This window comes from Prosthecobacter algae (genome assembly GCF_039542385.1).
Lineage (GTDB): Bacteria > Verrucomicrobiota > Verrucomicrobiia > Verrucomicrobiales > Verrucomicrobiaceae > Prosthecobacter > Prosthecobacter algae.
On sequence record NZ_BAABIA010000016.1, the window covers coordinates 1 to 45,907 of the forward strand.

Below are 45,907 nucleotides of genomic sequence, written 5' to 3' on the forward strand. Positions count from 1 at the left end.
TGGGCGGGGGCGGGCCGGGTGAGCATGCTGCCTGCATGGGGCGTGCCCTGGGGGGCGGCAGCGGGGTGGGGGCTGACGCTGGGCGGGGTGCTGAGGGGGCTGGTGAGGGGCCGCAAGGGGGCGGGCATGGCGGCGGCAGCGGGCGGGTGGCCGACGATGCGGGGCATGCGAATGAGCTCGGCCAGGGCGCGGAGGAGCTCGCGCCGTTTGGCGGGTTTGCTGAGCTTGATGAAGCGGGTGTAGCCGGGGGGGGCGAATTGGTCGCGCAGCTTCCAGAGGGTGAGGGGGAGCAGAAGGAGGATGCCGGTGCCCTGGGTGGCGGCGGCCTGCATGTAGGGGGCGGCGGTGGCGGGGGTGTGGTCGCTGGCGTCGAAGATGAAGACGGGGGTGTCGCCAAGTTCGCGGGCGAGGGCGGTGGCGGCGGGAAGGGTGGGCAGCGGGAGGGTGGCGGTGCCCCACTGCTGGAGGGTCTGCTGGAGGATCTGCTGGGTGGTGGTGTGGGGACTGTGGTAGGTGATGCGGCGGTCTTTGATGCTGTCGAGCCAGGTGTATTCTTCTTCGCGGCCGGCTTCGTCCTGGGCGACGCGGAGGGGGAGCTCGAAGAAGAAGTCGGAGCCGTGGTTTTCTTCGCTGATGACGCTGATTTCGCCACCCATGAGGCGGCAGAGCTTGCGGCAGATGGCGAGGCCGAGGCCGGTACCGCCGTATTTGCGGGTGGTGGAGGTATCGGCCTGGGTGAAGGCCTGGAAGAGGGAGCCGAGCTTGTCTGCGGGGATGCCGATGCCGGTATCGCGGACGGAGAAGTGGAGGTGGGGGAGATCGCCATGGGGGGTCTGGCGGCTGACCTGGCGGGCGAGGATGAGGATTTCGCCTTTTTCGGTGAATTTGATGGCGTTGCCGACGAGGTTGACGAGGACTTGTTTGATGCGCTGGAAGTCGCCCCGGAACATGCGGGGGAGGGCGGGATCCATGTGGAAGTTGATTTCGACCTGCTTTTCGGCGGCGCGGTAGGAGAAGACGTCGGCGACTTCGGCGAGGAGTTTTTCGAGGTCCACGGGGATGTCCTCGATCTCCATTTTGGCGGATTCGATTTTGGAGAAGTCAAGGATGTCGTTGATGAGGTGGAGGAGGGATTCGCCGCTGCTGCGGATCATGCGGACGAGTTCTTCCTGCTCGTGGTCGAGGCCCATCTCGATGAGGAGGGAGGTGGTGCCGATGATGCCGTTCATGGGGGTGCGGATCTCGTGGCTCATGTTGGCGAGGAAGTCGCCTTTGGCGGCGGTGGCGACTTCGGCCTGTTTGCGGGCGGCCTGGAATTCGCCGATGAGCTGCTGGCGGCGGGATTCTTCCTGCTGGAAGGCGGAGATGGCGGTGTTGAACTGGGCCTGGAGGGCATCGAGGTCATCCCGCCCGGTGGCGGGGAGGCGGTGGCTGAGGTTGCCCTCACTGAGGGCGTGGAAGCCGCCGTGGAGGGCGCGAGTTTTACGGGTGATGCTGCGACCGACGAGGTAGAAGCCGAGGATGGCGGGGATGAGGCCGAGGCAGGCGCCGACGAGGGGCACCATGAGGCGTGGGAGGGTGAGGAGGTGGCGGAAGTGGACGCGGGGCTGGCGGGCGATGATGACGCCGGAGATGCGGCCGTCTGCGGTGGTGAGGGGGGCACCGGCGAGGAGCCAGCCGGGGGCCTCGAAAATCTGGCGCGGGTGCGCGGGGGTGGAGTGGCCGATGACGATGGTGGAGCCGGCCATGACGCGGTAAATGACGTCCTGGAGCTGGGGGGTGGCGGGCTCGGTGGGCTGGAGGCGGAGGGGGGTCTCGTGAATGACGATGGCGGGGGCCGTATCCACAGGGGTGGTGGCGGCGGGGGTGGGCAGGGCCAGCTCCACCCGGAGGCCGAGATCCTGGATGAAGGGGGGGACATCCACGACCTGGAGCCGCATTTTAAGGTGGGTGATGGCCTCCTGCGGGAGGGTGGTGAGGCCGGTGAGGTTTTCTGCGCCGTGGCCCTGGGCGCGCAGCTCTGCCTGGGCGGCCTGGGCGATGGAGCCGAGGTAGGAGCGCTGCACCATGCGGAGGACCTGGAAATCCTGCCAGAGGAAGGCAAAGGCGGTGACGCAGACGGCGATGACGACGGCGAGGAGGCCGAGCGCCATGAAGCGCGCGGAGATGGAGAAGCGGAGCTTCATGCGCTTTCGTGATTGGCGCGGTCGCGCAGGAGGCCGCGGCGGACGGTGGCCACGAGGTGCTCGAGGGTGTAGGGCTTTTGCAGGACGTCGGTAAAGCCGATGGCCTGGCAGAGATCGCGCGCGTCTTCCTGGAAGTAGCCGCTACAGGCGATGACGGGGAGGTCGGGGTCGAGCTTTTGGAGCTCATCCATGACCTCAAAGCCGGAGAGACCGCCAGGCATGGTGAGATCCAGCACGACGCAGGAGAAGCGGTCGGGGGTGTCGAGGGATTCGGCGAAGAGCTGGAGGGCCTGGCTGCCGCATTCGCAGACTTCGACGTCCATGCTGTGGGCATTGAGGATGGCCTTGGCGACGGCGAGCATCTGGGGCTCGTCATCCACGACGAGGATGCGCCCATGGGAGCGATTGAGGGAGGCGGTGGAAGGAGTGTACATGGCGGGAGCGGGACTGGATGAGTGGATGAGGGGGAAAGGGGAAAAAAAAATCAGGCGGCGGTGTAGGCGAGGCACTTGATCTCATCGAGGCTGGTGTGGCCCGCGATGACCTGCATGAGGCCTTCCTGGTAGAGGGAGAAGAAGCCGTTTTTGAAGGCGCAGGCGCGGAGGGCGGACATGGGGGCAGCTTCCTCAATGAGGTCGCGCAGCTCGGAGCTGACTTCGCAGAGCTCCATGAGGGCGACGCGGCCGGAGTAGCCGGTGCCGTGGCATTCCTGGCAGCCGACGGGGCTGTAGATGGGCTGGGTGAGGGGCTGGGTGATGACGGCCTGTTTGGCCATGAGTTCCTGCACATCCGGCGGGACGGCCATGGGGCGCTTGCAGTAGCTGCAGAGGCGGCGGACGAGGCGCTGGGCCTGGGAGAGGGCGAGGGAGTCTGCGAGGAGGTATTTTTCCACGCCCATGCTCATGAGACGGGAGACGGCGCGGAGGCTGTCATTGGCGTGGAGGGTGGTGAGGACAAGGTGGCCGGTGAGGGCGGCATTGACGGCGGCATTGGCGGTCTCGGCATCGCGGGATTCCCCGATGAGGATGATGTCTGGGTCAGCACGGAGGAGGGAGCGGAGGCCATTGGCGAAGTCGAGCCCGACGGTGTGGTTCGTCTGGGTCTGGTTGATGCCCTCCACCTCGTATTCGATGGGGTCTTCGATGGTCTGGATGTTGACGCCGTCGTCATTGACGCTGTTGAGGAGGGCGTAGAGGGTGGTGGTCTTGCCGGAGCCGGTGGGGCCGGTGACGAGGACGAGGCCCTGGTCCCGCGTCATGGTGCGGTTGAGGATGTCGATCTGGCGCTGACCGAGATTGAAGTCGGAGAGGCGTTTGACGCCGTCCTGCTTGTCCAAAAAGCGCATGATGACTTTCTGGAATTCGCGGCGGGTGGGCACGGCGGCGACACGGACATCCAGCCGACGGCGGCCGATGCTGAGGCCAAAGCGGCCGTCCTGGCACTCCTGCCGGTTTTGGTTCATCCCGGCGTAGTTTTTCAGCAGGGCGACGAAGCGATTGAGGTGGATCTCCGGCGCGGTGAGGATGGTCTTCATGTTCCCGTCGATGCGGGCACGGAAGCGAGCGAGGTTGTAGAATTTTTCGAGGTGAAGATCTGAGGCGCGGCAGCGGATGGCGGTGAAGAGAGCCCACTGGACGAGCTCCTCCGCCGTGTGATTGGGGCTGGAGGGATTGATGCGGGCCATGTCCTCGGCCATGATGTCCACCACGCCTTCATTGCCGCTGACGGAGGCGGTGAGGGTGGACTTATCCATGCGGGCGATGCCGCTGGGATCGAAGGTGGCGCCAGCGCGGTTGATGGCATCGCGGATGGCGGCGGGATCTGCCAGGACGGGGATGATCTTGACGGCAGAGTTGCCCATGGAGAGCCACTCGTCCTCAAAGGCGTAACAGTCGGCATGCTCCGTGAGGAGGAAGACGGCGTTTTTACCGATGTAAAGGGGATAGACGGTGTGGCGCTCTAGCAGCGGGAGGGGGAAGAAGGTCTGGCGCTGGGCCTCGCTGGCGGCGAAGCAGAGGGTGCGGCCGCCGCTGACGAGGTGCTGGAGGGCGGGCCCGAGATTGCGCTGGACGGAGTTGAAGTGGGTGGGCTCCAGCGTGGAGTGCTTTTCCTTCTGGCTTTCGAAGAAGCCGCGCATCTTGGTGACCTCGGCGGGGTCATAAGGGTAGTGCTCCATGAGCCAGTCGAAGGTGCCTTCGAGGCCCAGTTCTGGGAAGCGCGGGGGCTGGACGTTTTCGAGGGCGTTTTGCTGGGCGATGGGGAGCTGGCCGAAACGCTGGACGAGGTCTTTGCGGGTCTTTTGATACTGATCTGCGCTGATGAGGACGCGGATGGTGAGGAAGCTGGGCACCCCCCAGTTATCCCCTGCCCTGGGATTGTGATGGGCCATGACGAGCAGGGGGCCGACCATGGTGACGGGCAGCCAGGGATCGGCCACGTAGGGGACGCGGCCCAGCCTGCGGACGATGCGCTCGGCCTCGGGGGAGCAGGACTCGCGCAGGAGGGTGATGGGGAGGAGATTGTACTGGAGGGCCATGCCCTCGATGGAGAGGATGGCGGCGGCTTTCGCGTCGATTGTCGCGGTAGGTAGATTACTCGCTTCCCCAAAGGATTGTGGAGTAAGGGTGGCCGGGGGAAGGAGATTCGCAGACATGAGCGAGAAAGGGGGGAATGGGCAGATCAGCGGCTGCCGTATTGGTAGTTGTCCGGGAAATCGAACGGCTGGGTGAAGTCCGCCGCCTCGAAGTCCATGCGCAGGCCGGTGCCGGGCTGGCCGGCGGGGATGAGCTCGAAAAGGCGACCATTCCAGCGGAAGCGGAAGTCGCCCTCATCGGAGGATTTGCCCGGATTGTACTCGGGCGGGAGGTAGGGGGCGCCGATGCGGGCGCGGGCAGGATCGGAATCGCGGAACTGGAGGTCGCGGAGGACGACGAGCTCGTCAGTGGTGCTGGCGTTGCTGGGGGGGAAGTACATTTCCCGGTTGGCGGTGGCCCAGATGTGGAGGGCGGAGTTCAGCATTTCCAGGCGGCTTTTGGCCAGGGCCTCTTTGCTGGCACCATAGCTGCCCTGGATCATGACGATGACCATGCCGGAGAGGATGCCGATGATGGAGATGACGACGACCAGCTCTGTCACAGAGAAACCTGCCCGGCGGCGCAGGGGGCGCAGCGTGGCAGGTGGGCAGAGATGGGGGCTGTTCCGGGGCCGGGTCATGGGAACACGGGGCTCAGTACTCGATCTTGACGTTGCCGGGGCCGAGGAGCTCGGCCTTTTTCATGCTGGTGAGGGCGTTGTCGAACTTGATGGTGTAATCCGCCGGCATGTAGAGGGTGAGGTTGTCCTCCGCGAAGCTGATGAAGTCTTTGAGCAGGAGGTAGCGGGCGGCGGGCGTGGTGCTGTTGCTCCAGAGGAGGGAGGCCTCGGTGCGGCCTTTGACCTGGATGAAGGTGGCCTGGGCGAGGTTCAGTGCCTCGGCACGGGTGATGGCCAGATTGCGCTCGCTCTCCCCGCGCATGCGGGTGATGGAGGGGATGGCCATGAAGGCGATGATGCCGATGATGGAGACGCAGGCCATCATTTCGACCAGGGAAAAACCGCGCTGGAGGCGATGCCAGGCGCGGTGGGCAGGATGAAAGAGGGACATAGGTTTTTTTGAGAAAAAAGGGTGGCCTCATTCATCCATGAGGATGACGCGGGGCTCCTCCCCGGCGGCCCAATCTGGCAGGGTGAGGTATTGGCGGGCACCTTCGAGGGCGGCGGAGGTGAGGCGGTCTGAGCCGAAGCTGTAGCCGTCGAAATGGGTGATGGTGGCCTCATCCAGGAAACCGGTACGGGCGAGGGTATCGCTGCCGGTGGCAGTGGGTTTGAGCTTTTCAAACCGGGCCTTGGTGGTGGCGAGGTTGTTGTAAATGCGGCGGATGGCCTCCATGGACTGGACCTGGGAGGTCTTGACACCGCCGGGGCTGGTGACGCGGGCCTGGGAGAGCACCCAGGCATTGAGGGCCTCTTGCACGGCGGCCTGCTGCTGGCGGGCCATGATGCGGTTGGCATCGCGGGCACCGTTGGAAATGGCCGTGACAGCCAGGGATGCCATGATTCCGATAATGGCGATGGTGAATACAGCCTCCACAAACGTGAAGCCTTTTCTGAGGTGACTTGAAGGGGTCATTTCTCTTAAAAAGTAGTAGGGACTGTCGAAACTAAAATCCGCCGGGGAGGTGAAATCCCCGGCGGATCTAAGGTGTGCCCGGTTTCGTCAACCCATGATCGGGAGATCAGGAGATGGCGTCCAGAACCTGGAGCCGGGCGGGTGCCATGAGGCGGGGATTAGCCGTCGTCTTTGGCGATGTATTTGACCTGCTTGTTGGTGTTGTCCCACTCGATGTAGGTCAGCACTGCATTTTCTTCTTCGTCGTCGATGTTACCAACGGTGAAGACCTTGTCCTTGAAAGGACCGGAAGGTGGGAAGACGTCATCGGTCTGGGCGTCGGCGAGGACTTCAGCCTTGGTGGACCAGTCTGGCACATAACCGGCGGCGATGGCGGCGTTCATCACGGAAGCGACGGACTGGGCGTTGCGCTGGGCGGTGGCGTCCTTGGCACTGGCGTTGATGCTGCCGATGTTAGGGATGGCGATGGCGGCGATGATGCCGATGATGGCGATCACGACGAGCATTTCCACGAGGGAAAAGCCAGCCTTCAGGGAGGAGTTCAGTTTAACTTTTTTCATAGTCGTTGTTGTTTCTGTTTGGGCTGTTGGATTTCGTTGTCTTCCCAACGGAAGCCGTGTGACGGGCTTCGTGCTCGGAATATGGTATTTATAACCTTATCCGTAATTTCGCGCAATATGAATTTTCATAATTTTCACAAAAAGCTGACAACTTTTTTATGCAGTTGGTCGCAAGCGTGCGTCGCGAGGCCTGCATTCATTCAATGTCGGTCTGGGGGAGGAGTCCAGCCCAGGACGAAATCCACGGGCCCTTCAGGCCCCTGGGCACTGAGGGGACTGCGAGCCTGCTTTCCGCTCAAGGTAGCCCGCTCAGTCCCTGAGCGGACAGCAACGCCGATAGCTAACCAACGTTGATTCAAAAAAAGCTCAGTACCAGCCCCGACCGATCTCACCTGGAAACGAGCCTCCGAGGGGACTGCGAGCCTGCTATCCGCCAAAGGTAGCCCGCTCAGTCCCTGAGCGGACAGCAACGCCGATAGCTAACCAACGTTGATTCAAAAAAGCGCTCAGTACCAGCCCCGACCGATCTCACCTGGAAACGAGCCTCCGGGGTGACTGCGAGCCTGCTATCCGCCAAAGGTAGCCCGCTCAGTCCCTGAGCGGGCTACTTTCGTGAGGGCTACCTGGTGCGGGCGACTTTTCTGTGGTGGGGGTCCCCTGCCCTTTGGCGGGTCATCCGAGGGCGGATGTTGGTCATTTCGATACTGAGGTCCTGCCTTGCATCGGGCGCGGGCCTGCCTTGACTCTGGGCCTTCTATGCAACCAACCATTCAGATTGCTCTTGTCGGTGCCGGGATGTTCGGCGGGGATGTCCACCTGCGGGCCTATGCGGACCTGCAACGCTTTGGCATTGCGGGGCAACTGGCGCGCGTGGGGCTGGACAAACATGCGCGGGATCTGGCCCCGGTGAAGTTTGACCTGGTGGCGGTGGCGACGCGGTCTGAGAAGTCGGCCCTGAAATCGGCAGCGGCTTTTAATGAATGGACGGGGCATGAGCCGAAGGCCTACTTTGGCGATGCGCCGTGGGATGATATTTTGCGGGATTTCCCAGACCTGGATGTGCTGGCGGTCGCGACGCCGGATCACCTGCACACGCAGCCCATTTTGGCCGCGCTGGCCAAGGGGGTGCATGTGCTGACGGAGAAGCCGATGTGCCTGAGCACGCATGAGTCCGATGACATCATCGCGGCGGCGAAGGCGAAGAACTGCATCGTGGCGGTGGACATGCACAAGCGGTATGACCCGGACCATCTGCGCATCCGCGATGACATCCAGAACCGCATCGGTGCGCCGCTGTATGGCACGGCGTATCTGGAGGAGCCGCTGGAGGTGAGCACGAGCACGTTCAAGTGGGTGGAGTCTTCCGATCCTTTTAGTTATGTCGGTCCCCATTGGACGGACCTGATCTGGAGCTACTACAAATCGAAGCCGGTGAGTCTGACGGCGGTGGGGCAGAAGAAGCGGCTGATCCGCGATGGCATCAATGCCTACGATGCGGTGCAGGTGCGGGTGGACTTTGAAAACGGGATGAGCATCAACTTCCACAACAACTGGGTGACGCCGGCGGACTTTGAAGGGCCGGTGAACCAGGGGCACGAGATCGTGGGCGCGGATGGCAAGGTGGAAAGCGACCAGCAGTACCGTGGCTTTCGCTGGTGGAACCAAGGCGGTGGCTCCCGCACGAGCAACAACCATTTCACCCGCGATGTGGCGCGCCCGGACGGGACGAAGGGCTACATCGGCTACGGGGTGGACAGCCTGACGGTGGGCCTGGTGGCGGTGTGCCGCGTGAAATTTGCCGGGGAGAGCCGGGATGCGGTGGCGGACCTATACCCGACGGCGGAGGAGGCGCGCATCACCTGTGCGCTGGTGGATGCGGCGGCACGGGTGCGCGACCTGAACTTTAAGTACCTGAACGAGGGCAAGGGCGCGACGGTGACGGCCCGCTTTGGCGCGGACGGCATCACAATCGTGGATGCGAACCGCATCGCGGAAGGACCTGAGGCGGTGTTTGAGAAGATCTATGACAAGGCGCTTTGAGGGGAGCTGAGGGTTGCTGGGTTGATGGTGATAGATGAGATGGGGCTTGTGGGTCTTGGGTGACTTGCAGGCCCTGTTTTTTGGGTTTGGGGGTGTGGGGCGGACGGGGATTCCTGGGATTTTTTAGACAGGATTGCAGGATTGGCAGGATTAACAGGAAGTGTGGTGAGGTGGTGGATGAATTTTCAACCACGGAAGATTCGGAAGGCACGGAAGGTGAGGATGACGGGGAGGGTCCCAAGGAGGGGGAAGGTAGAGGGCGTAGCTGCGCCCGCCAGGGCGTGGGGATGGGGAAGCTCGAGGGGGTAAGAGCTTTCGAGGCGGGCCACCCGCTGGCGCGGGCAGCTACGGGGGGTAGCTGCGCCCGCCAGGGCGTGGGGATGGGGAAGCTCGAGGGGGTGAGAGCTTTCGAGGCAGGCCACCCGCTGGCGCGGGCAGCTACGGGGGGTAGCTGCGCCCGCCAGGGCGTGGGGTTTGGGGGATCCCGAAGGAGTGAGAGCTTTCGAGGCGGGCCACCCGCTGGCGCGGGCAGCTACGGGGGGTAGCTGCGCCCGCCAGGGCGTGGGGTTTAGGGAGGGGCGTGGGGGTGAGAGCTTTCGAGGCTGGCCACCCGCTGGCGCGGGCAGCTACGGGGGGTAGCTGCGCCCGCCAGGGCGTGGGGATTGGGGAAGCCTCGAGGGGGTAAGAGCTTTCGAGGCGGGCCACCCGCTGGCGCGGGCAGCTACGGGGGGGTAGCTGCGCCCGCCAGGGCGTGGGGTTTGGGAGGGAAGCTCGGGGATGGGGGGCGCGGACGGAGGCTTCCAGCGTCCTTTCAGGACGCGACCTTAATTGACATCGTTTGTTAAATTGTGGTCCGGTGGTTCTCGGTGGCTGCGCCACCTTCACCACCGGCTACGTTCCTGGCTCCCTCCGGGAGCCAAGGCCGGGGGCGAGGCAATGAGATGGGCGACGGTTCAGGGGCCAGGACTGGGCAAGTCCCGCTCCTTGGGGAGGGGCGTGGAGAAGCTCGGGGATGTGCGCGCTAAGGGGAAATGGGGTGGGTTTTTGAAAGCGCCATGGGAGTGATGCGATTTCCTAAAGCATCCCATGAGCATCCGTAGTCGCGAATGTGGGGAATGCTGGAGCCTTCGGGCGGAAATTGGGAGCTTTCGGCTTCTCCTGGAACGGTTTTGGGCTTTTCTGGGGATGAGGCTTTTTTGGATACCTCCTGTTTTGGGAGTCCTTTGGGGATGGGTTAAAAATGGTCCAAAAGAGCATTTTGGATCATGGTTATGGTTCATTTTGCATCCATCGGGCATTTTGCCCACAGCAAGTGAGCATCTAAGAATGACAAATGATCAACCTTGGGATTTTTGGGGGCTTCCACCCATGTTGAAACCAACACTGACAACAACACTCCTGATTTTGGCAGGCCTGGCCCCGATCCAGGCGGCTGATCCCACCCCACCTGCGGCTGCGGCTTCTACTGAAACGGCGGAGGCTGAAAAAAAGGCCTCCGAAACGCTGCCTGAGGTGGTGGTGACGGCCACACGAACGGAGCAGGCGGCCATTGCTGCCCCGGCCCAGGTGCGGCAACTGAGTTCGGAACAACTGCAGGAACGCCAGGTGCGCTCCCTGCCGGAGGCCCTGGAGGAACTGCCGGGCGTGATGGTGCAGAAGACGGCGAATGCGCAGGGCTCCCCCTACATCCGTGGTTTCACGGGGTTCCGCAACCTGGCGCTGATCGACGGCATCCGCTTCAATAACTCGACCTTCCGCGACGGGCCTAACCAATATTGGAACACGATTGATTCCTATGCGATCGACCGCATTGAGCTGGTGCCGGGCCAGGGTTCGGTGCTGTATGGCAGCGATGCCATCGGTGGGACGCTGAACCTTTTCACGAAGGGTGCGGACTTCCGCAATGAGCAGGCGGGCTACTTTTTCCACGGTCTGACGGCGTATCGCGGATCCACAGCCGAGGAGAGCAACGTTGGCCGACAGGAGTTCCAGTTCGGTGAAGGGGGCCGCTGGGGCCTGCATCTGGGTGCGAGCTTGAAGTCCTTTGGCGATGTCCACGCAGCGGGCATCGGCGACCAGCCGGAGACGGACTATGATGAGTGGGCCTATGACATGCGCCTGGATGTGGCGCTGGATGCCAACTGGACACTGACGGCGGTGCACCAGCAACTGCGCCAGAACGATGCCTGGCGTACGCACCAGACGCGGAAAGGGATTTCCTGGCAGGGGACAACTGTCGGTAATGACACCAAAAGAGCCTATGATCAGGAGCGCACGCTTTCCTACGTGCGTCTGGAAGGTGAGAAGTTGGAGAATCTGGCAGGATTCATTGATGCCGCGAGCCTGACGGTGTCACTGCAAAGTGCGGATGAGTATGAGCATCGGGTGAGATACGATCAGCCTGCAAATCCCCCAAATCCCGCTCCGGCAGACCGGGTGGATTATTCACAGGTGGAGCTGCGCACGCTGGGCCTGGACCTGCAGTTGCAGAGCGATACGTCCATCGGGCGCTTCATCTACGGGGTGGACTACTACCGTGACTGGGTGAGCACCGGCAGCCAACGCTACCGTCGAAACGGCACGCTGCATTCCAAGGGTGTGCAGGGGCCTGTGGGCGATGATGCCACCTATGACCTTCTGGGTGCCTACCTGAACTATGAAGTGGACCTGGGCTCCCGCGTTCATCTTTTCCTGGGTGGGCGTGAGACCTATGCCCGTGCGGATATCGGCAGCTATCAGGACCCTTCCACCCCGCAGGCGGTGGACTCCTACAGCGATAGCTGGACGAACTTTTCGGCCAGTGGCCGCATCGTGGTGGATCTGGATACGCAGGACCGTTTCAAGGTCTTTGGCGGGATTTCCCAGGGCTTTCGTGCGCCGAACCTATCTGACCTTTCCCGTCTGGACACGGCCCGCAGCAATGAGCGCGAAGTGGGGGCCCCAGGACTGGACCCGGAAAAATACATCAACATGGAGATCGGCCTCAAGGCGGAGACCAAACACTTCAGCGGTAGCCTGAGCTACTTTTACACGGTCATTGATGACATGATCGTCCGCCGCCCTACAGGCGAGGGGACGGGCACGGGCGCCGATCCTTTCATCGTCACAAAAGCCAATGGGGGTGAGGGGCACATGCAGGGCGTGGAACTGGCCGGTGAAGTGCGCTTTGATGACAATTGGTCGGTCTTTGGCCACGTGACCTGGACGGAAGGTGAGGCGGATCAATTTCGCACCAGCGCCCCGACGCAGACCCGAGACTATCTCAGCCGTGTGGTGCCGTGGATGGGCCGCGCTGGGGTGCGCTGGCAGAGCACGGACCGCCGCTTCTGGGGCGAGTTCGTGAGCCTGTCCCACTCGCAGTATGACAACCTGAACGCGGGCGACAAGGCGGACACGCAGCGCACGCCGGAGGATGGCAACCCGAGCTTCAACATCCTGACGGTGCGCGGCGGCTGGCAGATCACCGAGAACATCGGGGTGACGCTGGCGCTGGAGAACCTGCTGGATGAGGAGTACCGCTACACGGGCTCTGGCAGCAATGAGCCGGGCTTTGGCCTGGTGGCTGGGGCGACGATCAAGTTCTAAGAGGCCTGATGGTCAGGCCGACCTAACGGAAGGTGTTGACCGTTTTTTGAGTCCCGTTGTCTGGGGGAGAGATCTCCTGGGCAACGGGATTTTTTGTGGCCGGATTTTCGACCACGGAAGATTCGGAAAACACGGAAGGTGGGGAGGACGGGGAGGAGCCAAGGAGCGGGACTTGGCAAGTCCCGTGGTTTGGGAGTTGGGGGCGAACGGGGATCGGTGAGAGGGGGCGAGCTTTTTTTTACAGGATTAACAAGATTTCAGGATTAACAGGATGTGTGGAGAAGGAGCGAGGTTGTTCGGTCTGTTGGTGTGTAGCCTTTAGGCGATCTGGAGAAGGTCCGGCAGGTCAGGGGGTCGCCTAAAGGCTAGACACCAGCAGAGCTGGCGTGAGCGGAGGGGGGAGGCCGGTTTGAGCCCACGAGCGGGACATGGCAAGTCCCGTGGGTTTGGATGTGTTTGGGGGTAGCTCGGAGGATGTGGGGGCGGACGGAGGCTTCCAGCGTCCTTTCAGGACGCGACCTTGATTGACATTGTTTGTTAGGTTGGGGAATCCGGTGGTTCTCGGTGGCTGCGCCACCTTCACCACCGGCTACGTTCCGGGCTCCCTCCGGGAGCCAAGGCCGGGGGCGAGGCACGGGAGCGAAGGCCGGGAGATGGGGGCAGGTTCAGGGGCCGGGACTGGGCAAGTCCCGCTCCTTGGGGGGGCTTGGGGCGGACGGGGATCGGAGGTGGGATGGGGGCCTTTTTACAGGATTAACAAGATGGCAGGATTAACAGGAAGTGTGGCCAGGAGGCGGACGGGGGTTTTTAGATGGAGCGCACGCGTCTCGCGTGCTGTGTTCGGCGTCCCGCCGAAGACCGTGAACCGAGGTGGCTGCTGCGGGGTACCAGGCATGGGGGCTGCGGGGCGGGAGAACGGTTTCCCGCGAGACGCAGGAAACGGCAGGCGGGACGCCCGCGCTCCATGGCGAACGGAGGCGTGAGACCTTTTCGAAAGCGCCAGAGGACTGGCGCAGTCCAGGACGCTTCGCGGCTTCTTGACTGCCTTGACCGTTGACCGTTGACCGTTGACCGTTGACCGTTGACCTCAGCACTGAGCACTGTCTCCCCTGCCCCGCCCTTTCTGCTTTCCCATTTCCTCATTTCTACTTTACCCCCTCCTCCCCTTCCCTCCTCACGCGAACATGAGGCGACCGATGAGGACGGACATGGAGAGGCCAACGAGATCGGCGGTGAGGCCGGCGGCGAGGGCGTGGCGGGTTTTGCGGATGCTGACGGAGCCGAAGTATACAGCGAGCACGTAAAAGGTGGTCTCGGTGGAGCCGAACATGATGGCGGCGGTGTATTTGAGGTATTCGAGGATGTCGTTGCGAGCGAGGAGCTCGTTGAGGATGCCGAGGGAGCCGCTGCCGCTGAGGGGGCGCATGAGGGCCATGGGGAGGAGCTCGACCGGGAAGGAGACGAGGTTTAGCACGGGGGTGAGGACGTGCTCCAGCAGCAGCAGGGCGCCGGAGCTGCGGAAGATGGCGAGGGCGGCGAGCATGGCGACGAGGAAGGGCATGATGCGGGTGGCGACGCCGAAGCCTTCCTTGGCCCCTTCGACAAATTCTTCATACACCTTCACCCGGCGGACGAGGGCGATGCCGAGGGTGACGATGACGAGCAGGGGGATGGCGACGCCGGAGGCACCATCCATGAGGCGGCGGATGAGGCCGGCGGTGGGGGGATCTTCGGCTGGGGTGGCGGGCGTGGCGGCGGTGGCCTGGCCAGGGGTGGCCGGGGCGGCGGCTTTGGCGGACTCGGCAGCTTTGGCTTTTTCGGCGGCGCGGGCGGCGGCATCGGCCTTGGCGGTGGCGGCGCGTTGTTCGGCACTGCGGATGACCTGGGTGAGGCCGGTGGCATCCAGCACGGACTGGCGGAGGCTGGGGGCGGCGAGCTCCAGCACGATGCCGCCGGTGAAGAGGATGAGGATGGCGGCGAGGAAGAGGCGGCCCCGGGAGGTGATGCGGGGGGTTTCCTCTGGCGGGGCCTGGGCGGCAGGGGCTGCGGGATCGGTGCCAGGGGTGGTGGCGGCCAGGGGGCTATCCCCTGCCCCGGGGCGGATGCGGAACATGGGGAGCTTTTGCAGGGCCTTGGCGACGAAGATGGCGGTGAGGGTGGTGCAGGCGGTGGCGAGGATGGTGGGGACGATGATCTGATAGGCCCCTTTGACGCCGGCGGCGCTGAGGTAGTTGATCACGGTCATGGGGATGAGGGTGAAGGCGGCGGTGTTCATGGCCAGGAAGGTGACCATGGCATTGCTGGCGGTGTCCTTGTGGGGATTCAGCTCCTGGAGATGGGTCATGGCCTTGAGGCCGAGGGGGGTGGCGTTGTTGCCGAGGCCGAGCATGTTGGCGGCGAGATTCATGATCATGGCGCTCATGGCGGGGTGATCCCGCGGCACATCGGGGAAGAGGCGGCGCATGATGGGGGAGAGGGCGCGGGCGGCGAAGTGGAGGAGGCCGGCCTTTTCCATGAGGCGCATGAGGCCGAGCCAAAACATCATCATCCCGGCGAGGGGGAGGGCGATGTCCATGACGGCGGTTTTGGACATGTCCAGCGCGGCGGTGATGACGCCCTGATCCCCGGTGAAGCGGCCCAGCAGCCCTGCGACGAGGAGGCCGATGAGGATGAGGGAGGCCCAGATGTAATTCAGCATGGGGTGGATAGGAGTGCTGGCGGGGGAAGATTCAACCAGGAAGTTTCGCAGCAGTGCGGTGTATCCATTTGTTCCCAAGCGGATATGGGTGTCGTATTGCCCACCACACTATGCAATTCACCATCCAGGCCGCCAGCATCCGCAGCGGAGTGACCCCCCATGTGATCCGCATCTGGGAACGGCGCTATGAGGCGCTGACCCCGACGCGCACGGGGACCAACCGCCGGATGTACTGCGACGATGAGATCCAGCGGCTGACGCTGCTGCGCGAACTGACGGAAAATGGCCACCGCATCGGCAACATCGCGCGGCTGGAGACGGCGGAACTGGAGCAGATGCTGCGGCAGACGCTGACGAGGCCGGTTTCCGCCACGGCGAGCTTCACGGTGGATGCGGTGGAGCCGATGGAGACGGAGGCGGACTTTGTGAGGCTGTGCCTGGAGGCGGCCAAGGGCTATGATGCGGACCGGTTGCGGCGGCTGCTGCAGCGGGCGCGCATCCTGTTTGGCCAGCGCTGCATGGTGCACCGGGTGATCTGCCCACTCATCATGAAAGTGGGCGAATCCTGGCAGATGGGGGACATCCGGCCCAGCCATGAGCACATCTGCACCTCCGTGGTGCGGGAGGTTTTGATGACGCCAGTGCCGGGCAACCAGGTGGCACCCAGCGCACCGGAGGTGGTGATCTCCACCCCCGTGGGGGAGGTGCATGAGCTGGGGGCGCTGCTGGTGGCCTCCTCCGCCAGGGATCTGGGCTGGCGGGTGACGTACCTGGGGCCGAATCTGCCCACGGAGGAGATCGTGGCCTGTGCCCGGGCGCGCAAGGCACGGGCGGTGGCGCTGAGTGTGGTGTACCCAGACCAGTGCCCGGTGATCCAGGAGAAGCTACGCAACATCCGCAACCTGATGCCGGAGGAAATGGCCCTGATCATCGGGGGCCGGGCTGCCCGAGGCTATGCGGAAAAACTGACGGACCTGAACATCCACTGGGCGATGGATCTGCTGGAGCTGGACAAGCTGCTCGTGAAGCTTTCCCTGAGCCACGGTGGGTGAAATTTGACATGTGGGGGGCTTCCGCTAGGCTCGCCACCACCACCTTCCTTTATGCACCTTTACCGCAGCACCCACGGCATTTACCTGAACCACGCGAATCACTGGTACCGCCTGGCGGATGTGGAGTGGGATGCGCTGTTCAATCAAGAGAATCTGCACGCGTATCTCGCGGAGATCGTGGCGACGTACACGGCGGTGCCAGGACCGGAGGCGGGCACACTGCTGGCCCCACTGGGCACGCAGGAAGTGTGGGCCGCAGGCGTGACCTACTACCGCAGCCGCACGGCGCGGATGGAGGAAAGCAAGGACGCAGGCGGCGGCACCTTTTATGATCGGGTGTATGCGGCGGTGCGGCCGGAGATCTTTTTCAAAGCGACGCCGCAGCGCGTGGCGCATCCGGGCCAGGCGATGCACCTGCGCAGCGACTCCACCTGGATGGTGCCGGAGCCGGAGCTGACGCTGGCGATCAATAGCCGTGGTGAGATCATTGGTTATACCGTGGGCAATGACCTTTCCTGCCGGGACATCGAGGGGGAAAACCCGCTGTATCTGCCGCAGGCGAAGTGCTTCAAGCTCTGCGCCGCCGTGGGCCCCTGCATCTACGTGACGCCGGACCTGCTGCCGCCGGAGACGGTGATCGGCGTGAAGATCACACGCGGTGAGGCGGTGGCCTTTGAGGGCGACACGACGCTGGACCAACTGAAACGCACGCCGCAGGAGCTGGCGGAGTTTCTCTATCGCGACAACACCTTCCCCACCGGCGCGCTGCTGATGACGGGCACAGGCACGGTGCCGGGCGATGAATTCACGCTGAAAAGCGGGGACTTGGTGAGCATCACGATCGATGGCATCGGCACGCTGGCGAACCCGATGGGGTGAGGGGGACGGGGGAAAAGCAGAAAGGGACGGTGGGCGGGGATGGGGGAAAGTGCGGAGTGCTCAGTGCTCAGTGCTCAGTTCGGAGGTCAAGGGGGTCAACGGTCAAGGGCGTCAAGCCGCGTGAAGCGTCCTGGAGTGCGCCAGTCCTCTGGCGCTTTCGTTTGTTCTCCAACAGCCGTTCGCCCAGACCTAGGACCCATACGACCGATAGGTTCTATCGCCTACCGCTGGACGCGAGGGGAGCGCGGACACTTTGTCCGCATCCTCAAACCTCGGATGCGCAGCATCCCATTTCAATCGTACGCTCAGGTCATCCCCGAGCTTGCCCATGCCCCCAAACCATGGGGCTTGGGCGGCTTACCCGTCATCTTCACTTTCCGTGTTTTCCGGCCTTTCCGTGGTTGAAAATTCATCCGTTCCCCTGCCCTGAAACGATGTGGAGGTGTGCAAAGGCATTTGCTTCGCTGCCGGATGTCTGAATACTGAAAACTCGTTTCTGAAATCCGATTCCCCCCTTTTTTTCCCAACCATGATCACTGGCCACCAACTCATCGCCGGACGCGAGGCTCCTTGCGACCACGCTCCTTTCCACGCTACCAACCCCAGCACGAGTGAGAAGCTGGAGCCTGCCTTCTGCGAGGCGACATCGGCCCACGCGGATGAGGCGCTGCGCGCTGCCGATGGGGCCTTTGATGCGCTGCGGGCGGCCACGCCGGAGACGCGGGCGCTGCTGCTGGAGGCCATCGCGGATGAAATCCTGGCGCTGGGCGAGCCGCTGCTGGAGCGCGCCCATGCGGAGACGGGCCTGCCAATGGCACGCCTGACGGGTGAACGCGGCCGCGCGATGAACCAGTGCAAGATGTTCGCTGCGCTGATTCGCGAGGGATCGTGGGCGGAGGCCAGCATCGACCGCGCGCAGCCAGATCGCCAGCCTTTGGCCAAGCCGGATGTGCGGCGTGTGCTGCTGCCGGTAGGCCCCATCGTGGTCTTTGGCGCGAGCAATTTCCCCTTTGCCATCGGCGTGGTGGGCACGGACACGGTCTCGGCCCTGGCCGCTGGCTGCCCGGTGGTGGTGAAGGCGCACCCGGCGCACCCAGGCACCTGCGAGCTCCTGGGCCGCGCGGTGGTGAAGGCCCTGCGCAAGACGGGGCTGCCTGATGCCGCCTTCTCCCTGCTGCAAGGGCGCGGGACGGACATCGGCACGGAGCTGGTGAAGCATCCGCTGACGCAGGCCGTGGCCTTCACGGGCTCCCTGCGCGGTGGCCGGGCGCTGATGGATGTGGCGGCTGCCCGCCCGCACCCGATCCCTTTCTACGGCGAGATGGGCTCCATCAATCCGGTCTTCCTGCTGCCAGGGGCGCTGAAAGAGCGCGGCGCGAAAATCGCCGAGGCCTACGTGGGCTCCGTGACGATGGGCGTGGGCCAGTTCTGCACGAACCCGGCCATCGTGCTGGGTCTGCAAGGTGCGGAGCTAACCAACTTTGTGGAAAACGCGGGCGAGTTCGCCGCCAAGGTGCCGCCCCAGTCCATGCTGCATCGCGGCATCTGCGAAAGCTACGATGCGGGCACGGCGGTGTGGTCCACCATCAACGGCCTGCAACTGGCCGGTGAATCCGCCACCCCGGCGGACCCTGAGGCGACCCAGGCCGCGTGCCGCATCTACACGACGACGCTGCAGGTGCTGGAGTCGCATGAGGAGCTGCGCCGGGAAGTCTTCGGCCCCTGCTCCATCATCACCCAGTGCCCGACGCTGGAAGATCTGCTGGCCTTTGCCCGCAATCTGGAAGGCCAGCTCACGGCGGCCATCCACGGCACAGAGGAGGACCTGCGCGAGTACGCCCCGCTGATCCGCGTGCTGGAGCGCAAGGTGGGCCGCATCATCTTCAACGGCTTCGGCACCGGCATCGAGCCCTGCCCCTCCATGCACCACGGCGGCCCGTATCCGGCAGCTAGCCACAGCTTCTACACCAGCATCGGCACCGGCAGCATCTACCGCTTTGTGCGGCCTGTGTGCTACCAGGGCTTCCCCGATGACTGCCTGCCTGAGGCGCTGCAAAACGCGAACCCCACGAAGGCCCTGCGCCTGGTGGATGGTGGCTACTCACGCGAGGCGGTGTAAGGCGGCCCAGAGTGACTGTGAGACGCAGGCGGTGGGCGTGAAAGCGCGCCCTGGCCTGCGTTTTTTTGTGGGGAATTTTCAACCACGGAAGGGGCGGAAAACACGGAAGGTGGGGATCACGGGGAAGACCTCAAGGAGCGGGACTTGCCAAGTCCCGTGGTTTGGAGGGGTTTGGGGCGGACGGGGATCGGGGGTGGAATGGGGGCTGTTTTTACAGGATTAACATGATTTCAGGATTAACAAGATGTGTGGCAAGGGGGCGGATGGGGGCGGATAAGTTCGGTCTGTTGGTGTTTAGCCTTTAGGCGATCTGGAGAAGGTCCGGCAGGTCATTGAGTCGCCTAAAGGCTAGACACCCGCAGAGCTGGCGAGAGCGGAGGGGTAGGCGGACCCAGAGTTTGACCCCAAGGAGGGGGACTTGCCAAGTCCCGGGGCGAAGCCACATCGCAGGCGCAAAGCGTCCTGGAGTGCGCCAGTCCTCTGGCGCTTTTGAAAAGCTCACTCGCCCTCGTCCGCCATGGAGCGCGGGCGTCCCGCCTGCTGTTTCACGCGTCTCGCGGGAAACGGTTCTCCCGCCCCGCAGCCCCCATGCCTGGTACCCAGCAGCAGCCACCTCGGTTCACGGTCTTCGGCGGGACGCCGAACACAGCACGCGAGACGCGTGCGCTCCATCTAAAAACCCCCGTCCGCCCCCTAACCACGGGACTTGGCAAGTCCCGCTCCTTGGGAGCTTCATGGAAGCTCGGGGACTTACTGCGGGTCCGTGGATTTTTGGGGATCCAGGTGAGCGGGCAAGGCTGGGAGAGTCGTCTGGGCCGGGGCAGGTCCTTTGGGAGGTAATTTCAGGCTTCCAGGATCGGTGTCAGAATCGGTGCCGGGGAGACGGACGTTGAGAACCTTTAGCCCGGATGGGGCCAATTTTTGGTAGAAGTCCAACCTGAAGGCGGGCAGATGCATGAACCCTTCCATTTCACGAAGCTTGGTGACTTCAACCGAGCCATCGTTGAAGCCGATGATGACCTGGCCTCCGGAGCTGGTGCGGGCGGGCACGGGTTTGCCGTCTGCACCCACCAGCCAGCGTGGGGGCCAGGCGGTATCCACGGGGTTTTCAAAGACGAGTGGAAAGCTCGCTAGGGATGCTGTTTGGCTGAGGCCGGCGGTCATCGCCCAGTTGTTTTCTCCGGCGGTCAGAGCCTCCTTGTAATCAGGGCTGACGCCGATGTTTTTGTCCGGCATGAAACGAGAGCCGTAACCACCGAAAATGGACTCATCAATGGACGGATTTTGGCGGATGATTTCGCGAAAGACTTTGTTGGATGTCAGTGAGGTAAGATCATTTCCATGGTCAGGGTAATAGCCTCTGTGCTCGGCCGCAAAAGCCTGAAGCAACGTGGTGATTTCCCTGGCATTTTTCATGTTTTTGACCTGATAGGCCTGGGCGGGATAGTAGCCCAATTGAGGAATCAAATAGAGGGCCAGCAGAAGGATGGTGATGATCACCACCATCCAGATCAGGCCGCCCCAGAGTTTATTGGGGTTTGCGGGTTCGTTCATGGGATGATTTCAACAATAAGGGGCTGTGGAAGCAAGGGAAAAGGGGCGGGAGCGGCGAGATGATGGACAGGTTTGAATAAGGGTGAAACCCAAGGAGCGGGACTTGCCAAGTCCCGTGGTTTGGGGGGCTTGGGGCGGACGAGGATCGGTGGTGGAATGGGGGGCTGTTTTTACAGGATTAACATGATGGCAGGATTAACAAGATGTGTGGCAAGGGGTGGACGGGGGTTTTTTAGATGGAGCGCACGCGTCTCGCGTGCTGTCTTCGGCGTCCCGCCGAAGACCGTGAACCGAGGTGGCTACTGCTGGGTACCAGGCATGGGGGCTGCGGGGCGGGAGAACGGTTTCCCGCGAGACGCGTGAAACAGCAGGCGGGACGCCCGCGCTCCATGGCGAACGAGGCCGGGTGAGAGCTTTTCAAAAGCGCCAGAGAACTGGCGCAGTCCAGGACGCTTTGCGGCTTCTTGACTGCCTTGACCCCTTGACCCCTTGACCCCTTGACCTCCGCACTGAGCACTTTCTTCCCCCGCCCCTCCCTTTCTGCTTTCCCATTTCCTCTTTCTGCTTTTCTCCCCTCCCTCCTCACGCCACTTCTTGCAGGCCGTACTTCTCGATGATGTCCTGGGGGACGCCGGGATAGGGGCCGCCGAGGCTGATGTTGCCGATGTAGCCGAGGCCTTTCCAGGTGGCGCTGTGGGTGTAGTAGCCGCCGAGGCAGAGCTGGCGGAAGGTCGTGAAGAAGGCGGCGCCGATGCGGTGCTCGGGCTTGGGTTTTTCGAGGCCGCAGATGTCATCGACGATGGCGGACTGCTGATCGGCGGTGAGTTCCTCGAAGGGTTTGGCGTGGCGTTTGAAGCACTCGGTATTCAGCCAGGCGAGGCCACCACGGATGACTTCGCCGTCTTCGCGCTGCCTTTCATAGGGGGCGCTGATCCATTCATTGAGAAAGGCGGGCACGCCCACTTCGCTGGCGGCGGGGCCGTGTTCGTCCTTGGGCAGGATGAGATCGGCCAGGGCGGTGGTGGTCTTCAGCTCGGCCTCAGTCATCAGCTTGTCCCAGGGACCGGACAGGGCCTTGGAGAAGTCGGGATCGTGCAGGGTGTAACGCTGAGGGTAGGCTGGTGGCGCGGGTTCGGTTTCGCCAGGGGCGGCCTTCAGCGCGATGGGGGCCGCAACGGTGCCAGCGAGCCATTTCAGGGCGTGGCGACGGGAAAGGTTTTCAGACATAACAGAAAGTGTGTTTGGATTAAACATTGCCGGCCTTCATCTCGCCCATGAGCCATTCGCAGGATCGCCAGGCGAGGGCCATGATGGTGAGGGTGGGGTTTTTGTCGGGGTTGCTGGGGAGGACGGATCCATCCATGAGGAAGAGGTTTTTCACGTCCCAGGTCTGGCAATATTGGTTAGTCACGGAGTCGCCGGCCTTGGCTCCCATGCGGGCGGTGCCCACCTCGTGGATGATTTCGCCGGGGCGCTGGATGGCCTCGCGACCACTCTTCGGGCTGGCCTTGCCGCCCATGCCTTCGATGAGTTCGGCAAAGGTCTGCTGCATGTGCTCGGCCTGTTTGATTTCGTGGTCGCTCCACTTCCAGTGGAAACGCAGTACGGGGATGCCCCATTGATCCACCACCTGGGGATCCAGCTCGGTGTAGCAATCCTTGTTAGGCACCATCTCACCCCGGCCGCTGAAGCTGAAGCTGGCGCCATAGTAACGTTTGGCCTCCTCCTTCAGCTTGCTGCCATAGATGCCGGGGCTGGTCTGATCCAGACGGCTAAAGCTGCTCATCTGCGGCATGCGGCGGCCACCGCCCATCTCGATGTGGTAACCGCGGGCAAAGCCGAGCTTGGAGTGCTCATTGACGAGCCACCACGGGGAGTACACGTGCAGGCCCCCGGCACCGTCTTCATTGAGGATGGGCGAATTTTCCAAGGCGGGGATGTGGGCGCCGAGATTGGTGCCGACGCTGTCCATGAGGTTTTTTCCCACCTGACCGCTGGAGTTGGCGAGGCCGGCCTTGTCCTGCGATTTGGAGTTCAGCAAGATGCGTGAGGTCTCGCAGGTACTGGCGGCGAGGATGACGATGCGGGCCTTCACCACGGCATCGCGGCGGGTCTTTTTGTCGATGTAATGGACACCGGCGGCCTTGCCATTTTCCATGATGACCTCGCGCACCATGGCATCGGTGATGATGTCCAGATTGCCCGTGGCGAGGGCGGGCGGGAGGAGGACGGTGGTGCTTTGAAAATTCGCACGGATGCTGCAGCCGCGGATGCAGTCGGTGGCCCAGAAACAAGGGGCGCGTAGCATCATGTCCTTGCCGATGATCTCCTGGGCCTTGGGGTTGCCGGGGAAGAGCTGGGCGGGGAGGTTTTTCCAGTCGAGCGGCTGGCTGAGCACGGCGCGGTGGGCGGCGACGATGGGGACGCCGCTTTGTTTGCCGGACTTCTTGGCCATGAGCTCGCCGAGCCGTGGCTTGGGCGGTGGCAGGAGGACGCCGGGGGATGAATTCGGCGCATTGGCGATGCCGTCGTTTTCGCCATAGACGCCGATGAGCTGCTCCACGCGATCATACCAGGGGGAGATGTCGCCGTAGCTGAGGGGCCAGTCCACGCCGAGGCCATCGCGGGATTTCGGGATGAAGTCGAACTCGCCAAACCGCAGGGAGATGCGGCCCCAGTGGTTGGTGCGGCCGCCGAGCATGCGTGCGCGCCACCACCAGAAGTCGCCCTCGGTGCCGGCCTTGTTCGTGTAGGGCTCGCCAGGCACCTGCCAGCCGCCATCGATGGTGGCATCGTAATGGCCAAAGGGGCGCACGGGGGTGCGGTCGCCACGCAGAGGGGCCATCTCGGGCGTGTTAAACATGGGGGTCTCGGTGGCGGGCTCGTAGTTCCGCCCGGCCTCGACCATGAGGACCTTCACGCCGCTGAGGGCGAGGATCATCGCCGCCATGCCGCCACCCGCGCCGGAGCCGACGACGATGACATCATATTGCGGTTGGGTTTTGCGATCTGTGAGCAAGGGCATGGGTCTTTCCTAGCAAGCCCGAGAGGCAAAGTCTTGTGCAAACTGATCTCAAGAAGACCGTCGTGAGGGGATGGAAATCCTGGTGGACCTTTAGGCGGGGGCGCAGATGAATTTTCAACCACGGAAGATTCGGAAGACACGGAAGGTGGGGATGACGGGGAGAAGGCCAAGTCCGGTGTTTGGGGAGTGTTGGGGGCGGACGAGGCTTGGCGAATTAGGGCGGGCTTTTTTTCACAGGATTAACAAGATGGACAGGATTAACAGGAAGTGTAGCAAGGGTGGTAACGGAGGCTTATGAGCTTTCGAAAGCGCCAGAGGACTGGCGCAGTCCAGGACGCTTCGCGGCTGCGGTGTGTCTCCGCCACGGGACTTGGCAAGTCCCGCTCCTTGGGGCTCAAACTATGGCGGCTTACTATTCCGCTCTCGCCAGCTCTGTTGGTGTCTAGCCTTTAGGCGATCTGGAGAAGGTCCGGCAGGTCATTGAGTCGCCTAAAGGCTACACACCAACAGACCGAACAAACCTGTCTCTTTTACACACTTCCTGTTAATCCTGTTCATCTTGTTAATCCTGTAAAAACAGCTCCATTCCATCGCCGCCCCTCGTCCGCCCTAAACTTCCAAACCACGGGACTTGGCAAGTCCCGCTCCTTGGGGCCTTGAGGAAGCGCGGGACGCTGGCAGCGACATCACCTCCTCACGGTTTCCACACGGCCACGCCCATGTGATAACCGGTATAGAGGGGGGAGTCTTTGGAGTAGTAGGCGGTGACGATGTCGCCATTGGCGAGCTGGACGCTGCTGGGGTAACCGCAGTCCCAACTGTGGCTGTGGGCCACGCGGATGGGGTCGCTCCAGTTTGCTCCATCATCGCTGCTGAACTTGGCGCGGACGCCGTACTGGCGGGCCACACGGACGCCATAAGTCAGGAGGAGGCGGCCATCCTGTAGGCGGGTGAGGTGGCCATTAATCTCGTTGCGGCCCGTGACACGCAGGGGGGCCAGCCAGGTGGCACCATCATCCTGGCTCAAGAAGAGGTCCATGGCCTCCACACGGGCAGCGGCCAGCCAGCGTTTGCCACCGAGGGGGAAAAGATCGGTCTCATTGTGACGTGCGCCGATGATGGACACGGCTTTCCACGTGGCACCGTCATCATCGCTGCGGAAGAGCCAGGAGCGGTAGCCTTTGGTCTTCGAGCTTTTCGTGGCATCGACAAACTGGCCGTGATAACAAGAAGTGTAGAGTGCGCCGTCACGGGCCCAGATGTCGCCAAAGGGGATGTAGTGCGACCAGCCGGCCTCGGGTGCAGGGAAGTTTTCATGCTGGGTCCAGGTGCGGCCACCATCGGCGGAGCGCAGCACCCAGTTGGAAAGGATGTCATCGCGAAAGGGGGCCTGCTTGGGCCGCTGAGGCTGCTGCACATCGGTCCAGCCGGAGCAAAGGACGATGAGGTCGCCATTGGCAGCGAGGCCTGCGGCGTGGTTCATGCGGATGGTGTGGGGGACGTGGCGGGTGATGGTGCTGCGCTTTTCCCACGTCAGCCCGTCCGTGCTGGCCCAGCAGTCAATGTCGCCCTCCATCGTGCCATGGCCGGGCTGGTTGTGCACCACGGCGATGACGGTGCCATCGCGCAGGGTGGTGAGATTTGGCCAGGCGCAGACATCGCGGATGGCGGCGGCTGTTTTCACCTGGGCGGGTTTCTTTTCCTGATCCGCCGCGCGCCAGTCCTGCAGGCGCTGCCACTCCAGGCCGGGCTGGTCCACGCGGAACTGCACGAGCTGGCCGTTCTGCATCTCGGTGACGTAGGCGGTGCGGCCATCGGGACCGCCAAAGCAGATGTTTGAGGGATTGCTGCCCGGCAGGGTGATCTCCTGCAGGATGTCGCCCTTGGGCGAAAGCTTCACCACGGTGCCCTTGCCATGGCGGGTGATGTAGAGATTCCCCTTCACATCCAGGCGCATGCCATCAAAGCCGAAGTCGGGAAACTCCTTGAGCAATCGTTTGTTAGTCAATGAGCCATCCGCCTCGATGCTGAAGGCCCAGACCTTGCGCTGCACGCTCTCATTCACATACAGCGTCTTGCCATCCGGGCTGACGTCGATGCCGTTCGTCGTGCCCATGTCCGGGGCGACCTTGGTGAACTTGCCCTCGCGGCTGATGCGCCAGATCTGCCCGGTGCCCGCCTTCCAGTCCGGGTCGCTGGCGTAAAAGCTGCCGTCATCCAGGATGGCGAGGTCATTGGGCTGGTTCAGCGTCGGCTCATGGGCCCAGACGATGGTCTCGCCCGTCTGGCGGTTCACCTTCAAAATATTGTGCCCGGTGTAGTCGGCCACGTAGAGAAAGCCGTCCGGGCCGAGGCGGATGCCATTGGCGGTGCTGCCTGCGGGGAGGTTCACAAACAGGGCCGCCTTCCCCTCCGGTGTGGTTTTTCCCAGGGTGTGCTCGCCGCCGAATTTCACGCAGTAGATGTGGCCCGCTTCATCGCAGGCGGGGCCTTCGATGCCATCGGTGAACTGGCCTTTTTCCGTCAGCGGGTTGGCTTGAAATAAAGCCTCCTCCGCAGCGAGAGTGAGGCCAACGAGGGAGGCAAACGCGATGAGAAGGGGGCGAAGCATGACGGGATAAACCAACGCCACAAAGATGAGGGTTTCTCTCACTCCATGATTGTCATTTTCAGACGGACCCTTCAGCATCGGCATTAACCCCCATCCCACCGACCCCACGCATGAGACACCTTTCCCGTTATCTCGGCCTCGGCCTCCTCATCGCACTGGCGGGCTGCGGCCAGCCGGAGGCCCCTGCGCCCACACGCGGCACCATCGGCGCATCGCTGCTGACGCTGGACAATCCTTTCTTCAAAGTCATCGGCGACAACCTAGCCGCCGAAGGGCGCAAGCAGGGTTACGACGTCATCGTGGTGAGCGGTGACAAGGACGTGGCCAAGCAGAGCAACCAGGTGAAGGATTTCATCGTGAAAAAGGTGAGCGCCATCGTGCTGAGCCCCTGCGATTCCAAGTCCATCGTGCCAGTGATCCAGGAGGCGAATGCGGCGGGCATCCCGGTCTTCACCGTAGATGTGCCCTGCAATGAACCGGGGGTGAAACTGGTGACGCAGATCGCCACGGACAACTATGGCGGTGGCAAGGAGGCGGGCGCGGCGATGATCGAAGCCCTGGGCGAACGCGGCGGCAAGGTGGCCGTGCTGCACCTGAAGCAGGTGGAGTCCTGCCAGCTCCGCGTGAAGGGATTCCGCGAAGTCATCGACGCGCACAATGCCAGTGGCAAACCGAAGATCGACATCGTGGCGGAGCTGGAAAGCGGCGGCGCGAAGGACCTGGGCTACAAGGCGGCTGAGGACACGCTGCAGGCCCATGCGGATCTGCGAGGCATCTTTGCCATCAATGATCCCGCCGCCCTGGGCGCACGCGCCGCACTGGAAAAGGCGGGCAAGGAAAAGCAGGTGGTCATCATCGGATTCGACGGCCAGCCGGAGGGCAAGCAGGCCATCAAGGACGGCAAGATCTACGCGGACCCCATCCAGTTCCCCGACAAGATGGGCGTGCAACTGGTGCAGTCCATCATGACGTGGTCACGCGGGCTGCCGCAGCCGCCGCAGATCCTCATCCCCACGCAGCTCTACCGCCAGGCGGATGCCCAACAGGACCCTGAACTGAAGTAAACCCCTTCCCTTTTTTCAAGCCATGAAACGTCCCCTGCTCCGCCTGCTGTCAGACCACGGCATGATCCTCGTGCTGGCCGCGCTGTGCGCCTTCTTCAGCCTGGTCACGCTGACGGACCAGTCCGTGACGGGCGAGGCGGCGGTGGCACAGGTGGTGAAGGAAGTGAAGGCCGGGCAAACGGTCATGGTTGTTGTTAGGCCATCCGCTGAAGACTCCGCCTATGCAGATGCCGTGGCGGCCCAGGTGAAGGCGGCAGGAGCGACTGTGGCGGCGGTGGTGAAGGGTGCGCCTGCCGATGTGCGAGCCGCACTGGAAAAGCAGGCCGCCACAGGAGCGAAGGTGGATGCCATCCTCGGCACGGATGAAACCACGCGCTGGCTGGTGCTGGAGGAAGTGGCCAAGGATTTCGCCCCGCTGGGCACCCCACGCCTGGTGAAGCCCGACAGCTATCGCTGGCCCAATTTTCTCAAAGGCGACAACCTCCTGAACATCGCCAACCAGATCGCCGTGATCGCCATCATCGCCATCGGCATGACAATGGTCATCATCACGGCAGGCATTGATCTCTCTGTGGGCAGCCTGCTGGCACTCGCTGCCGTGCTGGTGTCCTGGTTCATCCGGGAAAAGGCGGGCGCGCTGGAAGCAGGCACAGGCGGCATGGTGCTGGCCAGTGCCGTGGCCATCCTGGCCTGCGGTCTGGCGGGTGGCTTCTCCGGGCTGATGATCACGCGCTTCAGCATCCCACCCTTCATCGTCACCCTGGCCATGATGCTGGTGACCAGCGGCTTTGCCTACACCCTGGCCGAGGGGCAGTCCATCTATCAGATCCCTGACACGTTTGTTTGGTTAGGCCGTGGGGCCGATGTCCTGGGCATCCCGAACGCGGTGCTGCTGATGCTGCTGCTCTACGTCGCCGCCCATCTGGTGATGACGCAGATGCGCATCGGCCGTTACCTGTATGCCGTGGGCGGCAACCGCGAGGCAGCGCACATCTCCGGCGTGCCGGTGGAGCGCGTGCTGATGTTTGCCTACGTCGCCAGCGGCCTGCTGGCAGGCCTGGGCGGCGTGGTGATGGCCTCGCAACTGAAGAGTGGATCCCCCACCTACGGCGGCATGTATGAGCTGTATGTCATCGCCGCCGTGGTGGTAGGCGGCACCAGCCTCAGCGGTGGCAAAGGCAGCATGATCGGCACACTCACGGGTGCCTTCATCATCGCCGTGATTCAAAACGGCATGAACCTGACCAACGTGGAAAGCTACACGCAGAAGGTGGTGCTGGGCGCTGTGATCTTGGGGGCTGTGCTGGTGGACAAAGTGAGGGGGAAGTGAGGGGGGCGGGGGCCAGTGCTCAGTGCTCAGGTCAAAGGTCAAAGGTCAAAGGTCAAAGGTCAAAGGTCAAAGGCGTCAAAGGCGTCAAAGGCGTCAAAGGCGTCAAAGGCGTCAAAGGCGTCAAGGGCGTCAAGGGCGTCAAGGGCGTCAAGGGCGTCAAGGGCGTCAAGGGCGTCAAGCCGCGCGGAGCGTCCTGGAGTGCGCCAGTCCTCTGGCGCTTTCGAGGGTTCTCAGGCCGCCGTTGGACGTGAGAGAAGCGCGGACACTTTGTCCGCATCCTCAAACACAGGACGCGTAGCACACCTAACAAACTTTTCTCAAAGCGATCTACTAGGGGGTAAGGGCGAAGATAGGCCCTAGAGGTCTTCTAGGTCCTAGGTATGGGGCAGATCGGAGACGAGTGAGCTTTTCGAAAGCGCCAGAGGACTGGCGCACTCCAGGACGCTTCGCGGCTTCTTGACCCCATTGACCTCCTTGACCCCCTTGCCCCCCTTGCCCCCCTTGACCCCCTTGACCCCCTTGACCCCCTTGACCTCCTTGACCTCCTTGACCTCCTTGACCTCCTTGACCTCCTTGACCTCCTTGACCTCCTTGACCTCCTTGACCCCCGAACTGAACACAGGCTCCCCTCCCCCCCCAACTCCGTAAGCAAGACCAGTTGCAGGCAGCAGGGCTTCGTGCTTAGAAAAGCCATGCCCACTGCCGATGCCTCGCCTTTTCACCTGTCCCAAAACGGGGCCATGCTGGAGCTGCTGGAGCGCGAGGTGCTGCTGCAACGGCTGATCCAGGGCAAGCTGGGTCGCGACGTGCTGGGCTGGCAGCGTGGCATGGCGGAATGGCTGCCGCTGGGAGAGATTTTTCAGGATGAGCTGCCCCCACCCCTGCCCGCTGCGGCACAGGCACCGGCCCCCGTTTTGGCCACGCCCCCACCGCTGCCAGCACGCCAGTTGCCACCGCCAGGGCTTGGCAGCCTGCCCCCGCCGCTGCCCCTCCGCACAAAGGTCACAGCCTCACCATCGCCCTCGCTGCCGCAGCGGAAACGAGGCCGTCGACGCCGGGTGTGGCAGGTGCTGTGCGCGGTCTTTCTGACCGTCATCATCGCGATCTGCCTGCTGGGCAGACGCGGAATCAACCAACCCATGGCAGCTCTCTACCCATCGCTGCAAGATGCCGAGCTGTCCCTCCAAGCTCCCCTTTTGCCCCCATCTGAGTCAGCCGCTGAGTTAGCCGCAGAGCCCGCGCCAGCCCCCACCTACACGCCAGTGCCGCTGCTGGCGGAGGCGGCGCATCAGTCCCGGCCCTTTCCCCCGCTAACCTTTCCCCCCCTGCCCAGCACGGCAGCCTCATCTGCCCCGGCACCGGCCGCGGGAGAGCTGGCCCAGGCCCTGGCTGCGCGGGATGCCCAGGGCCGCTTTGGCAGCGCCGGGGTGCGGGGGCTCATCGTCGCCGCACCCGCCGGCAATGCTGAGGCGCAGTACTACCTGAGCCAGTGCTACTACCGTGGCGACGGCCTAAGGCCCGATGCCGAAGTCAGCGTCTTCTGGCTGAAAAAAGCCGCCCACGCCGATCTGCCGCAGGCCCAGTACAGCCTCGCCCGCTTTTACCAGGAAGGGCTCAGCGGTCTGCCCCAGGATGATTCCCTGGCCTTTGAATGGTGCAGCCGGGCCGCCAGCCTGGGCTGGCGCGATGCCATGACTCTGCTCTCCGGCTATTACCGGACCGGCCTCGGCACCTCCGCCGATGAAACCCAGGCCCGCCAATGGCAGGACCGCGCCCAACAAACTTTGCCGAACCGCGAATAGGCACCTCGTTCCTTGGGTTCAAACTTTGGGTCGGCCTACCACCCCGCTCTCGCCAGCTCTGCTGGTGTGTAGCCTTTAGGCGATCTGGTGAAGGTCCGGCAGCTCATAGAATCGCCTAAAGGCTACACACCAACAGACCGAACAACCCTACCCCCTTGCCACACTTCCTGTTAATCTTATCCATCCTGTTAATCCTGTAAAAAAGCCCAGCCCCACCGCCAAGCCTGGTTCGCCCCAAAATCACCGGACTTGGCAAGTCCCACTCCTTGCTCCCTCCCCGTCATCCCCCACCTTCCGTGTTTTCCGAATCTTCCGTGGTTGAAAATCCCCGCCCTAGCAACTCTCAAATCCGCTTCACGTCCAAGACCCGCAGCTCATAAAACTCATCCATCTGCACCGGCTTGGGCGTGTAGGTGGCCCCATTGCGGCGCAGCGTCAGCTTGTGGGTTTTGACAATGTCCGGCGGGCTGCCCAGCGTGGCCACCACATGGCCCACGGTGATCTCCACCGGGATGCGGTAGTAGCTGTCCGCGTAGTCATACTGGCCATGCGGCCCCCGGTCCCCCGGCAGGGCGCGGGCCTCGAATTTCACCGTGCTCACACGCTTGTGCCACGCCCCGGTTTCCTCATCGGGCGTCAGCTCGAAAAACTGGCTGGACTCCAGCAGGTAGCTGCGTCGCAAAATCGGAAACTGGCGCGGCATCCAGGCCGCCACATCGACCGGGTAGCTGCCAGAGCGGCTGTAGGCACGGCCGTCACTGTCCACCCCCGGCCATTCATAGTCGATGGTGGCAAAGATGGCCAGCGTCCACGGGGCCGTGCGCGGCTGGCCCGGCTCGCGGCGGTCGGGCAGCAGGGCGATGCTGCCGCCCTGCACGATGGCCCCCTGCCCGCCCTGCGGCTGCGCCTCCCCCAGGTGCTGGCGGATGCTGGACTGCGCCGTGGCGCGGAGCTGTTGGAGATGCTGCCAGGTCATGATCCGGAATCAGGGGTTTCTTTCTTTCCCACAATCGTTGTTAGGCCGCTCACCACCAGCGTCTGCCCGTTGCCCGGCGTGTAGTGCAGGCCCTCCATCGCCTCGCGGATCATCCCGCTCAGCTCCTGCCACCAGGCCTCCGCCTGCTCCCCCGGCGTCATGCGTTCCCACTGGTCCTGGGTGATCATCGTGCGCGGCGGATGGTGGGCTGCTCCCCAGGGATGATGGCCGCACCACTGGCAGGGATGATGCGGACGAAGTCAAAGGCCAGGCGCACCAGCTCCCGCGTGCGCGCCTGCACCGCCTGGAACTGGATCTCAGCCCCGTAATGGCCATCCAGCGTGGCCGTCTTTTCCTGCGCTTCAGGGTCAGGTTCATTCATGGCAAAAAGAAAGATGCAGGGTGAAACAACCTGCCTCAGAAAGGCAGCGTGGTGAAGCCGCTGATGACCCCATAGACAGGCGAAGAGACCGTGTTGAAGCTGTTGTACACCCCCACACGATAATGATACGCCGTGCCCGGCAGCAGCCCGCTCAGCACCTGCTCCACCTGCACACTGGTAAAGCCCGAGGTGGTGAATTCCGTCGTCGGCACCCGGATCCAGTCGCTCGCATTGGTGCGCTTGTACTCGAACCACGCCTTCGCCACATCATGGTTAGGCTTCACCAGGCCGCGCAGCTTCGCCACCGTGGCCGTGATGCTGTTCGCCGCCTGCGTGGTGGCCACCGGCTGCGCGATGCCGCTGCCACGCAGCGTGTAGGTGCAGGTCTTCTTCGCCCCCGGCACGTTGGAGGTGATGACGAGCTGCCCCGTGCTGTAACCGATGGCCGATGGGGTGAAGCGGATGACAAGAGATACCTTCTCCCCCGGTGCCAGGCTGATGTCCGTGGGGGAGGAGGCCAGTTGCCAGTCCAGCGCCGCCCCTGGCTTGTTGCTGCTCGTCGTCCGCACCGTCAGCGTCTGCAGCAGCAGCGGGTTTGGCCGGCTCGGGTCGTGCTTGCCCGCATTCTCCACCGTCAGCACCAGCTCGCCACTGCGGCCCGGCAGGGTGGGCAGAAACTGGATGTTACCACCCGGCGCGATCGTCGTATCCGCCTGCGTCAGCTTCAAATCCGGCGCATGCAGATCCCTGAATTCCTGCCGCACCTCCATCAGGCCCGAGCTGCCACAGCCATAGCCGCCCACCGTGCGCGCCGTCGCCCGCAGCAGGCCCGCCGTGGGCAGATCCAGCGCCGCATGCAGCCACCCGCCGGAGGTGCGCTGCGCACGCCCCAGGTAGGTCCAGGTTTGGCCCAGATTCTCACTCAGGTGCAGGGCCACATCCTGCGCCTCCGGGGCCGTGCCCCCGCGCAGCCACTGCACACGCTCACGGTCCAGCACGCTGAACTGGCTGCTGGCCGTCTTTTGATTGATCAGCCGCGCCAGCCCCTGCATCTTCCCATTCAGCATGAAGTCCCCGCCGATGTACACCTGCCCATCCGGGCTCAGGCCCACGGCGTTCACCTTCAGGTTCGTCAGCAGCGGCACAAAGGAGGTGTCCACCGTGCCATTCGGCAACAGCCGCACCAGGCGGTCGCCATTCTGGGTATAACTAAGGATGATACCACCATCGGCCTGCTGCACCAGCGTGCGGATGCCGCGCGCGGCAAAGGGCGTCCAGCCACTGTCCAGGGTCCCGTTCGCATTAAGCCGATGCAGCATCGCCCCCGTGCCTGCAATGGTATTCTCCACCGCATGCACCAGGATCTTGTCATCCGCCGTCACAGACACCAGCCCTCCTTGCGACGAGAAAGTTCCCGCCGGCAACTGCTCATTAAAGGTCGCATCCAGCACCCCTGACTCGTGCAGGCGGATCACCCGCTTGATCACCGTGCCCGTCCCGAACTCTCCCCGGACGAAATAGAACTGGCCACTGAGGATCAGCTTCCCGTCCGCCTGCAGCGCCATCCCATTCACACGCCACGCCGCCGTGGGCCGCCACGTCACATCCAGCGTCCCATCTGGCCGCAGCCGCACCGGGGCCGCAATATTCTCAGCCCCCACCTTCACCGTGAAGGCCCCGCCCAGGATCACCGCCCCATCCGCCTGCACCACCATATTCATGATCATCCCGGTGTTCGGGATCGGCGACTTAAAGCTGCTGTCCGTCTTCCCGTCCGGCAGCAGGCGCATCAGCCGGGAAGTCGTCGCACTGCCATCCCTCACCACCATCATCCTCCCATCCGGCAGCATCGCCGCCATGGATACCCGCGTCCCCAGATTCGCAGGCGCATCCACCAGCGCATCCCCATGCGTCAGCCGCGACCAAAACTTGTACGCCCGCGCATTCACCGTGGTGAATTTCCCGCCCGCCAGCACCTGCTGGCTGCCCGAGGCCAGCGCAAAGACCTCCCCATTCACCTGCGGCTGAAAGGTGAAATCCCGCGATCCCGGTCCCGGCTCAGCAAAGCCCGCCAGCCGGATTTGATAGCCGCCCTCGTCAGAGTCATTGTTAGGCAGCGTCAGCTTCGCCGTCTTGTTCCACTCGCTCCCAGGTGCAAACTGCACCGTGAACTCCACAAACTGCCGGGGCTGGATCACCGCATCATCCTCCGGCCCAAAGGGCTGCACCACCGACCACCCGCTGCCGTCCGTCGCCTCCGTGATTGCCACCAGATTCGGCGTGCCCGTCAGCTCCAGCGGCAGCAGGCCCACATTCCTCACCGTGAACTTCACCGTCGCCACCGCCCCCACCGGCACCGAGCCAAAGTCCTGCACCGTCAGCACCCCGCTGGGCAGCACCGTCTCCCCCACCATCACCTGGATCTCCGGCACAAAGTTAAAGGCCAGCACCTCCTCATCCACCCAGCCGCTGCGGCCATCGCCCGGAAAGGCCCGCGCCCGCACATGCCCGCTGCCGCTCAGCGTCAGGCCAGAAAGGTCCCAGTCCCCCTGCGTCCGCACCGGTGTACCCGGCAGCGCCGTCCACGTCGCCCCGGCATCCGTGCTCAGCTCAAAGGTCACCTGCGTCGCCTCCCCGCGCGCACCGCTGCGCTTCCACGTCACGCGGCTGGAATTTTGCACCTCCAGCCCGCCTGTCGCCTCCTGATTGTACAAGCGCACCAGGTGACTGTAAGCATCCCCGCGCGCCATGCTAAAGTCCCCACCGATGTAGATTGCCCCATCTGCCTGCAGCGCCCCCGCATACGCAGGCCCATCCAGGCTCGGGTCAAAGGCCGCCTCCAGCACCAGGTCCTCCTTCAGCCGCACCAGATGCTGCCGCTGCACGTCCTGGATCTCCGAGAAATCCCCGCCCACCAGCACCCGCCCATCCGTCTGCGCCAGCAGGAAATGCACCGGCCCGTCCGCATCCGCCCGCATCTCCGCCAGCCTGCCATCCTCCTCCAGGATGGCCACATGCGCACGCTCCAGCCCGCCCACCTCCGTAAAGTGGCCCCCCACGATGATCTGCCCCGTCGGCAGCACCGCCACCGCCTGCCCCGCCCCGTTCAGCCCCGTCCCTGGGTCAAAGGATTCATCAGGCGTGCCATTTGCATTCAGACGTGTGATTCGTTTATGGATCATAAAGTGTTCCAGGGTGGGTTAGAAAAAAGCTGGTTGATTGAGCAAACTTGGTTAGACAGCATCCACTGTCGTTCCGCCTCCCCCAGCCTCTTGGCCGCAGCCAGCGCAGCATCAACCGAGGGGAAAAAAGGTTTCATCTGGGCCTCGTACTCGCTTCGCAGAAAGTCCTCCCCGCCGAAAACATACGCCGCCACCGCCAGGGCACTGCCCACACGCTCCTCGCCGCTTTTATGATAGTTCCGGTATTGGGCAAAGGGCTTCACCTCATCCGGCCATTCGCCAAAGTGGTACACCACCCCCTCCGGGATCGCCCAGTTTTCATAGCCCAGCAGCCATGGCTTCATCCCCAGGTACCGCATGATTCCCCAGCCCAGCCGATGTTCCGCACAGCAGCCCAGCCCCCCGATTTTCTCATACGTCTCCCGCCGGATCATGTGCGGCATCCCCTTCCAGGTCACTCGCTGCTCCTCCTTCACCCGCTTCGCACCCGCCCACTCCCCCATGCGCGTCCGGTCGACTTGGAAATGCGTCATGCGACTGCTGGCTGACATGTGCGCCCACTGGATCGGCGCATGCAGAAATCCGATCCGCTCCCCCGAGTGACGGGCAAAAAAGTCCAACATCTTTTCCAAAGTCCCCGCACCTAACAAACAGTGCGAATCAAAGTACAGCACATACTCACCCCGGGCCTCCCGGTGCGCCCGGTCCGTCGTCACCGCAATCGATGGGCTCTCCTCCCTCAACAGCCGCACCACCCCGTCCTTGATTTGCCCCGACAGCGCAGACCGCACTGCCGCATGCACCGCCTCGTCCGAGTTGTCCACCACCAGCACCTCTCCAGGCACTCCCGCAGCCCGGAAGGCCTCCACCGATGAAATCACCGTCATCACCAGCATGGCCACCTCATTGCGAGAGGCCAGCGCGACCGTTACCAAAGGAACTTGGCTCATATTAGAAGGGGGGAGGGGTAGTCGGGGGTGAAGTCGGCGGTGGGGTAGTCGGGGGTGAAGTCGGCGGTGGCCAGGTCGTAGGTGGCCAGGTCGTAGGTGGCCAGGTCGTAGGTGGCCAGGTCGTAGGTGGCCAGGTCGTGGGTGGCCAGGTCGTGGGTGGCCAAGTCGTAGGTGGCGAGGTCGGCGGTGGCGAGGTCGGTGGTGGCGAAGTTGGTGGTGGCGAGGTCGGTGGTGGCGAAGTTGGTGGTGGCGGAGTCGGCGGCCAGGTTGTCGGCGGCCAAGTCGTTGGCGGCAGCGTGGGCGGTGGGGTCGTCGGCGATTCCTCCCCTGCAAAATCCCCCACCATCACGATCTTCCCTTCATCCGTCAGCGTCAGCGCATTCACCGGCCCGTTGTTCGCCGTGTCCTGGAAAAAGCTGCTATCCACACTGCCATCGGCCAGCAGACGGCCATAGTAGTGCTGCGTCATCCCTGCCAGCAGGGTGAAGTTTCCCCCCACCACGATCTTGCCATCCCGCTGCACCGCCAGTGCCCGCACCTCCCCGTTCGGGTCAGGCAGGAAATAATCATCATGATTCCCCGAGGCATCCACCCGCGCCAGGTGCGGGCAAACATTTCCCCCCACCGTGCCAAACTGCCCGCCTAACAAAATGTTACCATTCGCCTGCACCGCCACCGCCAGCACAGGCCCGTTCACTCCCGGATCAAAGGTGCTGTCCAGCGTCCCGTCCGGCTTCACTCTCGCCACATAATTTCGAGTCATATCTTTCACCATTGTAAAGTCTCCACCGATCACCACATCCCCATCCGCCTGCACCGCCACCGCGCGTACAAGCCCATTCACCGGCATTGGAAAGGTCGGGTCCGGCACCCCTGGCGCACGCGGCTTTTGCAGCACCCCACTCAGGCGGATCACGTACGGATTTTCATCGTCATCATTGTTCACGATCTCCAGCCGCGCCTCGCGCACATCAAACGCCCCCGGATCCTCCGCCGGATCAAACACCACCGTGAACGTGTGGCTCTGCTGCGGCCCCAGCTCCGTCACAAACGCATCCTCCTTCAGACTGAAATCATTCGCATCCGTCCCGGCAAACGTCAGCGCCAGCCCCAGCAGCGGCGCATTGCCCACATTGCGCAGTTTAAAGACACGCTCCGTGCGGTCATCACTCACCGCGCCAAAGTCCACCAGCCCCGCCGTCAGCACCACCACACCCGCAGGCTGCTCCACCTCGATTTCCGGCTTCGCCACCATCCCTTTCAGCTTCAGCAAAAAGGGGCTCCCTTCCGCGTTCGAGGTGATCCTCAGCGTCACCCGCCGCGTCGTCGCCTGCAGCGTCCCCCCTTCCGCCGCCACCGGCGCAAAGGTCACATCCAGTGTATCGCTGGCCGAAGGCGGCAGCCCCAGCGGAGCCGCCTCCACATTCCAAAAGTTCACATCCTCATCCGGCCCATCCGCCACCAGCTCCACCACCAGATTTTCCAGCGGCTTCATCCCCGCACTCAGCAGCGTCAGCGAAATGGTGTTGCTGCGTCCCGGCTCCACATTACCCAGATCCACCTCGCCCGTCCCCGAAGCCAGCGTCTCCCCCTCATGCAGCACCTGCAACTCCGGCACTGGCTCCGTCGTGCAGATGCACAGGTTGCTCTCCAGCCCGCCCCGTTGGATGCGCGCATAGTAAACCCGGCCACGCCGTACATTCGTCACCGCGAACTCGCGGTCCGCCCCGCTCCCCGCAGGAGTCACCGTCTTATTGAAAAGATCCTCATGGATGCCGCTCTTCAGCGTCGGGTCCGTCGCCACCGTCAGCGTCGTCGGCTGCGGGGCACCGCTCGCCTCGCGCGTCCACTCCAGGGTAAATCCTGTACTATTCTGCTTCGCCTGCCACAGCTCCAGCCCGCTCGTCCGGCCATTGTCACTCGGTGCCTCGACGATGTACGTCCGCGTCAGCCAGCCCCCCTGGTCCGGCGTCAAGCTCACCCGTGCGATCACCTCGCGCGGCCACCGCATCGGCACCGTGCGCGGATACTCTTGAAAGAAAATGCCATCCCAGATGCGCACCCCGCTGTGCAGGCACTCCGGCACATAAATCTGCAGCTCACTCCCGCGAAACTCGATCTCCCGCGTCTGCATCGGCGTCTCTGTCGGCAGATCTGGCGAGGCATTCCGATGACCCTCCGCCTGCTCCCGCAAAGCCTCCGCCTGCGCTGGATTCGTCGCCTCCACCGTATCCGCCAGCGCCTCCCACACAGCCGCCTGTTCCTCATACAGTGTGCTCCAGTTTGGGTCTCCGCCATCGCGGGCAAACTGCGGTTTCTTACTCGTCCACCGCTCCTTCACCAGCCAGTTGCACGGCCCGTTGAACGCATCCACCAGCCACACTGGTCGCCAGCAGTAACGGTCCGTTGGCGAATAGATGTCGCGCGGATCCGTCGGCACCGCCTGGATGTCGATGTAGTGCAGCACCCGTGGCCAGGCATAGTTGTCGCGGTACTTGTACGCCCTCTCAAACGTGCCGTTCTGCGCCAGGCCCGCCAGCCCGCTCGCCTGCACCGTCGTCCGGATCGCCCACAGATGATCCACCTGCTGCACCGTCTCATACCGGCCATCATCACCGATCACCTTCCCCAGCGTCCCCGCTGGCACCACCTCCTGCCGCACCTCCCGCATCTCCCCCGAGTCCAGGTCAAACTCATGCGTCCTCAGCGGCACCGGCGTCCCCCACTCCTGCCGTACCTTGTTCATCGCTGCCGAGGCGAGATTCTCCTCCGTCACCGCGCTCTGCACCGTGCCCGGCTCCGCCGCCGCCACCGTGCCCCGCTTCGTCTTCAAGCTCTGCGTCAGCGTCTTCAGCCAGGGCAGAAACTGCCGTGGTGGCGCCACCGACTGCTCCACCTGCTCCCCTTCCCGCATCCCCTGCTTCAGCACCGCAGGCACATCCACCGCCGCAGACTCATCCAGCCTCGCCAGGTCCACCTGCCAGCGTCGCGCAAAGGTCGCATGCGTATCGGTAGAACTGGTTAGGCGCGCCTCCACCAGCACCAGGTGCTCACACTGCGGGTGATACGTCCCCGGCGTGCATTCCGGCGGGAAACCCGGCCTCACCAGCGCCACATCCTCACTGCTGAACACCCAGCCCAGCGTGTTCTCCAGCACCGCATTCTGCCCCTTCCCCGTGTAGATCCCCAGCCGCGCCCCCAGCGCCACCGCCGTAAACATCGGCAGCCACCCGTTCACCGCCGCCGCTACCGCTGCCGCCACCTTCGCCCCCGTATCCAGCAGCCGCACATCCACCGCCAGCACCTTCACCGGCACCGTGCCCGCCGCGCCATCCGTCACCAGCCGCACCTCATAGCCACCCTCCAGTTCCAGCTTTTTGTTAGGCCCTGTCACAGACCCCGTGCAGGTCAGCACCATGCGCGCAGCCATCTCCTCCTTGGGAAACTTGCGCAGCAGGTCCGCAGGCAGCGTCACACTGTCATTGTACACGCGGTTCAAAGGTGAAACACCGTCCGCAAGCTGGATGTCAGGCCAGTCACGGTTGCCACGTCGGGGAGCATCAAAGTAAGAATCAGCCATGGAAATTAAAGTCCGGGATAAAGTCGAAAGGTTTTCTCCGTCTGCGGCCGCATCGCCTCCAGCAGCAGCTCCGCCTCCTGCGCCTGCACCGCCACCAGCGGCGGCACATCCGCATTGCGCATCACGCTCGCGCTGAAAAATCGCTGCAACACCAGCGGCAGAAATAGCGACTCCACATGCTCCGCAGGCACCGGCACCGGCGCATCATTGAACACATGGTTCGCCGTCACCCATCCCAGGCTGCACCGCGCATCATACTCCACCACCGTCTCCGCCGTCACCGCCGTCCCCAGCCTCAGTTGAAAACGTGGCAGCGACATCCCCGGCAGCATCACACTTTCCACATGGTAGGTCCCACCCACCTCCGCAGGCCCGCGCCTCAGTCGGCCAAAGTCATCGCGCACCACACCGCCGCCCTGCGCCCTCAGCGCCCGCTTCCCATTCACCGGCCTCAGCTCCGCTCCGCCCCGCAGCCGCACCGGCGGCAGCACCGCGATCACCTCCGGCCCCAGCACCACCGCATCCGCCATCACCTTCGCCTGGCCACCCGTGCTCTCCGCCAGGTGCGGATACAGCAGCGTCGCCACCTGCCCCGTCACCTCCAGGATCCGGTTCGGCAGCGCATCCCCCGGCAGCAGCACCTGGCAGCCCGCCGCCCAGGCCGGCCACGCCACGCAGTTCACCGTTCGCCCTTCTCTCACCAGACCGCTCACCGTCACCGTCGCAGGCCCATGGAACAGCGCCGCCATCGGCCTCTGCACCGCAAACTTCGGCGCCCGCACCGCCAGCCTCTGCAGCACCGCATTCACCGCCGCCAGCGCCTCCGGCAGCGGATCATCCAGATCCGGATCCGTCAAAGGAAGCTGCCGCTGCTCCTTCCTCAGGTAACGGTAAAGATGCTCCACCACATCACGCACATTCATCGCCATAAAAATCAAAGAGCCGAAATTTTCACCCGCACCCAGCCCCCGGTGCCTAGCACCGCCGGGCAATCCGGCCGCGCCAGTTCCGCACGCAGCCCCTCCTCCGTCAGGTTCAGCAAATGCGCCGCCGTCTTCAGCCTCACCGCACCACCCTTCAGCAGATCCACCAGTTCAGAAGGATGTAAAACATCATTCCCACGCGCAGTATCACCGCCTTCCTTCGCCTCCACCTCCGGCAGCTCCACCAGCACCACCATCGCAAACGCCAGCCTCCGCTGGTCCATCATCGCATTCGCCAGCCGCGCCCCGTTCCCCATCCACAGATGCCACGGCACCCGCAGCACATGCCCGTCCGCCTTCAGATCCCACCCCATCAGGTAGCTGCGCCCGTCCCGGTCACGAAACTCATACGGTTGTGTCGAGCCGATCCCCTTCGCCACCAGCACCACCACCGGCTCACCCGGGCGTAAATGCCCCGCCATCACATTCGCGGTCACCCGCATCGGCAGTTTCCTGCAAGGATCATCATTCATAAGCGCAAAGAAAAACCAAAAGGATGTCAAAAAAATAAAAGGGACCCCGGTGCGCGCACACCCTGCACACACCACGCACACCGGGGCCTTTCATTGAGGGACACACGCTCCCTCAAAACCCTGCCTAGCTTTCCAGCGAAGGCACCTCCAGGCCCGCATGCTGGCCCGCATGGCGGATCAGCGCATACCCCGTCGTCTTCCGGTCCGTCCGGATGCACGGCGTCTGACCGAAGATGGACTCATAACCGCCCCCGTGCGTGAAGCCATAGTCACGCTCCTGGTAGATCATCTTGTCATCACCCACATACGCACGCACCGCCGAATTGCGGCCCAGCATCAGCGAGGACATGTCCACCGCACCGCGCGCATTGCACGGGATCACATACGCGCCCACTTCAAACGTGTCCGTGTAGTCGAAGTCTGCCGACAGATTGGCAGCCCCGGCATCGCTGCCAGGCCCCGCCACACTGCCCCAGGCATTGCCCGTCGCATTCATCTCACCCACCACCGCCGCACCCTTGCCGGAGCCGCCCGCACCACCAGGACTCAGGATGTTCGTCACCGTGATCTGGTTGCCGTTGTTGCCCGAGCCCACGTAGCTGATGAAGCCCACCGAACCACCCGGATTCACGATCCACGCATAGTACGTCGCCGCCGTGATCTCCGCGTAAAACGGCGTCCACTCCGGATGCACCGCCTGGCCCTCCCACCACTCATACTTGTAGCCGCCGAACCACTCAAAGAACCGCGTCTGCGTGTCGTTCGCATCCGAGATCAGCTTGCAGGCACCCGCACCATCATCCACGCCAAAGCCCACCGAAAGCATCGCACGCGGTGCCAGCGGATCCGCCAGCACATCATACTCCGCATCCACCGAAATGTGCTCAAAGAGGCCGATGCCCTGCCAGTCCAGCAGACGCCCGCTGTACAGCGGGTTGTCATCACTGCGCGCCGCCGCATTCAGCAGCGCATTCTCGTAATGGCTCGACAGTCGCAGCGACGTCATCGCCGCATCCGGAATGTAAGCCATGCACGAGTACACCGGCGAGCGATGCTTGTTGTGGCCGATCTTGAACGGCATGCCGCCCAGACGCTGCCACTGCGGCTTCGCCATCGTCAGCACCGAGGGCGTCATCGTATCAGCCGCCGTCAGCGCATCAAAGCTCTTCTTGCCGTTCGGGTAGATCGTGTTGCCCTTGCCCAGCAGCTTCAGCGCCATCTTCATGTCGTTCATCCGCTTGCGGCCCAACTTCAGCTTCAGTTGGTCCATGATCGCCGACTTCACACTGCCACCGGCCGCCATGAACTTCGCCTGCTTCTTGTTCCACTCAAACGCATCGCGCCAGAAGTCCACCTTGCAGGTGTACGTCGCCCAGTTCACCGAAGACGTATTCCCCGTCAGCTCCTTCTCGCCACGCACACCCGGACCACGCGGCTGCGACATCACGGTGAAAACCACCGAGTCACCCGCATTGTAATTGTCCAGGTCCTTCTTCACCACAAACGGCTTCGCGTCCTTCTCGCCCCCCTCGAAGAAGCTAAAGTCATCCACCGACTGCGCACCCGTGCGCAACTGCTTGTTCCAGACCTTCGCCACAAGGTTTGGGTCCTGCCCCAGCGCCACAGCCAGTGACTGCACGCGAGCATCCGAATTGTAAGGTAATGTATTGTCCGGCATGATAGTAGCCCTCTGATCTCTTTCTTTGAATGATGTTTTACACTGTTTAATTACCCAAAAGACAGTCGTTCTTTAAAGACGATTTCTGTCCAGTTGGTCCAGCACGCTCTTCTGCTCCTCCGGGCTCAGCCTCTCAAATTCCGACAGGGCGGCAGATGCCGTCAATGCCGTCGAATTCGCCCCGACACCCACAGGAGAGCCCGGCATGCGCACGCCTGTGCGCGGTGCTGAAACTGCCCGGTTTCCCGGCCCTCCGGCCCAGGGATCGGCAACGCCGCCTCCCATCAGGACCTCATACTTCTGGTAAGTCCGGCTGGCGATTTTCTCAGGCCAGTCGGCAGAACTTAATATCGCATCATTACGCCTTTCTGCAAGCGCAATCTCAGCGTCTAACAAATGATTAAATTCACTTTGTGGATCTCTCAGCAGCACACCGTACTGCTCCAGCACACGTCCGCGGGAGGCATCCTCACCGGCAACAAACTCCGCCACATGCCCCTGCTGCATCTCACCCGCCTTCTGCGCCTCCCGCAGCTCCATTCGGGCCTCCGCCATTTCCGCCATCAAGGCCTCCGCCCCCTCATAATCATAGGCCTGCTTCCGCGCCTCGCACTCCTCCTGCATCTGCGCTAGGCGGAGTTCCATCGCCTCTACTCCTGTGTCTTGAAAAAATGGCTCAGGCTCCGGTGCCGACTTTGGCTCCACCTCCATCTTCGCCACCGCACCTTCCAGCTCAAACACACGCCCCAGCGCCTCCCGCAGGCTCTTCGCCTCCCCGTCGCGCAGCATCCTCGTCGCTTCGATCAGGCTCCGTTTCTCCTCCGGATTCTCAATCGCCTTCAAGCTGATCCGCCCCGGCATCCTCACCTCGCCAGACTTCTGCGCCGCCCTCACCGCCTGCTCGATCCTCGCAGCATCCCCACTCTCCAGATCCGCCACCTGCTCCTCATTCAGCAAGCCCAAGTCCACCGCCTGCATCGCCTCCTCCAGGCCACCCTGGCCTTCTCCGCCCAAAGCCGTCGCAGCCTCCTGCACCAGCTCCCCCGCATCCCCGTTCACCCCGGTTTCATCACCGCCAAAGACTGTGGTTTCATCCATGATCAAAACATCCCCGTCATTTCATTTCCGCGCAACTCAAAAAGCACCGTTTTTCTCTAAGTGCCATTTTTTCCTGATGTTTTCCACTTGCTATCGCGTCGCCTGAAAATGCATCGCATCATAACCCCAGAACGCCCCCGCGCTCACCCAACCCTCCCTTGCAAACTCCTCCATGATCTCCAGCGGCATGTCCGCCTGCACCGGCCAGGTCTCGCGGAACGAATTGTCATCCGCATCCAGGTCAATCGCCGCCCCCCAGGCATGCACCGACAGCGTCGAGCCTCCCCGCTTGTTGCGATAATTGTAGATGCCGCCGTAATCCTCCGCCTCCTCCATGATTCCCCGCTCCTCCCCATGGATATTGCCGATCCTCGTCAGGATCCGTAGCAAGCTGTCCTTCACCTTCCAGTGGCAGCGCCCCTTCGTCACCCGCTTCCCCCCGTAAAAGACCGGGTATGGAAAGGCAAAGCTCACCAGATTGCCCTCATCCCCGGGCCTGCCATAAAACGCCCTCAGGCTCGCCCCATCCGCCTTCGGCCACTCACACAGTTTCGGCATCAGCCCCCTCAAATGAGCCCGGCACGCCGCAATCGACTCCGGCCCCCAAAACCCATCCGCCGTCACACCAATCCGGTGCTGCATCTTCTTTATCTCTTCTGTTTTCATAAGATCCAATAAATGGTTAGTCCCGCCGCAATTGCCCCGGTCTTCAGCCAGGGCCACGCCCATCCCTGCGGCCCCAGCGCCGCAACCGCCCGCCCCATGGCCTCCGCCTTTCCTGGCCGCACCCCGCATTCATGCAGTCTCAGCCTAAAATGCTCATGAACATCCGCTGCCGCAGGACACATCGGCACCCCGTCCAGCCGTTCTTCCAGCCATCGCGATCCCCCACTCAGCAGGTCACACAAAAAGTCATGTTCCAGGGCTGGCAGCAAACACAGCCCGTCCGGCAGATAGTTCAAAGGCGGACCCCAAAACAGCGGCGGAATGCTCGCCTTGTCGAACTCATAGCCCCCTGGAATGCAAAACCTCCCCGCCTCCGTGCCGGCCAGATCAAAATCATAAGCCTCAGCCAGCCGCCAAAGCGGCCCCCGCACCCACGGGAAAAGCCACCTTGGCAGCAGACCAAAGCCCACCGACGCATCCCGCACCGGAATGATCACCGGCATCCGTTCCATCGCAGTCATTTGCTCAGATCACCTTGCAGTTTCGACCTCTCCGGCCCCAGCAAAATCCCGCTTCCCAGCCTCAAAGCCTCAAAGCCTCGGCATCCGTAGTCTTCAAGGTGCCTCGGGCCTCCAACACCGAAACCGCCGCCTCCGCAAGTGCCAGCCCCCGGCCACTCTCACAGGCACTCAGCCCCACCATCACACCACTCATCAAAAAGCATTTCAGAATCATAATTGAGCATTATTTCACGATGTTCATCATCCGAATCATTTTCATTTCGATCTCCGCCTCAGGCTGATGATGGTCACCACCCCCACAGCAATGCCCACCAACAGAGAAGCCACCCGCATCCCCCATTCCAGATGCTCTTGCCAGGAAGCCACCACACCGATCACCTGCGCCCCCGCCCCCAGCAGGCCTAACAATACATCATTCAAATTCGTCAAAGTCGGTTTCATAAAATCAAAAGTAAGTCCACACAATCACCAGCCCTGCCCCGCCCTTCCCTCCCGCTCCAGAGCCCGTGCCATTCGCACTCCCCCCACCGCCGCCACCGCCGCCCCCATAGTTCGCACCATCGCCACCCTTCTGCGGCGCTCCGCCCGCATTCGTCCCCCCATTGCCCCCGCCCCCGCCAAAACCCACCAACCCCACACTGCCCCCATTTACCCCCCCCCCCCCCCCCCCCCCCCCCCCCCCCACCCCCCCCCCCCCCCCCCCCCCCCCCCCCCCCCCCCCCCCCCCCCCCCCCCCCCCCCCCCC

General features: G+C 63.2%; 34 protein-coding genes. 8 read left to right on the forward strand and 26 right to left on the reverse strand.

The genetic code is table 11. From position 1 onward, the window contains the following. From ABEB25_RS23815 to ABEB25_RS23845, 7 genes are all read right to left on the reverse strand, one after another. On the reverse strand, positions 1 to 2,186 hold a 2,186-nt coding region (locus tag ABEB25_RS23815; protein WP_345738965.1), incomplete at its 3' end, for an ATP-binding protein. Continuing rightward, complete coding sequence (locus ABEB25_RS23820; protein ID WP_345738966.1) at positions 2,183 to 2,620, reverse strand: response regulator; 438 nt, start codon at positions 2,618 to 2,620, stop codon at positions 2,183 to 2,185. The genes ABEB25_RS23815 and ABEB25_RS23820, both read right to left, overlap by 4 nt. A 50-nt stretch (positions 2,621 to 2,670) precedes the next feature. Continuing rightward, positions 2,671 to 4,839, reverse strand: coding sequence for a GspE/PulE family protein (locus ABEB25_RS23825; RefSeq protein WP_345738967.1), 2,169 nt, complete (start codon positions 4,837 to 4,839; stop codon positions 2,671 to 2,673). A 26-nt stretch (positions 4,840 to 4,865) separates the two neighbouring features. Continuing rightward, a complete protein-coding gene (locus ABEB25_RS23830) occupies positions 4,866 to 5,399 on the reverse strand; it encodes a type II secretion system protein (RefSeq protein WP_345738968.1) in 534 nt (177 codons plus the stop codon). 13 nt (positions 5,400 to 5,412) lie between these two features. Continuing rightward, positions 5,413 to 5,829: a type II secretion system protein gene (locus ABEB25_RS23835; protein WP_345738969.1), complete on the reverse strand. Its 417-nt coding sequence runs from the start codon at positions 5,827 to 5,829 to the stop codon at positions 5,413 to 5,415. Between the two features lie 27 nt (positions 5,830 to 5,856). After that, positions 5,857 to 6,354 (reverse strand): type II secretion system protein, encoded by a 498-nt coding sequence (locus tag ABEB25_RS23840; protein ID WP_345738970.1) that lies wholly within the window; start codon positions 6,352 to 6,354, stop codon positions 5,857 to 5,859. 158 nt (positions 6,355 to 6,512) lie between these two features. Continuing rightward, positions 6,513 to 6,914 (reverse strand): prepilin-type N-terminal cleavage/methylation domain-containing protein, encoded by a 402-nt coding sequence (locus ABEB25_RS23845; RefSeq protein WP_345738971.1) that lies wholly within the window; start codon positions 6,912 to 6,914, stop codon positions 6,513 to 6,515. Between the two features lie 756 nt (positions 6,915 to 7,670). On the opposite strand from ABEB25_RS23845, the gene ABEB25_RS23850 reads away from it, so the two are divergent. Both ABEB25_RS23850 and ABEB25_RS23855 read left to right on the forward strand, forming a co-directional pair. Beyond that, the gene (locus ABEB25_RS23850) at positions 7,671 to 8,954 is read left to right on the forward strand and encodes a Gfo/Idh/MocA family protein (protein WP_345738972.1); all 1,284 of its coding nucleotides are present in this window, start codon (positions 7,671 to 7,673) and stop codon (positions 8,952 to 8,954) included. 1,368 nt (positions 8,955 to 10,322) lie between these two features. Next, positions 10,323 to 12,539: a TonB-dependent receptor gene (locus tag ABEB25_RS23855; protein WP_345738973.1), complete on the forward strand. Its 2,217-nt coding sequence runs from the start codon at positions 10,323 to 10,325 to the stop codon at positions 12,537 to 12,539. Positions 12,540 to 13,713: 1,174 nt separating this feature from the next. Here ABEB25_RS23855 and ABEB25_RS23860 read toward each other — a convergent pair. Next, positions 13,714 to 15,237: a nucleoside recognition domain-containing protein gene (locus ABEB25_RS23860; RefSeq protein ID WP_345738974.1), complete on the reverse strand. Its 1,524-nt coding sequence runs from the start codon at positions 15,235 to 15,237 to the stop codon at positions 13,714 to 13,716. 110 nt (positions 15,238 to 15,347) lie between these two features. On the opposite strand from ABEB25_RS23860, the gene ABEB25_RS23865 reads away from it, so the two are divergent. The 3 genes from ABEB25_RS23865 (at position 15,348) to ABEB25_RS23875 (ending at position 19,287) form a co-directional block, all read left to right on the forward strand. Continuing rightward, entirely contained in the window at positions 15,348 to 16,289 is a 942-nt protein-coding gene (locus ABEB25_RS23865) for a MerR family transcriptional regulator (protein WP_345738975.1), read from the forward strand. Positions 16,290 to 16,340: 51 nt separating this feature from the next. Next, a complete protein-coding gene (locus ABEB25_RS23870) occupies positions 16,341 to 17,168 on the forward strand; it encodes a fumarylacetoacetate hydrolase family protein (protein ID WP_345738976.1) in 828 nt (275 codons plus the stop codon). A 529-nt stretch (positions 17,169 to 17,697) separates the two neighbouring features. Continuing rightward, positions 17,698 to 19,287: an aldehyde dehydrogenase (NADP(+)) gene (locus ABEB25_RS23875; RefSeq protein WP_345738977.1), complete on the forward strand. Its 1,590-nt coding sequence runs from the start codon at positions 17,698 to 17,700 to the stop codon at positions 19,285 to 19,287. A 750-nt stretch (positions 19,288 to 20,037) separates the two neighbouring features. Here ABEB25_RS23875 and ABEB25_RS23880 read toward each other — a convergent pair. The 4 genes from ABEB25_RS23880 to ABEB25_RS23895 all read right to left on the reverse strand — a co-directional run bounded on the left by ABEB25_RS23880 (position 20,038) and on the right by ABEB25_RS23895 (position 26,477). Then, the gene (locus tag ABEB25_RS23880; RefSeq protein WP_345738978.1) at positions 20,038 to 20,841 is read right to left on the reverse strand and encodes a hypothetical protein; all 804 of its coding nucleotides are present in this window, start codon (positions 20,839 to 20,841) and stop codon (positions 20,038 to 20,040) included. Between the two features lie 582 nt (positions 20,842 to 21,423). Further along, positions 21,424 to 22,068: a gluconate 2-dehydrogenase subunit 3 family protein gene (locus ABEB25_RS23885; protein ID WP_345738979.1), complete on the reverse strand. Its 645-nt coding sequence runs from the start codon at positions 22,066 to 22,068 to the stop codon at positions 21,424 to 21,426. Positions 22,069 to 22,087: 19 nt separating this feature from the next. Continuing rightward, positions 22,088 to 23,866, reverse strand: coding sequence for a GMC family oxidoreductase (locus ABEB25_RS23890; RefSeq protein WP_345738980.1), 1,779 nt, complete (start codon positions 23,864 to 23,866; stop codon positions 22,088 to 22,090). A 694-nt stretch (positions 23,867 to 24,560) separates the two neighbouring features. Next, the gene (locus tag ABEB25_RS23895; protein WP_345738981.1) at positions 24,561 to 26,477 is read right to left on the reverse strand and encodes an SMP-30/gluconolactonase/LRE family protein; all 1,917 of its coding nucleotides are present in this window, start codon (positions 26,475 to 26,477) and stop codon (positions 24,561 to 24,563) included. Between the two features lie 110 nt (positions 26,478 to 26,587). On the opposite strand from ABEB25_RS23895, the gene ABEB25_RS23900 reads away from it, so the two are divergent. After that, positions 26,588 to 27,541 (forward strand): substrate-binding domain-containing protein, encoded by a 954-nt coding sequence (locus ABEB25_RS23900; protein WP_345738982.1) that lies wholly within the window; start codon positions 26,588 to 26,590, stop codon positions 27,539 to 27,541. 22 nt (positions 27,542 to 27,563) lie between these two features. Then, positions 27,564 to 28,871, forward strand: coding sequence for an ABC transporter permease (locus ABEB25_RS23905; protein WP_345738983.1), 1,308 nt, complete (start codon positions 27,564 to 27,566; stop codon positions 28,869 to 28,871). A gap of 374 nt (positions 28,872 to 29,245) precedes the next feature. On the opposite strand, the gene ABEB25_RS23910 is transcribed toward ABEB25_RS23905, so the two are convergent. After that, positions 29,246 to 29,491: a hypothetical protein gene (locus ABEB25_RS23910; protein ID WP_345738984.1), complete on the reverse strand. Its 246-nt coding sequence runs from the start codon at positions 29,489 to 29,491 to the stop codon at positions 29,246 to 29,248. A 72-nt stretch (positions 29,492 to 29,563) separates the two neighbouring features. Here ABEB25_RS23910 and ABEB25_RS23915 point away from each other — a divergent pair, with 72 nt between their 5' ends. Continuing rightward, positions 29,564 to 30,673 carry a tetratricopeptide repeat protein gene (locus ABEB25_RS23915; protein WP_345738985.1) on the forward strand — a complete coding sequence of 370 codons (1,110 nt, stop codon included), beginning with the start codon at positions 29,564 to 29,566 and terminating at the stop codon, positions 30,671 to 30,673. Positions 30,674 to 31,016: 343 nt separating this feature from the next. On the opposite strand, the gene ABEB25_RS23920 is transcribed toward ABEB25_RS23915, so the two are convergent. The 13 genes from ABEB25_RS23920 to ABEB25_RS23980 form a co-directional block, all read right to left on the reverse strand. Then, the gene (locus tag ABEB25_RS23920; RefSeq protein ID WP_345738986.1) at positions 31,017 to 31,649 is read right to left on the reverse strand and encodes a hypothetical protein; all 633 of its coding nucleotides are present in this window, start codon (positions 31,647 to 31,649) and stop codon (positions 31,017 to 31,019) included. Further along, entirely contained in the window at positions 31,646 to 31,837 is a 192-nt protein-coding gene (locus tag ABEB25_RS23925) for a nuclear transport factor 2 family protein (RefSeq protein WP_345738987.1), read from the reverse strand. Before ABEB25_RS23925 ends, ABEB25_RS23920 begins: the two co-directional genes overlap by 4 nt. Continuing rightward, positions 31,834 to 32,031: a hypothetical protein gene (locus ABEB25_RS23930; protein ID WP_345738988.1), complete on the reverse strand. Its 198-nt coding sequence runs from the start codon at positions 32,029 to 32,031 to the stop codon at positions 31,834 to 31,836. Before ABEB25_RS23930 ends, ABEB25_RS23925 begins: the two co-directional genes overlap by 4 nt. 35 nt (positions 32,032 to 32,066) lie before the next feature. Then, on the reverse strand, positions 32,067 to 35,213 hold the full coding sequence (locus tag ABEB25_RS23935) for a choice-of-anchor D domain-containing protein (protein WP_345738989.1): 3,147 nt from the start codon (positions 35,211 to 35,213) through the stop codon (positions 32,067 to 32,069). Then, on the reverse strand, positions 35,210 to 36,163 hold the full coding sequence (locus ABEB25_RS23940) for a glycosyltransferase family 2 protein (protein WP_345738990.1): 954 nt from the start codon (positions 36,161 to 36,163) through the stop codon (positions 35,210 to 35,212). Before ABEB25_RS23940 ends, ABEB25_RS23935 begins: the two co-directional genes overlap by 4 nt. Position 36,164: 1 nt before the next feature. After that, positions 36,165 to 39,743, reverse strand: a complete 3,579-nt coding sequence (locus ABEB25_RS23945) for a choice-of-anchor D domain-containing protein (protein ID WP_345738991.1) — start codon at positions 39,741 to 39,743, stop codon at positions 36,165 to 36,167. Between the two features lie 5 nt (positions 39,744 to 39,748). Then, positions 39,749 to 40,672: a hypothetical protein gene (locus ABEB25_RS23950; protein ID WP_345738992.1), complete on the reverse strand. Its 924-nt coding sequence runs from the start codon at positions 40,670 to 40,672 to the stop codon at positions 39,749 to 39,751. 5 nt (positions 40,673 to 40,677) lie between these two features. After that, complete coding sequence (locus tag ABEB25_RS23955; RefSeq protein WP_345738993.1) at positions 40,678 to 41,199, reverse strand: hypothetical protein; 522 nt, start codon at positions 41,197 to 41,199, stop codon at positions 40,678 to 40,680. 124 nt (positions 41,200 to 41,323) lie between these two features. Then, positions 41,324 to 42,877, reverse strand: a complete 1,554-nt coding sequence (locus ABEB25_RS23960; protein WP_345738994.1) for a hypothetical protein — start codon at positions 42,875 to 42,877, stop codon at positions 41,324 to 41,326. Positions 42,878 to 42,949: 72 nt separating this feature from the next. Further along, entirely contained in the window at positions 42,950 to 43,975 is a 1,026-nt protein-coding gene (locus tag ABEB25_RS23965; RefSeq protein ID WP_345738995.1) for a hypothetical protein, read from the reverse strand. A gap of 90 nt (positions 43,976 to 44,065) precedes the next feature. Further along, positions 44,066 to 44,641 carry a M15 family metallopeptidase gene (locus ABEB25_RS23970; RefSeq protein WP_345738996.1) on the reverse strand — a complete coding sequence of 192 codons (576 nt, stop codon included), beginning with the start codon at positions 44,639 to 44,641 and terminating at the stop codon, positions 44,066 to 44,068. Continuing rightward, on the reverse strand, positions 44,638 to 45,162 hold the full coding sequence (locus tag ABEB25_RS23975) for a DUF1353 domain-containing protein (protein ID WP_345738997.1): 525 nt from the start codon (positions 45,160 to 45,162) through the stop codon (positions 44,638 to 44,640). The genes ABEB25_RS23970 and ABEB25_RS23975 overlap by 4 nt, the downstream gene beginning before the upstream one ends. A gap of 255 nt (positions 45,163 to 45,417) precedes the next feature. Continuing rightward, entirely contained in the window at positions 45,418 to 45,603 is a 186-nt protein-coding gene (locus ABEB25_RS23980; RefSeq protein ID WP_345738998.1) for a hypothetical protein, read from the reverse strand. Positions 45,604 to 45,907 lie beyond the last annotated feature (304 nt).

Coding starts and splice junctions, on each gene's coding strand:
- ABEB25_RS23820 (WP_345738966.1), bottom strand. CDS start 2,620: ATGTACACTCCTTCCACCGCCTCCCTCAATCGCTCCCATGGGCGCATC.
- ABEB25_RS23825 (WP_345738967.1), bottom strand. CDS start 4,839: ATGTCTGCGAATCTCCTTCCCCCGGCCACCCTTACTCCACAATCCTTT.
- ABEB25_RS23830 (WP_345738968.1), bottom strand. CDS start 5,399: ATGACCCGGCCCCGGAACAGCCCCCATCTCTGCCCACCTGCCACGCTG.
- ABEB25_RS23835 (WP_345738969.1), bottom strand. CDS start 5,829: ATGTCCCTCTTTCATCCTGCCCACCGCGCCTGGCATCGCCTCCAGCGC.
- ABEB25_RS23840 (WP_345738970.1), bottom strand. CDS start 6,354: ATGACCCCTTCAAGTCACCTCAGAAAAGGCTTCACGTTTGTGGAGGCT.
- ABEB25_RS23845 (WP_345738971.1), bottom strand. CDS start 6,914: ATGAAAAAAGTTAAACTGAACTCCTCCCTGAAGGCTGGCTTTTCCCTC.
- ABEB25_RS23850 (WP_345738972.1), top strand. CDS start 7,671: ATGCAACCAACCATTCAGATTGCTCTTGTCGGTGCCGGGATGTTCGGC.
- ABEB25_RS23855 (WP_345738973.1), top strand. CDS start 10,323: ATGTTGAAACCAACACTGACAACAACACTCCTGATTTTGGCAGGCCTG.
- ABEB25_RS23860 (WP_345738974.1), bottom strand. CDS start 15,237: ATGCTGAATTACATCTGGGCCTCCCTCATCCTCATCGGCCTCCTCGTC.
- ABEB25_RS23865 (WP_345738975.1), top strand. CDS start 15,348: ATGCAATTCACCATCCAGGCCGCCAGCATCCGCAGCGGAGTGACCCCC.
- ABEB25_RS23870 (WP_345738976.1), top strand. CDS start 16,341: ATGCACCTTTACCGCAGCACCCACGGCATTTACCTGAACCACGCGAAT.
- ABEB25_RS23875 (WP_345738977.1), top strand. CDS start 17,698: ATGATCACTGGCCACCAACTCATCGCCGGACGCGAGGCTCCTTGCGAC.
- ABEB25_RS23880 (WP_345738978.1), bottom strand. CDS start 20,841: ATGAACGAACCCGCAAACCCCAATAAACTCTGGGGCGGCCTGATCTGG.
- ABEB25_RS23885 (WP_345738979.1), bottom strand. CDS start 22,068: ATGTCTGAAAACCTTTCCCGTCGCCACGCCCTGAAATGGCTCGCTGGC.
- ABEB25_RS23890 (WP_345738980.1), bottom strand. CDS start 23,866: ATGCCCTTGCTCACAGATCGCAAAACCCAACCGCAATATGATGTCATC.
- ABEB25_RS23895 (WP_345738981.1), bottom strand. CDS start 26,477: ATGCTTCGCCCCCTTCTCATCGCGTTTGCCTCCCTCGTTGGCCTCACT.
- ABEB25_RS23900 (WP_345738982.1), top strand. CDS start 26,588: ATGAGACACCTTTCCCGTTATCTCGGCCTCGGCCTCCTCATCGCACTG.
- ABEB25_RS23905 (WP_345738983.1), top strand. CDS start 27,564: ATGAAACGTCCCCTGCTCCGCCTGCTGTCAGACCACGGCATGATCCTC.
- ABEB25_RS23915 (WP_345738985.1), top strand. CDS start 29,564: ATGCCCACTGCCGATGCCTCGCCTTTTCACCTGTCCCAAAACGGGGCC.
- ABEB25_RS23920 (WP_345738986.1), bottom strand. CDS start 31,649: ATGACCTGGCAGCATCTCCAACAGCTCCGCGCCACGGCGCAGTCCAGC.
- ABEB25_RS23925 (WP_345738987.1), bottom strand. CDS start 31,837: ATGATCACCCAGGACCAGTGGGAACGCATGACGCCGGGGGAGCAGGCG.
- ABEB25_RS23930 (WP_345738988.1), bottom strand. CDS start 32,031: ATGAATGAACCTGACCCTGAAGCGCAGGAAAAGACGGCCACGCTGGAT.
- ABEB25_RS23935 (WP_345738989.1), bottom strand. CDS start 35,213: ATGATCCATAAACGAATCACACGTCTGAATGCAAATGGCACGCCTGAT.
- ABEB25_RS23940 (WP_345738990.1), bottom strand. CDS start 36,163: ATGAGCCAAGTTCCTTTGGTAACGGTCGCGCTGGCCTCTCGCAATGAG.
- ABEB25_RS23945 (WP_345738991.1), bottom strand. CDS start 39,743: ATGGCTGATTCTTACTTTGATGCTCCCCGACGTGGCAACCGTGACTGG.
- ABEB25_RS23950 (WP_345738992.1), bottom strand. CDS start 40,672: ATGGCGATGAATGTGCGTGATGTGGTGGAGCATCTTTACCGTTACCTG.
- ABEB25_RS23955 (WP_345738993.1), bottom strand. CDS start 41,199: ATGAATGATGATCCTTGCAGGAAACTGCCGATGCGGGTGACCGCGAAT.
- ABEB25_RS23960 (WP_345738994.1), bottom strand. CDS start 42,877: ATGCCGGACAATACATTACCTTACAATTCGGATGCTCGCGTGCAGTCA.
- ABEB25_RS23965 (WP_345738995.1), bottom strand. CDS start 43,975: ATGGATGAAACCACAGTCTTTGGCGGTGATGAAACCGGGGTGAACGGG.
- ABEB25_RS23970 (WP_345738996.1), bottom strand. CDS start 44,641: ATGAAAACAGAAGAGATAAAGAAGATGCAGCACCGGATTGGTGTGACG.
- ABEB25_RS23975 (WP_345738997.1), bottom strand. CDS start 45,162: ATGACTGCGATGGAACGGATGCCGGTGATCATTCCGGTGCGGGATGCG.
- ABEB25_RS23980 (WP_345738998.1), bottom strand. CDS start 45,603: ATGAAACCGACTTTGACGAATTTGAATGATGTATTGTTAGGCCTGCTG.